At 67.9% G+C, this 53,403-nt stretch carries 45 protein-coding genes, 1 tRNA gene and 1 pseudogene; 30 read left to right on the top strand and 17 right to left on the bottom strand.

Features of this window, described 5'->3' with window-relative positions; genetic code table 11:
* On the bottom strand, window positions 1-1,013 hold a 1,013-nt coding region (locus tag KVS69_RS13185), incomplete at its 3' end, for a M13 family metallopeptidase N-terminal domain-containing protein (protein ID WP_217538439.1).
* 211 nt (window positions 1,014-1,224) lie between these two features.
* Here KVS69_RS13185 and KVS69_RS13180 point away from each other — a divergent pair.
* Window positions 1,225-2,526: an aminotransferase class I/II-fold pyridoxal phosphate-dependent enzyme gene (locus KVS69_RS13180; RefSeq protein ID WP_095363656.1), complete on the top strand. Its 1,302-nt coding sequence runs from the start codon at window positions 1,225-1,227 to the stop codon at window positions 2,524-2,526.
* 46 nt (window positions 2,527-2,572) lie between these two features.
* Here the strand turns inward: KVS69_RS13180 and KVS69_RS13175 are convergent, their stop codons facing one another.
* The 3 genes from KVS69_RS13175 to KVS69_RS13165 all read right to left on the bottom strand — a co-directional run bounded on the left by KVS69_RS13175 (window position 2,573) and on the right by KVS69_RS13165 (window position 8,954).
* Window positions 2,573-4,459 carry a M28 family peptidase gene (locus tag KVS69_RS13175; RefSeq protein ID WP_217538437.1) on the bottom strand — a complete coding sequence of 629 codons (1,887 nt, stop codon included), beginning with the start codon at window positions 4,457-4,459 and terminating at the stop codon, window positions 2,573-2,575.
* A gap of 304 nt (window positions 4,460-4,763) precedes the next feature.
* A complete protein-coding gene (gene ybaL, locus KVS69_RS13170) occupies window positions 4,764-6,464 on the bottom strand; it encodes a YbaL family putative K(+) efflux transporter (protein WP_068853771.1) in 1,701 nt (566 codons plus the stop codon).
* A 96-nt stretch (window positions 6,465-6,560) separates the two neighbouring features.
* Window positions 6,561-8,954, bottom strand: a complete 2,394-nt coding sequence (locus tag KVS69_RS13165) for a TonB-dependent receptor (RefSeq protein WP_217538435.1) — start codon at window positions 8,952-8,954, stop codon at window positions 6,561-6,563.
* Between the two features lie 333 nt (window positions 8,955-9,287).
* Between KVS69_RS13165 and KVS69_RS13160 the strand changes: the two genes are divergently transcribed.
* Window positions 9,288-11,141 carry an ABC-F family ATP-binding cassette domain-containing protein gene (locus KVS69_RS13160; protein WP_217538433.1) on the top strand — a complete coding sequence of 618 codons (1,854 nt, stop codon included), beginning with the start codon at window positions 9,288-9,290 and terminating at the stop codon, window positions 11,139-11,141.
* Window positions 11,142-11,244: 103 nt separating this feature from the next.
* Here KVS69_RS13160 and KVS69_RS13155 read toward each other — a convergent pair whose 3' ends face one another.
* Window positions 11,245-12,108, bottom strand: coding sequence for a LysR family transcriptional regulator (locus tag KVS69_RS13155; RefSeq protein ID WP_217538431.1), 864 nt, complete (start codon window positions 12,106-12,108; stop codon window positions 11,245-11,247).
* A gap of 198 nt (window positions 12,109-12,306) precedes the next feature.
* Here KVS69_RS13155 and blaL2 point away from each other — a divergent pair, with 198 nt between their 5' ends.
* Complete coding sequence (blaL2, locus tag KVS69_RS13150) at window positions 12,307-13,215, top strand: L2 family extended-spectrum class A beta-lactamase (RefSeq protein WP_217538429.1); 909 nt, start codon at window positions 12,307-12,309, stop codon at window positions 13,213-13,215.
* A gap of 11 nt (window positions 13,216-13,226) precedes the next feature.
* On the opposite strand, the gene ggpS is transcribed toward blaL2, so the two are convergent.
* Both ggpS and KVS69_RS13140 read right to left on the bottom strand, forming a co-directional pair.
* Complete coding sequence (gene ggpS / locus KVS69_RS13145; RefSeq protein ID WP_217538441.1) at window positions 13,227-15,470, bottom strand: glucosylglycerol-phosphate synthase; 2,244 nt, start codon at window positions 15,468-15,470, stop codon at window positions 13,227-13,229.
* 62 nt (window positions 15,471-15,532) lie between these two features.
* Complete coding sequence (locus KVS69_RS13140) at window positions 15,533-16,804, bottom strand: MFS transporter (protein WP_217538427.1); 1,272 nt, start codon at window positions 16,802-16,804, stop codon at window positions 15,533-15,535.
* 123 nt (window positions 16,805-16,927) lie between these two features.
* Here KVS69_RS13140 and KVS69_RS13135 point away from each other — a divergent pair, with 123 nt between their 5' ends.
* Window positions 16,928-17,569 carry a hypothetical protein gene (locus KVS69_RS13135; protein WP_217538425.1) on the top strand — a complete coding sequence of 214 codons (642 nt, stop codon included), beginning with the start codon at window positions 16,928-16,930 and terminating at the stop codon, window positions 17,567-17,569.
* A gap of 42 nt (window positions 17,570-17,611) precedes the next feature.
* Here the strand turns inward: KVS69_RS13135 and KVS69_RS13130 are convergent, their stop codons facing one another.
* On the bottom strand, window positions 17,612-18,544 hold the full coding sequence (locus KVS69_RS13130; RefSeq protein ID WP_217538423.1) for a DUF3011 domain-containing protein: 933 nt from the start codon (window positions 18,542-18,544) through the stop codon (window positions 17,612-17,614).
* A gap of 158 nt (window positions 18,545-18,702) precedes the next feature.
* Here KVS69_RS13130 and aspS point away from each other — a divergent pair, with 158 nt between their 5' ends.
* The 21 genes from aspS (at window position 18,703) to KVS69_RS13025 (ending at window position 36,374) form a co-directional block, all read left to right on the top strand.
* Window positions 18,703-20,454: an aspartate--tRNA ligase gene (gene aspS / locus KVS69_RS13125; protein WP_217538421.1), complete on the top strand. Its 1,752-nt coding sequence runs from the start codon at window positions 18,703-18,705 to the stop codon at window positions 20,452-20,454.
* A gap of 87 nt (window positions 20,455-20,541) precedes the next feature.
* A complete protein-coding gene (locus tag KVS69_RS13120; RefSeq protein ID WP_068853762.1) occupies window positions 20,542-20,874 on the top strand; it encodes a DNA primase in 333 nt (110 codons plus the stop codon).
* Window positions 20,875-20,894: 20 nt separating this feature from the next.
* Complete coding sequence (locus KVS69_RS13115) at window positions 20,895-21,416, top strand: GNAT family N-acetyltransferase (RefSeq protein WP_217538419.1); 522 nt, start codon at window positions 20,895-20,897, stop codon at window positions 21,414-21,416.
* Window positions 21,417-21,511: 95 nt separating this feature from the next.
* Window positions 21,512-22,144, top strand: coding sequence for an alpha/beta fold hydrolase (locus KVS69_RS13110; protein WP_068853760.1), 633 nt, complete (start codon window positions 21,512-21,514; stop codon window positions 22,142-22,144).
* A 76-nt stretch (window positions 22,145-22,220) separates the two neighbouring features.
* Complete coding sequence (locus KVS69_RS13105) at window positions 22,221-22,952, top strand: YebC/PmpR family DNA-binding transcriptional regulator (protein ID WP_068853759.1); 732 nt, start codon at window positions 22,221-22,223, stop codon at window positions 22,950-22,952.
* A 76-nt stretch (window positions 22,953-23,028) separates the two neighbouring features.
* Window positions 23,029-23,550, top strand: a complete 522-nt coding sequence (gene ruvC / locus KVS69_RS13100) for a crossover junction endodeoxyribonuclease RuvC (RefSeq protein WP_093533747.1) — start codon at window positions 23,029-23,031, stop codon at window positions 23,548-23,550.
* Window positions 23,551-23,560: 10 nt separating this feature from the next.
* Window positions 23,561-24,151 carry a Holliday junction branch migration protein RuvA gene (gene ruvA, locus KVS69_RS13095; protein ID WP_217538417.1) on the top strand — a complete coding sequence of 197 codons (591 nt, stop codon included), beginning with the start codon at window positions 23,561-23,563 and terminating at the stop codon, window positions 24,149-24,151.
* 46 nt (window positions 24,152-24,197) lie between these two features.
* Window positions 24,198-26,117, top strand: coding sequence for a potassium transporter Kup (locus KVS69_RS13090; protein ID WP_093533748.1), 1,920 nt, complete (start codon window positions 24,198-24,200; stop codon window positions 26,115-26,117).
* A 99-nt stretch (window positions 26,118-26,216) separates the two neighbouring features.
* Window positions 26,217-27,257: a Holliday junction branch migration DNA helicase RuvB gene (gene ruvB / locus KVS69_RS13085; RefSeq protein WP_184126745.1), complete on the top strand. Its 1,041-nt coding sequence runs from the start codon at window positions 26,217-26,219 to the stop codon at window positions 27,255-27,257.
* On the top strand, window positions 27,247-27,678 hold the full coding sequence (ybgC, locus tag KVS69_RS13080) for a tol-pal system-associated acyl-CoA thioesterase (protein WP_068853754.1): 432 nt from the start codon (window positions 27,247-27,249) through the stop codon (window positions 27,676-27,678). The genes ruvB and ybgC overlap by 11 nt, the downstream gene beginning before the upstream one ends.
* A 10-nt stretch (window positions 27,679-27,688) precedes the next feature.
* Window positions 27,689-28,468, top strand: a complete 780-nt coding sequence (gene tolQ / locus KVS69_RS13075; protein ID WP_068853753.1) for a protein TolQ — start codon at window positions 27,689-27,691, stop codon at window positions 28,466-28,468.
* Between the two features lie 23 nt (window positions 28,469-28,491).
* Window positions 28,492-28,920 (top strand): protein TolR, encoded by a 429-nt coding sequence (gene tolR, locus KVS69_RS13070; RefSeq protein WP_068853752.1) that lies wholly within the window; start codon window positions 28,492-28,494, stop codon window positions 28,918-28,920.
* Complete coding sequence (gene tolA / locus KVS69_RS13065; protein ID WP_095364363.1) at window positions 28,910-29,971, top strand: cell envelope integrity protein TolA; 1,062 nt, start codon at window positions 28,910-28,912, stop codon at window positions 29,969-29,971. The genes tolR and tolA overlap by 11 nt, the downstream gene beginning before the upstream one ends.
* Before the next feature lie 154 nt (window positions 29,972-30,125).
* Window positions 30,126-31,448 (top strand): Tol-Pal system beta propeller repeat protein TolB, encoded by a 1,323-nt coding sequence (gene tolB / locus KVS69_RS13060; protein ID WP_068853750.1) that lies wholly within the window; start codon window positions 30,126-30,128, stop codon window positions 31,446-31,448.
* A gap of 65 nt (window positions 31,449-31,513) precedes the next feature.
* Window positions 31,514-32,029 carry a peptidoglycan-associated lipoprotein Pal gene (gene pal, locus KVS69_RS13055; RefSeq protein ID WP_068853749.1) on the top strand — a complete coding sequence of 172 codons (516 nt, stop codon included), beginning with the start codon at window positions 31,514-31,516 and terminating at the stop codon, window positions 32,027-32,029.
* A 3-nt stretch (window positions 32,030-32,032) separates the two neighbouring features.
* Window positions 32,033-32,851 carry a tol-pal system protein YbgF gene (gene ybgF, locus KVS69_RS13050; RefSeq protein WP_217538415.1) on the top strand — a complete coding sequence of 273 codons (819 nt, stop codon included), beginning with the start codon at window positions 32,033-32,035 and terminating at the stop codon, window positions 32,849-32,851.
* Between the two features lie 116 nt (window positions 32,852-32,967).
* Window positions 32,968-33,666, top strand: a complete 699-nt coding sequence (gene queE / locus KVS69_RS13045; protein ID WP_093533754.1) for a 7-carboxy-7-deazaguanine synthase QueE — start codon at window positions 32,968-32,970, stop codon at window positions 33,664-33,666.
* A gap of 75 nt (window positions 33,667-33,741) precedes the next feature.
* Window positions 33,742-34,407 (top strand): 7-cyano-7-deazaguanine synthase QueC, encoded by a 666-nt coding sequence (queC, locus tag KVS69_RS13040; protein ID WP_068853746.1) that lies wholly within the window; start codon window positions 33,742-33,744, stop codon window positions 34,405-34,407.
* Window positions 34,408-34,478: 71 nt separating this feature from the next.
* Window positions 34,479-34,554: transfer RNA gene (locus KVS69_RS13035), tRNA-Lys, on the top strand.
* A 163-nt stretch (window positions 34,555-34,717) separates the two neighbouring features.
* Window positions 34,718-35,620: an NAD-dependent epimerase/dehydratase family protein gene (locus KVS69_RS13030; protein WP_254622170.1), complete on the top strand. Its 903-nt coding sequence runs from the start codon at window positions 34,718-34,720 to the stop codon at window positions 35,618-35,620.
* A gap of 73 nt (window positions 35,621-35,693) precedes the next feature.
* Window positions 35,694-36,374, top strand: a complete 681-nt coding sequence (locus tag KVS69_RS13025) for an MliC family protein (RefSeq protein WP_217538412.1) — start codon at window positions 35,694-35,696, stop codon at window positions 36,372-36,374.
* A 41-nt stretch (window positions 36,375-36,415) separates the two neighbouring features.
* Here the strand turns inward: KVS69_RS13025 and KVS69_RS13020 are convergent, their stop codons facing one another.
* Both KVS69_RS13020 and KVS69_RS13015 read right to left on the bottom strand, forming a co-directional pair.
* Complete coding sequence (locus KVS69_RS13020) at window positions 36,416-37,078, bottom strand: DUF3011 domain-containing protein (protein WP_217538411.1); 663 nt, start codon at window positions 37,076-37,078, stop codon at window positions 36,416-36,418.
* A gap of 106 nt (window positions 37,079-37,184) precedes the next feature.
* On the bottom strand, window positions 37,185-37,586 hold the full coding sequence (locus KVS69_RS13015) for a response regulator (RefSeq protein WP_068853740.1): 402 nt from the start codon (window positions 37,584-37,586) through the stop codon (window positions 37,185-37,187).
* A 162-nt stretch (window positions 37,587-37,748) separates the two neighbouring features.
* On the opposite strand from KVS69_RS13015, the gene KVS69_RS13010 reads away from it, so the two are divergent.
* Window positions 37,749-38,060 (top strand): zf-TFIIB domain-containing protein, encoded by a 312-nt coding sequence (locus tag KVS69_RS13010; RefSeq protein ID WP_217538410.1) that lies wholly within the window; start codon window positions 37,749-37,751, stop codon window positions 38,058-38,060.
* Window positions 38,061-38,090: 30 nt separating this feature from the next.
* Here KVS69_RS13010 and KVS69_RS13005 read toward each other — a convergent pair whose 3' ends face one another.
* The 6 genes from KVS69_RS13005 to KVS69_RS12980 form a co-directional block, all read right to left on the bottom strand.
* Window positions 38,091-38,603, bottom strand: coding sequence for a GNAT family N-acetyltransferase (locus KVS69_RS13005; protein WP_217538409.1), 513 nt, complete (start codon window positions 38,601-38,603; stop codon window positions 38,091-38,093).
* Window positions 38,603-39,526 (bottom strand): copper resistance protein B, encoded by a 924-nt coding sequence (locus KVS69_RS13000; RefSeq protein ID WP_217538408.1) that lies wholly within the window; start codon window positions 39,524-39,526, stop codon window positions 38,603-38,605. The genes KVS69_RS13005 and KVS69_RS13000 overlap by 1 nt, the downstream gene beginning before the upstream one ends.
* On the bottom strand, window positions 39,523-41,298 hold the full coding sequence (locus KVS69_RS12995) for a copper resistance system multicopper oxidase (protein ID WP_217538407.1): 1,776 nt from the start codon (window positions 41,296-41,298) through the stop codon (window positions 39,523-39,525). Before KVS69_RS12995 ends, KVS69_RS13000 begins: the two co-directional genes overlap by 4 nt.
* A 102-nt stretch (window positions 41,299-41,400) precedes the next feature.
* A complete protein-coding gene (locus tag KVS69_RS12990; protein ID WP_217538406.1) occupies window positions 41,401-41,784 on the bottom strand; it encodes a CopL family metal-binding regulatory protein in 384 nt (127 codons plus the stop codon).
* A gap of 92 nt (window positions 41,785-41,876) precedes the next feature.
* Window positions 41,877-43,679, bottom strand: coding sequence for a DNA helicase RecQ (gene recQ, locus KVS69_RS12985; RefSeq protein ID WP_217538404.1), 1,803 nt, complete (start codon window positions 43,677-43,679; stop codon window positions 41,877-41,879).
* A gap of 80 nt (window positions 43,680-43,759) precedes the next feature.
* A complete protein-coding gene (locus KVS69_RS12980; RefSeq protein WP_254622169.1) occupies window positions 43,760-44,323 on the bottom strand; it encodes a Dps family protein in 564 nt (187 codons plus the stop codon).
* A gap of 89 nt (window positions 44,324-44,412) precedes the next feature.
* On the opposite strand from KVS69_RS12980, the gene hrpA reads away from it, so the two are divergent.
* On the top strand, window positions 44,413-48,513 hold the full coding sequence (gene hrpA, locus KVS69_RS12975) for an ATP-dependent RNA helicase HrpA (RefSeq protein WP_217538402.1): 4,101 nt from the start codon (window positions 44,413-44,415) through the stop codon (window positions 48,511-48,513).
* Window positions 48,514-48,553: 40 nt separating this feature from the next.
* Here the strand turns inward: hrpA and KVS69_RS12970 are convergent, their stop codons facing one another.
* On the bottom strand, window positions 48,554-49,078 hold the full coding sequence (locus KVS69_RS12970) for a hypothetical protein (protein ID WP_217538400.1): 525 nt from the start codon (window positions 49,076-49,078) through the stop codon (window positions 48,554-48,556).
* A gap of 96 nt (window positions 49,079-49,174) precedes the next feature.
* On the opposite strand from KVS69_RS12970, the gene KVS69_RS12965 reads away from it, so the two are divergent.
* The 3 genes and pseudogenes from KVS69_RS12965 to KVS69_RS12955 all read left to right on the top strand — a co-directional run.
* On the top strand, window positions 49,175-51,328 hold the full coding sequence (locus KVS69_RS12965; protein WP_184126762.1) for a bifunctional (p)ppGpp synthetase/guanosine-3',5'-bis(diphosphate) 3'-pyrophosphohydrolase: 2,154 nt from the start codon (window positions 49,175-49,177) through the stop codon (window positions 51,326-51,328).
* A 29-nt stretch (window positions 51,329-51,357) separates the two neighbouring features.
* Window positions 51,358-52,917 carry a hypothetical protein gene (locus KVS69_RS12960; protein ID WP_217538398.1) on the top strand — a complete coding sequence of 520 codons (1,560 nt, stop codon included), beginning with the start codon at window positions 51,358-51,360 and terminating at the stop codon, window positions 52,915-52,917.
* A gap of 43 nt (window positions 52,918-52,960) precedes the next feature.
* Window positions 52,961-53,403: pseudogene (locus KVS69_RS12955) on the top strand (hypothetical protein); the annotation flags it as partial.

Raw genomic sequence — 53,403 nt, 5'->3', positions numbered from 1 at the left:
AGATAGTAGTTGCGGTCCGGCAGCCCAAGGCCGCCCTGGAAGGCGTAGGGGATCTGGCTGTCGCGCGCGTCCATGTCCAGGTCGACGCCGAACCCGAACACGGGGTTGAGACCGACCGCGGTGAGCGCGTGCAGATGCGCCTCGATGGCCTCAGGCGTCTGCAGGGCGTCGATTGCCGCAAGCTCGGCCCGCAACGGTGCGATGCCGTCGGCATTGATCTGGCGCTGGTTCATGCCGGTGCGCCAGAGATCGGCCACGATCTTCTCCACGTGGGTTGGCGTGTCCAGGTTGGCGGCCTGTTCCACCACCCGCCGCTGCAACGCCAGCGAACGTTCCTGCAACATCGTCGGCATGTTCCACAGCGACTGGTCGGGTGGCCGCTGCTCCGTCGCATGCCAGCGGGAATTGATGTGTGCGTACAGCGACTGGCAGGGCGGGTGGTCCGGGTCGATGTCAGCCGGGTTGAAGCGCAGCGGCGCCGGCAGGCCATCGGCGGTCTCCGGCGTCTGGACCTGCGAGTCGGCGGCAGGGAGACCCGCGAAGCGGGTAGTGCACTCGTCCCGGGCTGCGCGGTGGCCAGCCTGGTAGCCCAACCACCCGCCGACGAGCGCACCGCCCAGCGCGGTGACGGCGGCACCGGCGAGGAGTTGCGGACACTGGCGGGGTCGCGACAGGCAGCCCGCAGCGGTCGCTGAAGCAATTCCGTTCAATGGATCCTGCCCCGGCACGGCCAGGTACGCCTCGCCCCGCGACGCGCCCGCACCAGGCAGCAGCGCCGGCCGTACCGGCGGCGTCGAATCCGCGCGCGCCGTGGCCGACGCGGACGCCGGTACGATCAGGCTGGAGAGCGCGGCAAGGGTGAGCACGCCCGCGTTGCCCACGCGCAGCAGCGGTGGATGGGCGCTACCGAACCGCTGGTGCCGGGCGTGATCCTGCGGGGGCTGTTGGCCGCGCAGCGACCGATCGAATTCGCCCACGCTGCGGCGGTGTTGTTGTACGGCATCGGCACGCATGGCGTGACCTCCACTATCAGTCGTGCGGGTGCCTGCCGTCGCAGGCGGAGCGCGATCATGACCACGGGCGCGCAGAACGCCCATAGGATTGGTACGAAACGCACCCTGCACATCACCACAGAGACGGTGCTCATGAGCAACCGGCATGACAGGGCGCGGTGGGGCTCGGCTATGGTGCGTTTTCGCACGCACCGTGCGCGGAGACCTCACGATGTCGGAACCGGACACCTCGCTGCCGCCGTGGAAAGCGGAAACCATCGCCGTGCATGGCGGGTATCGCCCGGACCCGACCACGCGCGCGGTGGCGGTGCCGATCTACCAGACCGTGGCCTACGCATTCGACGATACCCAGCATGCGGCGGACCTGTTCGACCTCAAGGTGCCAGGCAACATCTACACGCGCATCATGAACCCGACCACCGACGTGCTGGAGCAGCGCCTGGCGGCGCTGGAAGGCGGCATCGGCGCATTGGCGCTGGCGTCGGGGCAGGCGGCCATCACCTACGCGATCCAGACCATCGCCGAGGCGGGGGACAACATCGTGGCGTCCAGCGCGTTGTATGGCGGCACCTACAACCTGTTCGCGCACACCCTGCCGCAGTTCGGCATCCAGACCCGGTTCGCCGATTACCGCGATCCGGATGCGTTCGCGGGTCTCATCGATGACCGCACCAAGGCGGTGTTCGTCGAATCCATCGGCAACCCACGCGGCAACATCACCGACATCCAGGCGGTGGCCGACATCGCGCATGCGCACGGAGTGCCGCTGATCGTCGACAACACGGTGGCCACCCCGTACCTGCAGCGCTCGTTCGACTTCGGCGCGGACATCGTGGTGCACTCGCTGACCAAATACCTGGGCGGGCACGGCACCAGCGTCGGCGGGGCGATCGTGGATTCGGGCCGGTTCCCGTGGGCCGAACACAAGCAGCGCTTCCGCCGCCTCAACGAGCCGGACGTGAGCTACCACGGCGTGGTCTATACCGAGGCGCTGGGTCCTGCGGCCTACATCGGGCGTGCCCGGGTGGTGCCGCTGCGCAATACCGGCGCGGCGCTGTCGCCGTTCAATGCCTTCCTGATCCTGCAGGGCATCGAAACGCTGGCGCTGCGGCTGGACCGGATCAATGCCAACGCGCTCGCCATTGCCGGTTTCCTGCGGGACCACGCCAAGGTGGCGTGGGTGAACTACGCAGCGCTGCCCGACCACCCCGAGCACGCGCTGGTTCAGCGTTACCTGCGCGGGCATGGCTCGGGCGTGCTGACCTTCGGCCTGCCGGGCGGCCGCGCGGCGGGTGCGCGTTTCCTGGATGCCCTGCAGCTGTTTACCCGGTTGGTGAACCTGGGCGATGCCAAGTCGCTGGCCACCCATCCGGCATCGACCACGCACCGCCAGCTGGATGCGGCGGAACTGGAACGCGCCGGGGTGAGCGAAGACACCGTGCGGCTGTCGATCGGCATCGAACACGTGGACGACCTGCTGGCCGATCTGGAGCAGGCGCTGGCCAAGGCGTGAGGCGGGACCACCCCGGCCGGTGCGGGCCGGCCGGGGTGGGTTTTTATCAGGGCGCCGACGCGTGCAACCACGCGTCGATGGCGTTCTCGATCACGGCGAGCGCGGCCATGGCGCGATGCGGGTCGACCTGGTCGAGCTGGTCATGGCGGTTGTGGATGTTGGCCATCGCGCGTGACAGCGGCAACGCCTTGTAGGTGTGCATGGCGTGTTCCATGGCGTCCATCCGCGTTTCCATCGCCTGCGTCTCATCCGGTCCCAGGGTGCCATTGAGGTAGTGCTCGAACCGGCTCCAGTCCACGTCCGCATTGGCCAGCCACAACCGCGCACGCGCCTGCTGCATGTCGCGTTCAAGGGTGATGTCGGCCGCATCGGCCAGGTTCATTCCCAGCGCCGGCACGCCGTCGCGCTGGAAGGGAACATGGTCGGACTGCATTACCCAGCCCGCGCTGTCATGCACGGTCAGCCCGACCTCGCCGGCAGCCGCTTCGAGCAGCCCACGCAGCTGCGCTTCGGCGGCGGTGACCGGAGCCGGCGGTGGCTGCAGCGCACGCGAATCTCCGTCCATGTAGAAGTGGTGGCGGTCCGAGCCGGACAAGGTCATGCCGTCGCCGCGCCCGGTCATGTCCAGATTGAGCGCCACATCGGGGCAGTCGGCCTGCGCCAGGCATCGTTCGACGAAGGCTTTGGCGCCGAGCATGCCGTGCTCCTCCAGATCCGACACCAGCAGCTGGACGCGAACGCCGTCGGGCAGCGTTGCCGCGCCCAGCTTCCGTGCCAGCGCCAGCAGCGTAGCCAATCCGGTGCCGTTGTCGCTGGCACCGCTGGAGCCTTCGCGCGCGCCGGTCATGTCGCCATGGGCGAGCACCATCAACGTGCGTCGGGGGGTGCCGGCGCCGGCAAACTCCAGCATCAGATTGCAGCCGTTATAGGTCCGGTCGAAGCCGAAGGAGTCGCGGGTGCTGCCGGAGAACGGCAGCTGCTGCAGCGTGTGCCCGTCGCGCCGGAACAGCGCACGAAGCGTGTCGAAACGCGCGATGTTGGCGGCCACCTCGCGCTGTGCACCGGTCATGCCCGGCTGTTGTGCATCCAGTGTGGCCTGCGCGATCTGCTCCAGATCCAGCTGGAAGCACGCCTGCGCCGGGCTCATCACGCTGCCCAGCAGGTCTGCTGCCCAATCCACCCACGACAGCATGGGGGCCAGTGCGGCCGCGTCGGCACCGGCGGGCCAGCCGCCGTGCGTGTGCGTTTCAGCATGGCGGGCCACGCCCAGCGTCACCATGATCTGCCGACGGGTGGCTTCAGGGAGTTCCTGCAGCAGCGACCGGATGGCCGGGGCGGTGCAGGCCGCCGCATCGGTGCCGCAGTCGCGGACGATCTGCAGCAGCTGCATGCGCTGCTCGTCCGGCAGCAGCGCATACAGCGACTGCGGCAGGGACGGGGATGACTCGCGAGACGCTTCGGTGCCGGCTGCGGGCGCAGTGGAACGCCCCAGTGCGTAGCCCAACACACCGCTTCCAATCGTGCTGGCCGTCAGCGCTCCGTAGGTCAGCAGGCTGGCGGCCAGCGTCTGCGGACAGTGCCGGGGGGACGCGATGCAGCCGAGCGTGGCGCCATTGGCGATATGTTCGAGTGCGACCACGGGCGCCGTTGGCGCATCGCCGAGCATCGGCACGGCCTGGTGGTCGATGCCGCCCTGCGCCCTGGCGCCCGGCAACGGCGTCGGGTCTCCCACCGGCGCCCTCACGCCGCGCGGCGGCATGCGACCGATGGCCATCGCCGAGGATAGGGCCAGTGCGGCAACCAGCCATTGCTGGCCGTTTCGTACCGTCAACGGGCCCGTCCGGCCTGGCAGCGCCTGCACTCCGCGCGGCTGCGCGATCCTGTTGTTGAACTCGCCCTGGGCGCGGCGGACCAACGAAATATCGAGCGGCATAACAACCTCCTCGTTGAGGGAGCGCCGTGGCCGCTGCGGTGCAGGTGGCGGGGCGCCGGTGCGATGCACAGTGCACGCGCGTGCCGGACTTGCCCATGGGAGTAGTTGCGTTTGCCAGACCCGGGCCCGCTTCCGCAACGCGGTGCTCATTAAGGACCGGATCGCCATCACAACGGAGGACGCCGAAGCGCTACGATCCGCCCTCAGGTGCGCAAGATCCGACACGCGCTGCGGATCTGGACGACCCGGAGGACGTCCCCGAGACGATCCTGCGCGCCGACATCTGCGTGCCGCTGGCGGCCCGTTAAACCACCGGAATGGTGTGCTTGCCGATGTTGCGGTAGGGCGGGGTGGCCATGACCATTTCGGCCAGCGAGTACGCCAGTTCGCGTTCGGCCATCACCGTGCCGTCGGCGCCGTGTTCGAGCAGGTGCTTGACCTCGGCGTCGCTGTGCGCGCGCGCCAGCAGGGTCAGGCCCGGGTTGAGCGCGCGCAGCTTGGCCAGGGTTTCGCCCGCCTCCAGCGGCTGCGGAATGGCCAGCACCGCGATCTTTGCGCGTTCGGGATGGGCTTCGGCCAGCACGCGGTCGGAGGCGGCGCTGCCCCGGATCGCCGGCAGCCCGGCGGCGTGTGCTTCGGCCACATGTTCCTTGTTGTCATCGATCACCAGCACCGGCACGCCGCGGTCACGCAGCACCTGCGCCAGCGCGCTGCCGACCCGGCCGTAGCCGATCACGATGGCGTGGTCGTGCAGGTCCAGCGAGGGGCCGGGCGGCAATTCGGTTTCCACGGCGGCGGCGGGGGTCTCCTGGTGCTTCACCAGCCAGCGGTCGAGCAGGCCGAACACCAGCGGGTTGAGCATGATCGAGATCAGCGCACCGGCCAGCACCAGCGCCTGGCCGGTGGGCGGCAGGATCTTCAGGCTCACGCCCAGGCCGGCGATGATGAAGGCGAACTCGCCGATCTGCGCCAGGCTGGCCGAAATGGTCAGCGCGGTGCCGTTGGGGTGGCCGAACGCACGCACGATGAAAAACGCGGCGGCGGACTTGCCGAACATGATGATGGCGGCGGTGGCCAGCACCTGCCACGGGTGTTCGACCAGGATGGCCGGGTTGAACAGCATGCCCACCGAGACGAAGAACAGCACCGCGAAGGCATCGCGCAGCGGCAGTGAATCGTTGGCGGCCTTGTGGCTGAGTTCGGATTCGTTGAGCAGCATGCCGGCGAAGAACGCGCCCAATGCGAAGGACACGCCGAACAGCATGGCCGAGCCGAACGCCACGCCCAGTGCGATGGCCAGCACCGCAAGGGTGAAGAGTTCGCGCGAGCCGGTACCGGCGATGCGCTCCAGGATCCACGGAATGACCCGCCGGCCGACCACCAGCATCACCGCCACGAACAGGCCCAGCTGCACGAAGGTCCAGCCGATGCTGGCCAGCACGCTGCCGACGGTGTGGGTTTCATTGGCGGCATCTGGGCCGAACACGCCGGCCAGCACCGGCATCATCACCAGGGCCAGCACGCAGGCAAGATCTTCGACGATCAGCCAGCCGACCGCGATTTTGCCGCGCTGGGTTTCCAGCAGGCGGCGTTCTTCCATTGCGCGCAGCAGCACCACGGTACTGGCGGTGGCCAACGCGAAGCCGAACACCACGCCGTGGATCACCGGCCAGCCCATCAGCCAGGCAAGGCCCCAGCCCAGCAGGGTGGCGACCAGGATCTGGCCGACCGCGCCGGGAATGGCGATCGCCTTGACCGCCATCAGGTCTTTCAATGAGAAGTGCAGGCCGACACCGAACATCAGCAGCATCACGCCGATTTCGGCCAGCTGGTTGGCCAGCGCCTGGTCGGCGACGAAGCCGGGAGTGAACGGTCCTACGCAGATGCCCGCAACCAGGTAACCGACCAGCGGAGACAAACGCAGCTTGTTGGCCAGCGCACCCAGGATGAAGGCGAGCCCAAGGCCAACGGCGACGATGTTGATCAGGTCGGTGTCATGGTGCATCGGGGCTCGCAACTTGGGGGATGCCCCGATTTTCACCGATGCGGCCCGATCCGGCAAACCGCGCTGCGGCCTGCCGGATCCGGTGTCAGCCGATCATTACCACTTGTAGGTCACGCGACCGTAGACGTAAGCGCCGTTGAAGCCGTACGGCGAGTAGTTGCTGTATGGGAGCATGCCCCAGGTGGAGTTCTGCAGGTCCAAGGTGCGGTCGGGGTACTCGTCCAGCAGGTTGTCCGCACCCAGGGTCAGGGTCCAGTTCTCGTTGGGCCTGTAGGCCACCGAGGCATCGAGCACCCACGAGGCATCGTAGGTCTGGTCGCGGGTCGGGGTGGCTGAATTGCGCACCGTGAATGAGCCGTAGCGGGTGGCGGCCAGGTTCAGGTCCCAGTGGTCCGAACGCCAGGTGCCGCTCAGGATGGTCTTGTCACGCGGGTAGCTGTCTTCGATGCGGCCCACTTCATCGCGGCCGATCAGCGACTGGGTCAGGCCCAGCGAGCCGAACACGGCCGGGGAGGCGATGAACTTCTTCACCTCGGTGTCGTTGTAGCTGTAGGCCGCGGTCAGTTCCAGCGAGCTGGCACTGAACGGGATGGTGTAGCTGGACACCGCGTCCACGCCGCGGGTGCGGGTATCCACGCCGTTGGTGAAGTACGAGAACGCGGTGACCTGCGGCAGGCCCAGGTCGGCCAGCAGCGCATTGGTGGCAGCGTTGGTGGTGATGTTGGTGGACAGGATGATGCGGTCGTCGATGTCGATCTGGTACGCATCCACGGTCAGGTAGAGGCGGTCGATCGGCTGCACCACCAGGCCCACGCTGTAGGAGGTGGAGCTTTCGGCCTTCAGCGGGCTGGCGCCCAGCGCCTGCGCGGCGGTGCTGGTGGTGGGGAAGGTGCCGCGTTCGACGAACACGCCGTTGACGATGGTGCTGGTCACCGCCTGGTAGCTCTGCTGGGCCAGCGACGGGGCGCGGAAGCCGGACGAGGCGGTGGCACGCAGCGCGACCTTGTCGGTGAACGCGTAGCGGGCCGACAGCTTGCCGGAGAACTTGTCGCCGAAGTCCGAGTAATCCTCATAGCGGCCGGTGACGCCGGCCGAGAACTTGTCGGTCAGGTCCGCTTCCAGGCCGGCGTAGACGGCGTAGTTGTCGCGGTCGGCATCGACGGCATTGAGCGGGGTGAAGCCGCCGAAGCCCTGCGCACCGGTGCCGAAGTAGGAATTGGGCTCGCCCGCGCTCTGTTCCCACTTCTCGCGGCGGTACTCACCGCCGAAGGACAGCGTGACCGGGTAGGCCAGGCCCCAGTCCAGCTGCTTGGTGATGTCCACGTTGCCGATGTCCTGGGTGTATTCCAGCGCGCCGGCGTAGAACGAACGCGGGCTGTCCACGCCCAACGCGTAGTTGATGCTGTTGCGGGTGTGGAAGTCGATCTTGTTGGTGCCGTGGTTGTAGCTCACGTCCCAGGTCCAGCCGCTTTCGGTGTCGCCCTTCACGCCGGCCACCAGCGAACGGTCCTTCGAGTACTGGTTGATTTCCGGCACGAAGCCGTCCGGGTAGGTCTGCGCCAGCAGCGCGCCCTGGCCGCTGTTGGTGCGCGAGCGGTAGAACGCGAACGAGGTGATGTCGCGGTTGCTGGCCAGCGCGGTGGCGTAGGCCGAGACGTGGTCGCTGAACTGGAAGCTGGCATTGGCCGAGGCGGCGGTGGCATCCACCTGCGGGTCGCCGACCACGAAGGTGGTCTGGCCCACGCTGGGGAAGTTGCCGGTGTTCGGCGTGGAGCCCTGGTAGGGCCCGGCGCGGTTGCTTTCGTCCTGCTGGGTGATCTGGCCGGCCACGTGCACGCTGCCGCGGCCGTCGGCGAAGCCGATGCCGGTATCGCCGGAGAGCTGGTACTTGTTGCCGTCGCCGGCTGAGTACTGGCCGGCATCCAGGGCCAGGCTGCCGCCCGCGCTGGAGCCCTTGAGCACGATGTTGATCACGCCGGCGATGGCGTCCGAGCCGTACTGCGCCGAGGCGCCGTCGCGCAGCACTTCGACGCGCTCGATGGAGGCGATCGGAATGGCGTTGATGTCCACCGCGGACGAGCCGCGGCCAATGCTGCCGTTGACGTTGATCTGGGCCGAGGTGTGGCGGCGCTTGCCGTTGACCAGCACCAATACCTGGTCCGGGGACAGGCCGCGCAGCTGCGCCGGGCGGATGCCACTGGTGCCATCGGTCAGCGCCGGGCGCGGGAAGTTCAGCGAGGGCAGGGCACGCGCCAGCGCGGTGGCCAGTTCGGTGGTGCCGGTGGACTGCAGCGCCTCGGGGGTGATGATGTCGATCGGCGACTGCGACTCGGCCACGGTACGGTCGGCCACACGGGTGCCGGTCACGATGACCGTGTCCAGGGTGTTGGCGGTGGCGCGGGCAGGGGCGTCCTGGGCGGCGACACTGAAGGCGGAGGCCCCGAGGGCGACGGCGACAGCGGCGGCAAGCGTACGGGTCTTGCGGTTCATCAGGATGTGGCTCCGGTTGGGACGAGGCGGCACCGGGCGACATCACGACTGCGGGAAAGCGGGTCAGCGAGGGCGGGTGTTGCGGTGCGCAATTAACGGATTAACGGTATTTTTATTGGCTGTCAAATTGAAAAAACGTTGCAAAAGCAACGGTTTAGCAAGATTCGGTCAATCAGGCGGGGAAGGGTCCCGGGGAAAGCGCAGGCAGGTTCGTGGGAGAGAGACGAGGCCTGCCGCGCATCCCGGGGCGCGTCAAGTATTCGTTAACGCTAGAATTGCGTCGCAGGAAAGGTGCTCACCAGCACATTCCATTCCGTTATATGGACCCCCCAGATGATTTCCCTTCGTAACTTCGCCTTGCGCCGCGGCGAGCGGCTGCTGTTGTCCAATGTCGACCTGACCCTGCATGCGGGCTACCGCGTAGGCGTGGTCGGCCGCAACGGGGCCGGCAAGTCCAGCCTGTTCGCGGCCGTGCAGGGCGAGCTGGAGGCCGACAAGGGCGATGTGGACCTGCCCGGCAAGATCCGCATCGCCAGCGTGGCCCAGGAAACCCCGGCGCTGCAGGACCCGGCGCTGCAGTTCGTGCTGGAAGGCGACACCGAAGTGGCAGCCGTGCTGCGCGAGGAAGCCGAGGCGACCGCGCGCGAGGACTGGGAAGCGGTGGCCAATGCGCACCAGAAGATGGCCGAGATCGGTGCGTACGATGCCGAATCCCGTGCGGGCAAGCTGCTGCATGGCCTGGGCTTCCCGTCCGACACCCATTCACGGCCGGTGGCGACGTTCTCCGGTGGCTGGCGCGCACGACTGAACCTGGCGCGCGCGCTGATGATGCCCAGCGACCTGCTGCTGCTCGACGAACCGACCAACCACCTCGACCTGGACGCGGTGTTCTGGCTTGAACAGTGGCTGTTGAAGTACCCGGGCACGCTGCTGCTGATCTCGCATGACCGCGAGTTCCTCGACAACGTGGCCACCCACACCCTGCACCTGCATGGCGGCGGCGCCAAGCTGTACCCGGGCGGCTACACCGACTTCGAGCGCCAGCGCGCCGAACAGCTGCGCCAGCAGCAGATCGCGCACGAAAAGGAACAGGCCGAGCGTGCCCACCTGCAGAGCTTCATCGACCGGTTCAAGGCGCTGGCCAGCAAGGCAACGCAGGCACAGAGCCGCATGAAGCGCCTGGCCAAACTGACCGGCACCGAAGCGGTGCGTGCCGAGCGCGAGTTCCGCATCGAGTTCGCGCCGCCGGCCAAGCTGCCGTTCTCGCTGATCCGCCTCAACGATGTGGAGGCCGGTTACAGCCCGGACGCGGTGATCCTGCACAACGTGGGCTTCGGCCTGGAGGCGGGGCAGCGCATCGGCCTGCTGGGTCCCAACGGCGCGGGCAAGACCACGCTGGTGCGGACCCTGGTCGGTGAGCTGGACCCGGTGGCCGGCGATCGCTCGGCGCACCCGGACCTGCGCATCGGCTACTTCGCCCAGCACACGGTGGAGTCGCTGCATGAAGGCCAGTCGCCGATGGACCACTTCCGGGACATCTCCCCGGATGGCAGCAACCAGTCCTTCCGCGATTTCCTCGGCAAGTGGAACTTCGCCGGCGACCGGGCGTTCGAGCCGGTGGATGGTTTCTCCGGTGGTGAGCGCGCGCGCCTGGCGCTGGCGATGATTGCCTGGCAGCAGCCGAACGTGCTGCTGCTCGACGAACCGACCAACCACCTTGACCTGGAAATGCGCGAAGCGCTGGCCGAAGCGCTGGCGACCTTCGAAGGGGCGATCGTGATGGTCTCGCACGACCGCCACCTGATCGGCCTGGTCTGCGACACCTTCTGGCGCGTGGCCGACGGAGTGGTGGAGCCGTTCGACGGCGACCTGGACGAGTATGCAGCGTGGCTGCGTTCGCGCCCGGCCGCGCAGGGCACCAAGCAAAAGATGGCGGCTGCCGCGCCGGAGCCGGTGCCGCCGACCCCGCCGCTGCCGCCGAAGAAGACCGTCAACCCGGTCAAGCTGGCCAGCGCCGAAGCCAAGGTCAACGAGCTGGAAGGCCGCTTGGCCGAGCTGGACCGCCAGCTGGCCGACCCGGTCAACTACGCCGACGCCACCCGCATGGCGGTGCTCGGCCGCGACCGCGAAACCACCGCGCAGCAGCTGGAAAAAGCCGAAGCCGCGTGGATGGAACTGATGGCCTGAAGGCCCGTGCCGACCGTTGGTCGGCACAGACATGCCTGCGTAGCGACACGCCATGCGTGTCCACGGAATGCCCGAACGAAACCCGGACACGCATGGCGTGTCCCTACGCCTGCGCTTCCAACCAGGTCCTGAAACGCTTCCCCGCCTCGCTTTCCGCCCGCGAACGCAACCGCGTCAGCCAATAACTCCCCAGCTCCAGCGTCTGCGCGAACGGCTGCACCAACCGTCCCTGCGCCAGGTCCTGTTCGAACATTCTCAATGGCAGCAACGCCACGCCGGCACCGGCGGCGGCCGCGCTGGCCAGCGTCAACGACGAATCAAACACCGGCCCGCGCGCCTCCAGCTCGCCCACGCCAGCGGCCTGCAGCCACTGCGGCCACTCATCGCTGCGGTAGGAGCGCAGCAGTGCCACGCTGGCCAGGTCGCGCGGCTGCCGCAGCGTCCGCGCCAGTGCCGGCGCGCACACCGGTGCGAACGGCGCCGCCAGCACCGGGGTGCACACCTGGCCCTGCCAGTCGCCATCGCCGAAGCGGATCGCCAGGTCCAACCCTTCGCCGGCCAGGTCGATGCGGTTGTTGTGGGTCTGCAGGCGCAGCTCGATATCCGGGTGCCGCGCGTTGAAATCGGCCAGCCGCGGCAGCAGCCAACCGGTGGCGAACGTGCCCACTACGCCGACTCCGAGCACTTCGCGGAAATGCCCGCCGACGAAACGGTCCAGGCTGACCGCGATACGGTCGAAGGCCTCGTTGAGCACCGGGTAGAGGCGAGCCCCTTCGTCGGTCAGCGCCACCCCTCGCGGCAGCCGGTGGAACAACACCGCTCCCAGCCGCTCTTCCAGCCCACGGATCTGGTGACTCAGCGCAGCCTGGCTCACGCACAGCTCCAGCGCGGCGCGGGTGAAGTTCTGATGGCGCGCGGCGGCCTCGAAGGCACGCAACGCGTTGAGCGGGAGCTGGGGACGAAGCATGGGCGAGTCGTGAGGAATCTTGATGGGTAATGGTAACGCCGGCACGGTCCGTGCCACCAAAGGCGGCGCGCCATGCGGGATCACCCTGCCGTTGCCACCATGCCATCAATCCTGCTCATGTCTCCTGCTGAGAATACTCGCTGGTGGCCTGTGGCCCGAAATGCTTCCATGGCCACTTCCCAGCCCCGGAGATGCCCCATGCTCGCCCGCCGCCAGTTCCTCCAGATGACCGGTGCCGCCGCAGCTTCCGCCTTGGCCGCCACCGTGTTGGCCAAGACCCCGCCGACCGCGCTGGCGGGTGACAAGCCGCAGGCAGCCGATTTCGCCGCCCTGGAAAAAGCCAGTGGCGGGCGTCTGGGCGTGACCCTGCTCGACACGGCCAGCGGCCGCCGCATCGGCCATCGCCAGGACGAGCGCTTCCCGATGTGCAGCACCTTCAAGTTCGCGCTCTCGGCGGCGGTGCTGCATCTGGCCGACCAGGGCACCCTGTCGCTGGACCGGCGGCTGCCGGTGCGCCAGCAGGACATGCTCTCCCACGCACCGGTGACCAAACGCCACGTGGGCAAGGACCTGACCGTGCGCGATCTGTGCCGCGCGACCATGGTCACCAGCGACAACCCGGCGGCGAACCTGCTGTTGGGGGTGGTCGGCGGGCCGGCCGGGGTGACTGCGTTCCTGCGCGCCAATGGCGATGCGGTGACCCGCAACGATCGCCTGGAGCCGGACATGAACCGGTTCGCGCTCGACGATCCGCGCGATACCACCAGCCCCGCCGCGATGGCCGCCAGCCTGCAGCGGTTCGTGCTGGGGGAGGTGCTCACGCCAGCCTCGCGGCTGCAGCTGGCCGACTGGCTGATCGACAACGAAACCGGTGATGCGCGGCTGCGTGCCGGGCTGTCGCCGGCGTGGCGGGTGGGCGACAAGACCGGCAGCAATGGCGAGGACACCACCAACGACATCGCCATCCTGTGGCCACTGGCCGGCGGCGCCCCGTGGGTGCTGGCCAGCTACCTGCAGGGTGCCACGGTGGATGATGCCGGGCGCAACGACACGCTGCGCCAGGTGGCGGTGACCGCCGAGAAAATGATCAGCGCGCACGCGCGCTGATCACTGTGGCGTCAGGCGTTGCCGGTTTCCTTGACCGCACCAAGGAACTCGCGCCCCCAGCGGTCCACGTCGTAATACTCCACGCTGCCGAACAACTGGCGCATGCGCCCGCCTGCCTCCTCTTCCGGCATCGACAGCGCCTGCAGCAGCCCGGCGGTCAGATCGGCCGGATCATGCGGGTTGGTCAGCACCGCACCCTTCAGCTCGGCCGCCGCACCTGCGAACTCGCTCAGCACCAGCACGCCATTGCTGCCTTCGATGCCATGGGTGGCCACGAACTCCTTGGCCACCAGGTTCAGGCCATCGCGCAGCGGGGTGATCCACATCACCTGCGCGGCCGCGTAATGCGCCACCACCTCTTCGAACGGCAGTGCCTGTGCGAAGAAGCGCACGGGGGTCCAGTCCAGCCGCGAGAAACGCCCGTTGATACGGCCCACCGCTTGTTCGATCTGGTTCTGCAGCGTGCGATACACGGTCATCTCGCGCGCGGCCGGCACGCACACCATCAACAAAGTGACCTTGCCCTGGCGGTCCGGATGCTGCTCCAGCAAGCGCTCGAACGCTTCCAGCTTGGCCAGCGTACCCTTGGTGTAATCCAGCCGCTCCACCGACAGCACCAGCTTGCGCGCACCGATCTCACGGCGCAGCTTGAAGATGTCGTTGCGCACGCTGGGCCGGGCCAGCACATCGTGGATGCGGCGCAGATCCGTGCCGACCGGGTGCGCACCCAGTGCCACCTCACGGTCGCCGACCCGGATGCGCGTGGTCATGGTATCCAGCCCGACCGCGCAGCCATAGGTCAGGAAGCGTGGCGCGCAGCTTTCCCAGGACAACCGTTCCGCGGGCATCGCACCGCGCACCACATCCACGAAGTTCTCCACCTGGCGCGGGATGTGGAAGCCGATGTAATCGCAGCAGAGCAGGCTGCCGATGATCTCGCGGCGCCACGGCACCACGTTGAACACATCAGCCGATGGGAAGTAGGTGTGGTGGAAGAAGGCGATCTTCAGGTCAGGGCGCAGCTCGCGCAGGGTGGCCGGCACCATCCACAGGTTGTAGTCGTGGATCCACACGGTGGCGCCATGTGCGGCTTCGGCGGCGGTGGCTTCGGCGAAGCGCCGGTTGACCTCCAGGAACACCTGCCAGTCATCCTCGCGGAAGCGCGCGCGTTCCCAGAACACATGCAGCATCGGCCAGAACGCTTCCTTGGAGAAGCGCTTGTAGAAGATGTCCACTTCCTGCCGGGTCAGTGGCACGCGCGCGGCCGTCAGCGTGGGGTAGCGCTCGGCGTCCACCGCCATATGGGTCTGGAACGGGCCGCGCTTGGGGTCGTCGATGCCCCAGGCCACCCACGAGCCGGTCTGGCCGCCCTGGAAGAAGCTCAGCAGCGAGGGAATGATGCCGTTGGGCGAGCGCGGTGGGCGCTGCACCAGCACGCCGTCTTCCATCACTTCGTCGAAGGGCATGCGGTGGTAAAGCATCACCAGGTCGGCGCCTTCGGCGCGCTTGACTGCTGGCGGCTTCAGCCACGCATCATCGGCCGGCAGCAGGGCGAAGTGCTCGATCGCCTCCAGGATGCCGCCGCAGCCCGGCGCCTGCGCATGGTAGGTGTGCGTCAGCCCGGTGGTGGCGGCGGTGAGCGCCGGTTCTGAATCGCCCACGCATACGCCGCGGAAGCCAGCGGTGTACATCGAGAGGTCGTTGAGGGTATCGCCAGCCACCAGGATGCGGTCACGCGGCAGGTCCAGCAGGCGCGCCAGCGCAGCCAGGGTGCGGCCCTTGTCGGTGTCCGGCGGCAGGATGTCCAGGTAGCGGTCGGCCGAATACAGCACATCGCAGCCCAGTGCCTGCGCGGCCGCCTGGATCTGCGCGCGCAGCGGCGCCAGCGTGGCCGGGTCGCAGAAGTAGGAGCAGCGCCGCTCCTGCGGGACGTCCTGGCGCTGCAGTGCAGTGAACCGCCGCATCGCAGCGGCCACCACCTGTTCGCCGGGCCAGTGCGCGTCGATCATCGATTGCAGGGGCTGCAGCGGCTGCAGGGTGTGGCCATCGACCACGGTTGCGCCGACATCGCAGACAACGTAATCGGGGCGCGGAATGGCGGGATCGGAGAGCAGCGGCATCACCGCTTCCAGGCCGCGGCCGGTGATGAAGATCAGGCGGATACCGGGGTGCTGGTCGACCAGCCGGTACAGACGGTGGCGCGCGGCGGCATCGCCGGCGAGAAAGGTACCATCCAGGTCGGTGGCGAGAATCAGTTGCTGGGCCGGGGGAGCCGCCGGCGTGCGGGATGAGGTGGACGGGGTGGGTGTCAAAACAGTCAATGCACTTCCTTATCGGTGTCGTTGGGTGAGGGAGAAGGGGTGTCCGGCGGCGGAGCGACGTCCGTTTCCGGCATCAATTCCAATGCCGCCGGCGTGGTGCGCAGCATCAGCCGGAACACCACCGGGTGTGTGCGCAGCCGGTCGAAGCTGAGCAGGCGCGCGGTGGTGAACAGGGCCAGCACGCCGAGCACCACGGCGAAGTACAGGGGCAGGGCGGCCGGGCCGAACTGCTGCATGGCCGCCCCGGCCAGCGCCGGGCCGAGCGCCGCGCCCACGCCGTGCACCAGCAGCAGGCTGGAGCAGCCCGACAGCAGGTCCTGGCGCGGCAGGTAATCGAGCATGTGCGCCACCGCGAAGGGATACAGCGCGAACGCCAGGCCGCCATAGAAGAAGAACAGCCCGAACAACAGCCAGGTCTGCTGTTGGATCATCGGCATCGCGGCCACCAGCGCGATGCCGGCGGCGGCCAGGCACAGCGCCACCAGCCCGACGCGCCGGTCATGGCCGTCGCTGATATGCCCCAGCGGCCACTGCAGCAGCGCGCCGCCGGCAATGGCGGTGAGCATGAAGCGGGCCACGCCGTCATTGTTGAGGCCGACCTCGCCGGCATACACCGGGAGCAGGCCCCAGAACGCGCCCATGGCCAGGCCCGACAGCCCGGCGGCGACCGTGGCCACCGGCGCCATCGCATACAGGCGCGACAGCGTCAGGCGCGGCACCGATGGCACGTCCGGTGGGGTGAGCCGGGTGGCGGTGATTGGCAGCACCGCGGCGCAGACCAGCATGGCGATCAGCATGAACATCGACATGGCCGGCGCGTTGCTGACCATCAGCAGGATCTGGCCCAGTGCCAGCGCGGAAAGATTGACCACCATGTACAGCGAGAACGCACGGCTGCGCTGGCGCGGGTCGGGTTCGGCGTTGAGCCAGCTTTCGATCACCGTGTACAGGCCCACCAGCGCGATGCCGGTGATGATGCGCAGCAGCCCCCACAGCCAGGCATTCAGCCACAGTGGGTGCAGCAGCACCGCGATGGCGGCGAGGGCGGCAAAGAAGGCGAACGCACGGATATGCCCGATACGGCCGATCAGCGACGGGGCGAAGAAGGTGCCCATGAAGAAGCCGGCGAAATAACCGGACATCACCAGGCCCAACGTACCGGCACCGAAGCCGGCTTCACCGCCGCTTACCGCCAGCAAGGTGCCCAGAAGCCCGCTGCCGGTCAACAGCAGCGCTACTCCCGTCAGCAGGGCGGTCAGCCGCAACACGCGTGCGACCTTCGTGGGGAAGGCGAACCGGTCACGACAACGACCCTAACACAGACGTGATTAATCCTTTGTCGCGGTTGGCGCGGATTTGCGCATTACGCCCACGCGGGCTACGGTGTCCGCATGACTGTATACAAGTTCCTGCCGCTCGCGGCTGCGTCGTTGCTCGCCGCGTGTGGTGGCCAGCGTGACAGCGTGGCCCACGATGTTGCGATGGCCCCGGCCGACGCGTTTCTCGCTGCTGTCGCCGCGCATTGCGGCAAGGCGTTTGAAGGCCATATCGCCGTCAACGAGCCGAAGGGCGCCGGGCCTGACCCGTTCGACGGCAAGCGCCTGGTGATGCATGTGCGCGGCTGCGATGACGCCTCGCATACGCTGCGCATTCCCTTCCATGTGGGTGACGATCATTCGCGCACCTGGGTGCTGAGCCGCACCGATACCGGCCTGCGCCTCAAGCACGATCACCGCCATGCAGATGGCAGTCCGGACGCGGTCACGATGTACGGTGGCGACAGTGCACCGCCCGGCACCGCGCAGCGCCAGTCGTTCCCGGTGGATGCCGATTCGGTGGCGATGTTCCGCAAGGCCGGCATGGAGGCGTCGGTGACCAATACGTGGGCGATGGAAATCGAGCCGGACAAGACGTTCGTGTACGAGCTCACCCGTCCGGGTGGTCGCCGGTTCCAGGTGGTGTTCGACCTCGCGCACCCCGTCGCGTTGCCGCCCGCGCCCTGGGGCGCGGACACCGAACCGACCAACAAGTAACCGCGCCGGTAGGGCCCGACCGTTGGTCGGGCCGCGGTCCCGTCAACGCGCGCCGAACCTCGCCCGGCACCCGTTGCTGACCCACACCATGCTCGGCCGATAGCCCCAGCTGCGGTTCTCGACACAGCTGCTGCCAGACAGCTGCTCCAGCAGCACCGGCCGGCCCTGGCGTGAATCCCACGCGCAGGTCTGCTGGCGGTTGCCGTTGCTGCTGCAGGTCACGCTGTAATTGCTGCCGCCCCCGCCGCCGCCCCAGTTGCCGCGCGATTCGGCGAATTCACCGCGGCAGCCGCGGGTGACCCAGATGGCGTTGCCGCGCATGCCCCAGGTCTGGTTCTGCACGCAGGCCGAGCCGGAGATCTGCCGGACCAGCGCGGCATTGCGCCACGGGGTAGGGCAGCTGCGCTCGCGGTTGTCGTTGCTTTCGCAGCGGATGGTGGTGCCGGGGCCGCCGGTACCCGGCCCCCAGCCGCCCCCACGGCCTTCGACGAATTCGGCCCGGCAGCCGCCGCTGACCCAGACCTGGCCATTGCGCGAGCCCCAGTTGTTGCCTTCCACGCAGCGGGTGCCGGAGATCTGCCGGGACAGGCGCGCGCTGCGCCAGCCGGTGGTGCAGACCCGCTGGCGGTTGTCGTTGCTTTCGCAGCGGACCACCCCATTGTTGCCGCCGCCGCCGGGGTTCCATCCGCCGCCGGAGCCGCCCAGCGAGGCGGCGATGTCCTGCTTGATCCGGGAAAAGCCCCAGGACGAGCGGTTCACCTGGTCAAGGTAGAAGCGCATCTGGTCGTCGGGGATGCGCCGCCCCCCGGACTGTTCGGCGTATTCCTGGGCAATGACCCGCTGCTGGTCCTGGACCGACAGGGTGCGGAGGTTCTCCGGGGCGTAGGCCCGGGCATTGACCTGGGCCTGGGCCGGCAGCGACGGGGCGCCGCAGGCCAGCAGGGCGGTGAAACAAGCGACAGCGAGGCGGTTCATGGCAAATCCCCTTGCGCATGGTGGTGCGCGGACTATAGGTACGGGTCGTATTAAGCCCGTGTGACCGTCCGGATTTGCCCGATCGGGTCGCCGGCCGCAGAATAACGGGCTGACCGGTGCCGCCTGGCGCCGGCAATCTCCTGCGGAGCTTTACCCCCATGCGTACCCACTTCTGTGGCCTGGTCGACGAGACCCTGATTGGCCAGACTGTCACCCTCGCCGGCTGGACCGACGTTGCCCGCAACCTGGGCGGCGTGTGCTTCATCGATCTTCGCGATCATGAGGGCATCGTGCAGGTGACGGTGGAGCCTGAGAACGCGGACGTGTTCAAGGTCGCCGCCAGCCTCGGCTACGAGGACGTGCTGCAGGTGGAAGGCGTGGTGCGCAGGCGCCATGCGGTGAACGACAAGATCCGTACCGGCCAGGTGGAGATCGTCGCCACCCGCATCACCGTGCTCAACAAGGCCGAGCCGCTGCCGTTCCACGCCCACGAGAACCCGGGCGAAGAAGCCCGCCTGAAGTACCGTTACCTGGACCTGCGCCGCCCGGAAATGCAGCGCATGCAGCGCACCCGCATCAAGCTGGTGCAGGCGCTGCGCCGCCACCTCGATGGCGACGGCTTCCAGGACATCGAAACCCCGATCCTGACCAAGGCCACCCCGGAAGGCGCACGCGACTTCCTGGTGCCGGCGCGCATGCACCCGGGCGAGTTCTACGCCCTGCCGCAGTCGCCGCAGCTGTTCAAGCAGATCCTGATGGTGGCCGGCTTCGACCGCTACTATCAGATCGCGCGCTGCTTCCGCGACGAAGCGCTGCGCGCCGACCGCCAGCTGGAATTCACCCAGCTGGACATGGAGTTCGCCTTCGTGCGCGAGCGCGACGTGCAGGACTACGTGGAAGGCATGATCCGCGCGATCTTCAAGGAAGTGGTCGACGTGGAGCTGGCTGCCAGCTTCCCGCGCATGACCTGGGCCGAGGCGATGCGTCGCTATGGCTCGGACAAGCCGGACCTGCGCATCGCGCTGGAGCTGGTGGACGTGGCCGAGCTGGTCAAGGCCAGCGAATTCCCGGTGTTCACCGCCGCCGCCAATGATGCCGATGGCCGCGTCGCCGCGCTGCGCATCCCGGGCGGTGCCAGCCTGTCGCGCAAGCAGATCGATGAGTACGCCGCGCACGCCGCCAAGTACGGCGCCAAGGGCCTGGCCTACATCAAGATCGCCGAGAACGACGAAGTCAGCTCGCCCATCGCCAAGTTCTTCAGCGAAGAGGCCTTCGCCACGCTGGTCGCCCACGTCGGCGCCGGTAACGGCGACATCGTCTTCTTCGGTGCCGGCGGCTACAACAAGGTGTCCGACTTCATGGGAGCGCTGCGCCTGAAGGCCGGCAAGGACTTCAACCTGGTCGCCGACGGCTGGGCGCCGCTGTGGGTCACCGACTTCCCGATGTTCGAGTACGACGACGAAGCCCAGCGCTATGTCGCCCTGCATCACCCCTTCACCGCCCCGGCGGTGGATGACATCGCCGACCTGCGCGCCAATGCGAAGACCGCCGTGTCGCGCGGCTACGACATGGTGCTCAACGGCAACGAGATCGGCGGCGGTTCGATCCGTATCCACCGCTCGGACATGCAGAGCACGGTGTTCGAATTGCTGGGCATCGGTGCGGAAGAGGCTGAGGCGAAGTTCGGCTTCCTGCTCGACGCGCTGCGCTTCGGCGCGCCGCCGCACGGTGGCATCGCCTTCGGCATCGACCGCATCGCCGCGCTGATGGCCGGCACCGAATCGATCCGCGACGTGATCCCGTTCCCGAAGACCACCGGCGCGCAGTGCCTGATGACCGGCGCCCCGTCGCCGATCCCGGACGAGCAGCTGGCCGAAGTGCACATCCAGGTCCGCCCGCGCAAAAACTGATTCCGCGATCGTCCGATCGCACCCCCCCGGTAGCGCCGGCCGTTGGCCGGCCCCCCTCACCGTCACATCGCTCAGGAGATCCAGGTAATGACCGAGTTCGCGTTCGTATTGGAATGGGAAAAGCTGGGCAATGAAGGCACCGATGCCAACCTGGTGACCGAGCGCGCCCGCGTGTTCGGCGGCTGGCTGGTGCGCGTGGGCACCAACCCGGCCGCGATGGCGCTGACCTTCGTCGCCGATGGCGAAGGCCGCTGGGACGGTGAGGACTTCGGCGTCGAGGACTACGAGGACGACGAAGAGGAAGAGGGCGAGGACGAAGACGAAGAGTACGAAGAGGACGAGGAAGACGAGGAGGAGTACGAGGAAGAGGACGAAGAAGACGGCGAAGAGGAAGACGCCGCCAAGGGGACGCAGGCCTGAGGCCTGCCCCGTACCCGTCCATGTACACCATCCGCCGCGCCGGCCCCGAGGACGCACCGACCCTGTCGGTGCTGGCCACCCGTACCTTCGTGGAAACCTTCGGCCACCTGTACCCGGCCCAGGACCTGCAGGACTTCCTGGACGAGGCCTACGCCGAAGACCGCCAGCGCGTGATCCTGTCCCACCCCGATTACGCGGTGTGGCTGCTCGAGCTGGATGGCGTGGCGGTCGGCCATGCCGCCGCCGGCCCCTGTGGCCTGCCGCACCCGGACGTGCAACCGGGCGACGGCGAGCTCAAGCGGCTGTACCTGATCAAGGAACAGCAGAGCTGCGGTTGGGGCAGCCGCCTGCTGGAAACCGCGCTGACCTGGCTGGAGCGCAATGGCCCGCGCACCCTGTGGCTGGGGGTCTGGTCGGAAAACTTCGGCGCCCAGCGTTTCTACGCCCGCTACGGGTTCAGCAAGGTGGGCACCTACGAATTCCCGGTCGGCCAGGTGCGCGACCTTGAATTCATCCTGCGCCGCCCGCCGCAGGCGACCTGAACGGCGGCGGGTTTCACCCGCCGTTCCTTCGTCCATTTGTCTAATGGCACCGTTTGCTACCTCTGGAACGGTTTCGCACCGGCTACGCTGAGCACATGACTCCCCCCGTTTTACTGCTGCACGGCATCTGGAATGCCCGCGCCTGGGTTGGTCCGTTGGCCTGGCGCCTGCGCGCGCGTGGCTTCAGCGTGGACACCTTCGGCTACGCCAGCGTGTTCGGCGGCCCGGACGTGGCCGTGCCGCAGCTGTTGAAGCGGCTGCAGGACAGCGGCCCGGTAGCGCTGGTCGGGCACAGTCTGGGTGGGCTGGTGGCGCTGGAGGCCCTGCGCCGCCAGCCGGACCTGCCGGTGTCGCGGGTGGTCTGCCTGGGCTCGCCGCTGCGCGGCAGCGGCACTGCCCGTTCGCTGGCCGAGCATGGCTGGTCGCTGGCACTGGGCCGCAGCAGCGAACTGCTGCTCGATGGCCTGCCGGCCTGGGAGGGCAGGGCGCAGGTCGGCCTGATCGCCGGTTCCGTGCCGCATGGGCTGGGCAGCCTGCTGGGTGCCTGTGGCGACGCCTCCGACGGCACCGTGGCGCTGGACGAGACCCGCCTGCCGGGCCTGGCCGACCACTGCGTGGTGGCCGCCAGCCACAGCGGGCTGGTGTTTTCCCCGGACGCCGCCCGCCAGACCGCCGCGTTCCTGCGTGATGGCTGCTTCCGCCCGGACCGGGCCGCGCACGCCGCCTGAGTCCCGGCTAACACGGTGAGGGCGGCCGATCAGGTAGAATCCGCGCCCTGTTCCTGACGCAAGCACGGAAACACCCATGGGTAGAGGCCCTTCCATCGAAAACCGCAAAAACGCGTCTGACGCGAAGCGCGGCAAGATTTTCACCAAGATCATCCGTGAGATCGGCGTAGCCGCGCGCGGCGGTGGAGGCGACCCCAACAACAACCCGCGCCTGCGGGTGGCCATGGACAAGGGCCTGGCCTCGAACATGTCCAAGGACGTGATCGAACGGGCCATCAAGAAGGCCACCGGCGAGCTGGAAGGCGTTGAATACGAAGAGATCCGCTACGAGGGCTATGCGCCCGGTGGCGTGGCCGTGATCGTGGACTGCCTGACCGACAACCGCGTGCGCACCGTGGCGGATGTCCGCCATGCGTTCAGCAAGTGCGGCGGCAACATGGGCACCGAAGGCTCGGTGTCCTTCATGTTCAAGCGCATGGGCGTGCTGCACTTCGCCGGCGGCGCCAACGAGGACGCGGTGACCGAGGCGGCCATCGAGGCCGGCGCCGATGACATCGTGGTGTACCCGGAAGACGGCGCCATCGACGTGCTGACCGCGGCGGACATGTACCACGCGGTCAAGGATGCGCTGGAGGCCGGTGGGCTGAAGCCGGACCACGCCGAGCTGACCTTCCGCGCCGACAACGACATCAAGGTCGAGGGCGACACCGCCCTGCAGGTCAAGAAGCTGCTGGACATGCTGGAAGACCTGGACGATGTGCAGGACGTGTTCTCCAACGCCGACCTCGGCGCGGACGCCTACGCCTGACGTCCATGCCCCGTCTCGCCAAGTGCGACGTCGGGGGCGGACAATGCGGACCATGATGACTCCCGACGTTCCACGCGTGATCCGCATCCTCGGCATCGACCCCGGTTCGCAACGCACCGGGGTGGGCATCATTGATGTGGACCCCACCGGCAAAGTGCTGCACGTGCACCACCTGCCGCTGGTGCTGCTGGGCGCCGACGACTTCCCCAACCGCATGAAGCTGCTGGTGCTGGGGCTCAACGCGCTGGTGGAGGAATACCGCCCGCACGAAGTGGCCATCGAGAAGGTGTTCATGGCGCGCAACCCGGATTCGGCCCTGAAGCTGGGCCAGGCCCGCGGCGCGGCGATCTCGGCGGTGGTCATGCGCGACCTGCCGGTGCACGAATACGCGGCCAGCGAGATCAAGCTGGCGGTGGTGGGCCGGGGCGGGGCGGAGAAGCAACAGGTCCAACACATGGTCGGGCTTATGCTCAACCTGAAAACAAAGCTGCAGGCCGACGCCGCCGATGCGTTGGCCGTGGCGATCACCCACGCCCACGTCAGGGCAACCGCGCAGCGCCTGGGCGTCAACACCCGCCAGGCCTGGGGACGGAAATGAGGACATCTGCATGATTGGTCGTCTGCGTGGGATCGTGGCGTACAAGGCGCCGCCGTGGCTGCTGATCGACGTCAACGGCGTCGGCTACGAGCTGGAGGCGCCGATGAGCACCTTCTACGACCTGCCCGAACTGGGCCGCGAGGTCACCCTGTTCACCCACTACGCGCAGAAGGAAGACAGCGTGTCGCTGTATGGCTTCCTGCGCGAGGGCGAGCGCCGGTTGTTCCGCGACGTGCAGAAGGTCAGCGGCATCGGCGCCAAGATCGCGCTGGCGGTGCTGTCCGGGGTGAGCGTGGATGAGTTCGCGAAGATGGTGCAGGCCGGTGACATCACCGCGCTGACCCGCATTCCGGGCATCGGCAAGAAGACCGCTGAGCGCATGGTGCTGGAACTGCGCGACCGCGCGGCCAATTTTGGCGGCGGCGGTGCGCCCATTGCCGGCGCAGCGCCGGCCACCGACCCGGTCTCCGAAGCCACCGTGGCCCTGCAGCAGCTGGGCTACAAGCCGGTCGAGGCCGCGCGCATGGCGCGCGATGCCAACGCCGAGGGCGATGATGTCGCCACCGTGATCCGCAAGGCCCTGCAGGCCGCGCTGCGCTGAGCGCGCCGGCCTTTTTCCCTACCGACCGACGCCCTCCCGGAGTCCCATGTCCACCTCTTCCACCCAGCACGACAGCGGCCACCACGGGCACGGCCATGCGCCGGCCGCCAGCGGCCTGGCCCTGATCGTCGGCGCCATCGGCGTGGTGTTCGGCGACATCGGTACCAGCCCGCTGTATACCCTGAAGGAAGCGTTCTCGCCGCATTACGGCCTCAACAGCGACCACGACACCGTGCTGGGCGTGCTGTCGCTCGCGTTCTGGGCGCTGAACATCGTGGTGACGCTGAAGTACGTCACCATCATCATGCGCGCCGACAACGACGGCGAGGGCGGCATCATGGCGTTGATGGCGCTGACCCAGCGCACCCTGCGCCACGGGTCGCGCTCGGCCTACGTGGTGGGCATCCTGGGCATCTTCGGCGCCTCGCTGTTCTTCGGCGACGGCGTGATCACCCCCGCCATTTCCGTACTGGGCGCGGTGGAGGGCCTGGAAGTGGCCGCCCCCGGCCTGCATGCCTTCATCGTGCCGATCACCGTGGTGGTGCTGTTGGCGGTGTTTGCCGTGCAGCGCTTCGGCACCGAGAAGATCGGCAAGCTGTTCGGGCCGATCACCTCGATCTGGTTCATTTCGCTGGCCGCGATCGGCATCTGGAACATCGTGGATTCGCCCGAAGTGCTCAAGGCCTTCAACCCGATGTGGGCGCTGCGCTTCTTCATGGAGCACGGCTGGCACGGCATCTTCATCCTTGGTGCGGTGGTGCTGGCGGTGACCGGTGGCGAGGCGCTGTATGCGGACATGGGCCACTTCGGGGCCAAGCCGATCCGCCACGCCTGGTATTTCTTCGTGCTGCCGTGCCTGGTGCTGAACTACCTGGGGCAGGGCGCGCTGGTGCTCAACAATCCCGAAGCGGTGAAGAACCCGTTCTTCGAGGCGGTGCCGGAGTGGGCGCTGTACCCGATGATCATCCTGGCCACCATGGCCGCGGTGATCGCCTCGCAGTCGGTCATCACCGGCGCGTTCTCGGTCTCGCGCCAGGCCATGCAGCTGGGCTACATCCCGCGCATGCGCATCACCCATACCTCGCACGACACCATCGGCCAGATCTACATCCCCGGCATCAACTGGGGTATCGCGGTGATGGTGATCGGGCTGGTGCTGGCCTTCCGCAGCTCCTCCAACCTGGCGGTGGCCTATGGCATCTCGGTGTCGGCGACCATGCTCATCGATACCCTGCTGCTGGCACTGGTGGCCCGCGCGCTGTGGCCGACCTCGCGTTACTGGATCATCCCGCTGTGCGTGGTGTTCTTCATCATCGACCTGGGCTTTGTGATCGCCAACGGCGCCAAGCTGCTGCAGGGCGCCTGGTTCCCGGTAGTGCTGGGCATCGTGCTGTTCACCATGATGCGCACCTGGCGGCGTGGTCGCGAGCTGCTGCGCGATGAGATCCGCAAGGACGGCATCCGGCTGGATACCTTCCTGCCCGGGCTGATGCTGGCCCCGCCGGTACGGGTGCCGGGCACGGCGGTGTTCCTCACCGCCGACCCCTCGGTGGCCCCGCACGCGCTGATGCACAATCTCAAGCACAACAAGGTGCTGCACGAGCGCAACGTGTTCCTGCACGTGGAAACCCTGCCCATTCCGTATGCGATGGAAGGCAAGCGCCTGAAGATCGAATCGGTGGGCGATGAGTTCTACCGCGTGTTCGTGCGCTTCGGGTTCATGGAAACCCCGGACGTGCCGCTGGCGCTGATGCGCTCGTGCGACCACGGCGGGATCTACTTCGACCCGATGGACACCACCTTCTTCGCCAGCCGCGAAACGATCGTGGCCACCGCCAACCGCGGCATGCCGATCTGGCGCGACAAGCTGTTCGCGCTGATGCACCGGAACGCGGCGCCGGCGACCGGGTTCTTCCGGATCCCAGGAAATCGCCTGGTAGAGCTGGGCGCGCAGGTAGAGATCTGACTGGACGGCCGACCAACGGTCGGCCGCTACCCGCCATTTTCTCGATCCCGGGTAGGTGACGACCGTTGGTCGTCACGCTTTTTGCCGCATAATCGCGGGATGACCGACGACCGCATCATCGGCGCCGGTGCCACCCGCGAGGATGACACCACCGACGCCAGCATCCGCCCCAAGCGCATGGCCGATTACCTTGGCCAGGCGCCCGTGCGCGAGCAGCTGTCGATCTACATCGAAGCGGCCAAGGCCCGCGGCGATGCGCTGGACCATGTGCTGATCTTCGGGCCGCCGGGCCTGGGCAAGACCACCCTGAGCCACGTCATCGCCAACGAGCTGGGCGTGGCGCTGCGGGTGACCTCCGGGCCGGTGATCGAAAAAGCCGGCGACCTGGCCGCGCTGCTCACCAACCTGCAGCCGCACGACGTGCTGTTCATCGATGAAATCCACCGCCTGTCGCCGGTGGTGGAAGAAGTGCTGTACCCGGCGATGGAAGATTTCCAGATCGACATCATGATCGGCGAGGGGCCTGCGGCCCGCTCGATCAAGATCGACCTGCCGCCGTTCACCCTGATCGGCGCCACCACCCGGGCCGGCCTGCTGACCGCGCCGCTGCGCGACCGCTTCGGCATCGTGCACCGGCTGGAGTTCTACACCCCCGAAGAGCTGACCAGGATCGTCCGGCGTTCGGCAGCCATCCTCGGCATCGACTGCACCGCCGATGGCGCGGCGGAAATCGCGCGGCGTTCGCGCGGCACCCCGCGTATCGCCAACCGGCTGCTGCGCCGGGTGCGCGACTACGCCCAGGTCAAGGCCGCCGGCCATATCGACCAGGACGTGGCGCAGGCCGCCATGCAGATGCTGAAAGTGGACCCGGAAGGCTTCGACGACCTCGATCGGCGCATGCTGCGCACGCTGATCGATTACTTCGACGGCGGCCCGGTAGGCGTGGAATCGATGGCCGCGGCGCTGTCCGAAGAGCGCGGCACCCTGGAAGATGTGGTCGAACCCTACCTGATCCAGCAGGGCTTCCTGGTGCGCACCGCGCGCGGCCGCATGGCTACCCAGAAGGCCTACCGCCACCTGGGCCTGAAGCCGAAGAATCCGCCGGCCGACCTGTTCGCGGAGGTGCCGGATGTCGGTTGACCTGCGGTTCAGTTGGCCGACACGCATATATTGGGAAGATACCGACGCTGGCGGGGTGGTCTACCACGCCCGCTACGTGGCCTTCATGGAGCGGGCGCGCACCGAATGGATGCGGGCCTTGGGCTACGGCCAGGAACGCACCCGCACCGAGCATGGCCTGGTGTTCGCGGTCCGGTCGATGACCATGGAGTTCCTCAAGCCGGCGCGGCTGGACGACGCGCTGGCGGTGACCGCCACGCTGGTGCAGTGCAAGCGCGCCAGCATGGTGTTCGACCAGGCGGTGTGTCGCGGCGATGAAACGCTGCTGACCGCGCAGGTGAAAATCGCGGCACTGGACGCTGCCACATTCAAGCCGCGCGGCATGGACGATGTTCTCCACGCCGCGCTGAAACCCCACGTAATTCAAATAGCCGCATATTGAGGAACAACGGATGATCGGAATGCTCCTGGCCCTGCAGGCCACGGTGGTCGAAGCGCTGCCGCAGGAAGTCACCAGCGCCGCGTCGCAGACCGTCGCCCAAGCCGCGCACGGCGGTGGCATCAATTACCTGGACCTGATGATCAAGGCCAGCCTGCCGGTGAAGATCATCGTGCTGCTGCTGCTGGCCGGCTCGTTCATCAGCTGGGTGATCATCTTCCGCAAGGCGCGCGTGTTCAACGCCGCCAACCGCGAAGCCGATGAGTTCGAAAGCCGCTTCTGGTCCGGTGCCGACCTGGGCAAGCTGTACAGCGCTGCCACCGACCGCAATCGCAAGGTGGGCGGCCTGGAGGCAATCTTCGAGGCCGGTTTCCGTGAATTCACCCGCCTGCGCGACAAGCGCCGGCTGGATGGCCGCGCCCAGCTCGAAGGCGCCCAGCGCGCCATGCGCACCACCTTCACCCGTGAAGTGGATCAGATGGAGCGCAGCCTGGAGCTGCTGGCCAACATCGGTTCCACCGCCCCCTACGTGGGCCTGGTCGGCACCGTGTTCGGCATCATGGTGACCATGCACGACATGATCAACAGCGGTGAGCAGGCCGGTATCGCCTCGGTTGCACCGGGTATTTCCGAAGCCCTGTTCGCCACCGCCATCGGCCTGTTCGTGGCCATCCCGGCGGTGTGGGCCTACAACCGCTTCACCACCCGCGTCGAGCGCCTGTCGGTCCGCTTCGAGACCTTCGCCGAAGAGTTCAGCTCGATCCTGCAGCGCCAGTCCGCGGGCGACGAGTAAGCGCCCAGCACAAGGATCACGCCATGACCGCTGCCATCGGCCGCCGCAAGCGCCGCAAGCTCAAATCCGAAATCAACGTCGTGCCGTACATCGACGTCATGCTGGTGTTGTTGATCATCTTCATGGTCACCGCGCCGCTGCTCACCCTGAGCTTTGAAGTGGACCTGCCCAGTTCGCAGGCCAAGGCGCTGGAGAGCAAGCAGGACCCGGTGATTGTCTCGGTGCGCCTGGACGGCCAGCTCAGCCTGAAGCTGCCGGAAGCCAAGGAGCCGGCGCCGATGGACGCCGGCCAGCTGCAGGCCCAGCTCGGCGCGCTCGCCGCACAGGACAAGAACCTGCGCGTGATCGTGGCCGCCGACAAGGCCGTGGCCTATGAAAAGGTGGTCGCGGCGATGGACGTGATCAAGCGCGCCAACGTGGAAAAGGTGGGCCTGGCGACCGATGCACGCTGAAGCCCTGCCACCGCAGCGCCAGCCGGAAGGCGAGTGGGGCCTGCCCATCGCGCTGGCGATCCTGGTCCACGTGCTGCTCGCGCTGGTATTCATCGCCGCCTGGCTGTGGTCACCCCAGCGCAGCACCGAAGCGGCCGCCGGCGACCCGGCCATTGAAGCCAGCCTGCAGCTGTCGGCCTCGGAAGCCGCTGCGGCACGCCAGGCGCTGCGCGCCTCGGAAAAACTGCCTGACCTGCCCGAGCCGGTGGCCGAGCCGATCCCGGTGGAAGAAGACACCGTGCCGCCGCCACAGCCGCTGCCCGAGCCGCGCCCGCAGGACGCGCCTACCCCGCAGCAGCAGAACGCCCAGGAACGCATCGCCCAGCCCGACACGGTCGACCAGGCCGCGGTCAACGCGATGTCGATCTCGGCCGAGAAGGCCAAGCAGGAGCAGGAAGCCAAGCGCCGCCAGGAGCAGATTGACCTGACCGAGCGCAAGCGCGTGGAAGAGGCCGAGCAGAAACTGCGCCTGGCCAAGCAGCAGGAAGAGGCCGCGCAGAAGAAGAAGCTGGCCGAGCAGGAGCAGAAGGCCAACGACGTCAAGGCAGAAGCCGAGCGCCAGAAGAAGATCGCCGAGATCCGCAGCCGCCGCGAGGCCGCCGAGAAGGAAGCGAAGCTCGCCGAGCAGAAGCTGCGCCAGCTGGCTGCCGCGCGTGCCGCCGCAGGGCAGTCCACCGCCGGTTCCAGCGGCGCCGCCCAGCCGGCCGCCGGCGGCGGCGGTACCAGCGACGACCTGCGGGCCAAGTACGCGGCAGCGATCCAGCAGAAGGTGCTGGCGGCGTGGACCCGCCCGGACAACGTGCCGTTCGGCCAGCGCTGCAAGATCGTGATCGTGCAGCTGCCCGGCGGCAACGTGAACTCGGCCAAGGTCAGCCCGGATTGCCCGTTCGACGAAGCCGGCCGCCGTTCGATCGAAGCCGCCGTGCTCAACGCCCAGCCGCTGCCGTACCGCGGCTTCGAAGAGGTGTTCTCGCGCCAGCTCAACTTCACCTTTACCGCCCAGGACAACTGATCCCGGGCGGGCAGGCCGTGCCCGGTTTCGTTAATGACACGTGATTTTTCGTGGCATGACCACTCGGATTTCACACCCGGTTGGTTCATGATTGCGAAACCGTTCACCGCACTGCTGTTATCCCTCGTTCTGGTTTTCCCCCTATAGAGCGCCCATGAAGAAGATGCCTCGCTGGTTTGCCGTGTTCGCGGCTTTGTTGTTCCTGCCACTTGCCGCCGCTGCGCAGCAGAGGGGCCTGGACATCGACATCATCGGCGGCAACGCCTCCGCGCTGCCCATCACCGTGGTGCCCATGCCCTACCAGGGCTCGGCCGCCGCCCCGCAGACCGACGTGGCGCAGGTGGTTCGCGCTGACCTGGAGCGTTCCGGCCAGTTCCGCACCCTGCCCGAAGCGCAGATCGTCGAAAAGCCCACCCGCGGCGGCGAGATCCAGTTCGCCACCTGGCGCGCGCTGAAGCAGAACTACATCGTGGTCGGCCGGGTCATGGACGCCGGTGCCGGCGCCTACCGCGTCGAATACGAGCTGTATGACGTGCCCAAGGGCGAGCGCCTGCTGGGCCTGGCGATGACCGCCCGTGGCAATGCCATGCGCGACGTCGCCCACCAGATGGCCGACGCCATCTACGAAAAGATCACCGGTGTGCGCGGCGCCTTCTGGACCCGCATCGCCTATGTCACCGCCAGCGGGAAGGGCGATGCCATGCGCTACGCGCTGATGGTGGCCGATTCGGACGGCTTCAACCCGCAGACCATCGTGCGTTCGGCCGAACCGCTGCTGTCGCCCTCGTGGAGCCCGGACGGCAACCGCCTGGCCTACGTCAGCTTCGAGCGTGGCAATTCGGCGATCTACATCCAGAACATCGCCACCGGCGCCCGTGAGCTGGTCACCAGCTTCCGCGGCATCAACAGCGCCCCGTCGTTCTCCCCGGACGGCCGCCGCCTGGCCCTGTCGCTGTCGCGCAGCGGCAACCCGGAAATCTACGTGATGGACCTGGGCAGCAAGCAGCTCACCCAGCTCACCAACCACTTCGCCATCGACACCGAGCCGACCTGGAGCGCAGACGGTTCCAGCGTCTACTTCACCTCCGACCGTGGCGGCCGCCCGCAGATCTACCAGGTCTCCTCCAGCGGTGGCAGCGCCTCGCGCGTGACCTTCCAGGGCAACTACAACGCGACCCCGAGCATGTCCTACGACGGCAAGAAGCTGGTCGTGGCGCAGGGCAGCGGCAATACCTACAAGATCGCGATGATGGACAGCAGCCTGGGCTCGCCGCGCTGGAGCACGCTGTCGCCGGGTTCGCTTGACGAGTCCCCCACGTTTGCGCCCAACGCAAGCATGGTGCTGTATGCCGCCCGCGAGGGTGGTCGTGGAGTGTTGTATGCCGTGTCGGCTGATGCGCGCGTGCGCCAGCGGCTGGTACTGGCCGACGGTGATGTCCGCGAACCTTCTTGGTCGCCATACCGTACAAAGCGCTAACAGAGTGTTAAGATCCGCACGTATTCATCCCTACATCCGGCTTTAGGAGCCTCAAAGGTAACTACATGAACAAGACCACCCGCGTTTTGCTTGTCTCCCTGCTGTCCGTGGCCGCTCTGGCCGGTTGCTCCAAGAAGGTCAAGGAACAGCCTGCTGCTCCGGTCGACACCGGCAGCACCTCGCAGCCGACCGGCCCGTCGACCTCCGGCCTGTACGGCCCGGGCGACCTGGACACCGACGCCTGCCTGCGCCAGCGCGTTGTGTTCTTCGACCTGGACCAGGATGCAATCAAGCCGGAATTCCAGGCCCAGATGGCTTGCCACGCCAAGTACCTGCGTGACCGTCCGTCGGCCCGCATGACCCTGCAGGGTCACACCGACGAGCGCGGTTCGCGCGCCTACAACCAGGCCCTGGGTGAGCGTCGTGCCAACGCCGTGTCCTCGGCGCTGCAGGCCAACGGTGGTTCGGCCAGCCAGATCACCGTCGTGTCCTACGGTGAAGAGCGTCCGACCTGCACCGAGTCGAACGAAGGTTGCTGGTCGCAGAACCGTCGCGTCGAAATCGTCTACACCGCGCAGTAATCCATGCGCATCGGCATCAAATCCCTGATGCTGGTCGTTGCGGCAGCCCTCGTGGCTGCCGCACCGGCGCAGGCCCAGCGGCAGAGCCTGGCCGACCGCGTTGGCGCGCTCGAGCAGCAGGCCTACAACAACAGCTCCAACCAGGACCTGTTGAACCAGGTCAACCAGCTTCGGCAGCAGATCCAGCAGCTGCAGAGCACGGTTGAGCAGCTCCAGAACGAAAACGCCCAGCTCAAGCAGACCTCGCAGGACCAGTACCTTGACCTGGACGGGCGTCTGAACCGTATTGAAGGTGGCTCGGCCCCGATCCTTCCGGCCGCTCCGGCCGCGAATGCACCGGCCGTTGCCCCCAAGCCCGCCGCACCGGCAGTGGCCGCCACCGAGCGGCCGCCCTCCGTGCACGGCGACCCGGGCAGCCTTGCCGCCAGTGGCGATGAGCGCACCGCGTACAACGTGGCCTTTGATTCGCTCAAGGCCGGCAAGTACGACGACTCGGCCCAGCTGTTCCTGAGCTTCCTCGAGCTCTATCCCAATGGCGTCTACACCCCCAACGCGCTGTACTGGCTGGGTGAAAGCTACTACGCCACCCGCAATTTCCCGCTTGCCGAGGCGCAGTTCCGCGACCTCATCGCGCGTTACCCGACCCACGACAAGGCCTCTGGTGGCCTGTTGAAGATCGGCCTTTCCCAGTACGGCGAAGGCAGGATCGATGAAGCCCAGGCCACCCTGGAGCAGGTCGTCAACACCTACCCCGGTTCGGACGCCGCGCGCACCGCGCAGGACCGTCTGCAGGCCATCCGCCTCGGCCAGCAGATCCGCTGAGGCCCCGACCGGCCAAGGCCGGTATAATCAAAGGTTGGCCCGACTGTTTCGGGCACCGTAGAGCCAGGCCCTGCCTGGCTGCTCTCGTTTCCGTAACCGCACACCAGACCCCCAAGATGACCAGCCCCCTGTCCGCCGCCGCCGCGCTCCCCAGCGAGATCGTGCAGTCGCCCCTGCCACGGCTGAAGATCACCGAGATCTTCACCTCCCTGCAGGGCGAAGCCGATACCGCCGGCTGGCCGACCGTGTTCGTGCGCCTGACCGGCTGCCCGCTGCGCTGCACCTACTGCGACACCGCCTACGCCTTCCACGGCGGCACCTGGTGGGATATCGACGAGATCGTGCGCGAAGTGCTGGCCCAGGGCGTCCACCACGTGTGCGTGACCGGTGGCGAGCCGCTGGCGCAGAAGCGCTGCCTGGTGCTGCTGGAAAAGCTCTGCGAGGCCGGCCTGGACGTCTCGCTGGAAACCTCCGGCGCGCTGGATGTGAGCGGCGTGGACGCGCGGGTGTCGCGCGTGGTCGACCTCAAGACCCCCGGTTCGGGCGAGATGGCACGCAACCGCCTGGAAAACCTGCCGTTGCTGACCCGCCGCGACCAGATCAAGTTCGTGCTGTGCAGCCGCGAGGACTACGACTGGGCGCGGGGCATGGTCCGCGAGCACCGCTTGAACGAGCGCTCGATGGTGCTGTTCTCGCCCAGCAAGGGCCAGGTCAGCCCGCGCGAGCTGGCTGACTGGATCGTGGAAGATCGCCTGCCAGTCCGATTCCAGATGCAGCTGCACAAGATTCTGTGGGACGACGAACCGGGCCGCTGAGCCCGTTCGTTGCCCCTTGATGTACCGGCGCGGGACAGCGTGCTGGCTTTCCCGCAACCCACCGGAAACACCCTCATGAAGAACGCAGTTGTCCTCCTGTCCGGCGGCATGGATTCCGCCGCCGTCGTCGCCATGGCCCGCGAGCAGGGCTTCGCCGTGCATGCGCTGAGCGTGCGCTACGGCCAGCGCCACACCTCCGAACTGGACGCCGCCGCGGCCGTGGCCAAGGCGCTGGGCGTGGTCGCGCACAAGACCGTCAACGTGGATCTGCGCAGCATCGGCGGCTCGGCGCTGACCGACGACATCGACGTGCCCGAAGCGGGCGGCGAGGGCATTCCGGTCACCTACGTGCCGGCACGCAACACCATCATGCTCTCGGTCGCGCTGGGCTGGGCTGAAGTGCTGGGCGCCAACGACATCTTCTGCGGCGTCAACGCCGTGGATTACTCCGGCTACCCGGACTGCCGCCCTGAGTTCATCAGCGCCTTCCAGACTTTGGCCAACCTGGCCACCAAGGCCGGCGTGGAAGGGGCGGGCATCCAGGTACACGCGCCCCTGCAGTTCCTGAGCAAGGCAGACATCGTGCGTGAAGGCGTGCGCCTGGGCGTGGATTTCGGCCTGACCGTCTCCTGCTACAACGCCGACGACAGCGGCGCGGCCTGCGGCCACTGCGACGCCTGCCGCCTGCGCGCGCAGGGCTTCGCCGACGCCGGCGTGGCCGACCCGACCCGTTACGCCTGATCGCCGGGGTACGCCTGCGGCGCAAGATGGGTTAGAATGCGCACCCCCGGCGCGAAGTCGGGGCATGCAATGGGCCGTTAGCTCAGTCGGTAGAGCAGAAGACTTTTAATCTTTTGGTCGATGGTTCGAATCCATCACGGCCCACCACTGCATCAAACGATTGAAGGCGCCCGAAAGGCGCCTTTTTTGTTGCTGGCGAAGACCTCCGTCACAACACGCAGCACTCGCCACCGGAGTCATTCTCGTTGTACGCCAGAGCGTGTTCCCGATGGATACAATCCATCGATCCCGGTAGCTCCCGGGCGCTGACATGTGCTCTCCAGTGAAGATTCTCCTGACAGGAAGTTCAGGCCGGGTAGGTCGCGCCATCTTTGGCGCCCTGGCCGCCCGCCACGAGGTGGTGGGCATTGACCGGAGCCCCTTTGCGACCACGCGTCACGTGGCCGATTTCACTGATACCCGGATGCTGGCCAAGGCCCTGCAAGGCGTGGATGCGGTCATCCATGCCGCTGCGTTGCACGCGCCGCATGTGGGCCTTTTCAGCGACAGCGAATTCCAGCGCATCAACGTGGAAGGCACCCGCACGCTGGCGATGCTGGCGCGCGAGGCGGGCGTGCGGCGGCTGGTGTTCACCAGCACCACCGCGCTGTACGGGCACGCCATCGTGCCGGGGCGCTGCACCTGGGTGGATGAGCAGACCACGCCCCAGCCCCGCACCGTTTACCACCGCTCCAAGCTGGCCGCCGAACAGTGGCTGGAACAGGCCGCTGGACCCGACCTGGATGTGCGCGTGATCCGGATGTCGCGCTGCTTTCCGGAGCCGCCGGAACGCATGATGCTGTACCGGTTGCATCGCGGAATCGATGTCCGTGACGTGGCGGACGCGCATGTGGCTGCGCTGACCAATCACGGCCCGGCGTTCCAGCGTTACCTGGTCAGTGGCTGGACGCCGTTCCAGCGGGAGGATTGCGAGGCGCTGGTGACGCACCCGCGCGATGTCCTGGCCCGGCGGTGCCCGCAATGGCTGGCCGAGTACGACCGTCGCGGATGGTCACTGCCGGTGGTGGATCGCATCCACGACGCGCGCGCCGCCAGTGTCGGCCTGCAATGGCGCAGCTGGCGCGGGCCGGAAACGATCCTGGAGCAGCTGGCGGTGGGCAGTATCGAAGTCCTGCCCGATACCGCTCGCGTCGATGACTGCACCATTGAATAGCGCACTTACACGCCGCCTGAGCGCGGCATGGCGCAGACTAGGTAGATTGAGTAGCAGGCGCTGTGGAGGTGCCATGAACCGTTTTGTCCTGATCGGCCTGGGCGCGCTGGCGCTGGCGGCCTGCAAGCCCACGCCGACCGATACGGCGGCAGCTCCCTCCGCACCCGCCACGAGCGAAGCTGCGTCCGAATCGCCGAAGCCCGCCACCGCGCCAGCCGCGCTGCCGGCGGCGGGTTCCGAGGGCCCGTCGTTCGATTGCGCCAAGGCCGGCTCGGATGCGGAGAAGACCGTATGCGGTGACGCACGGTTGTCCGCATTGGATCGGGAACTGGCCGGGCTGTACAAGGCGGCGCAGACCGGTCCGGGCGAGCTTGACGTGGCCGCTGAACAGCGCGGCTGGATCAAGGGCCGCGATGCCTGCTGGCAGGCGGTGGACGCCAACCGCTGCCTGCTTGAGTCGTACCAGACCCGCATCGTCGAGCTCCGCCTGGCGGCGGCCACTGGGCCGGGACCGGCCGCGACGCAGTATCAATGCGATGACACCAGCAAGCCGCTTTCGGTGGTGTTCTACAACGAGCTTGACCCGCAGGTTGCGGTCATCGGGTTGGGTCGCGACCAGGCCATCGCGTTTGCCGCACCGTCAGCCAGTGGCAGCCGTTACACCCGCGAGGGCGTGGAGTTCTGGGAACACCAGGGCGAGGCCACGCTGGAGTTCTACGGCACGCGCCTGAGTTGCAAGGCGGCGGGCAGGTAAAGTGAAGTGGGTGCCGGCACAGGCCGGCACCAACACACCGCTCAGCGTACGCGGCGGTAGCGCACTTCGTTCTGACGATCGCCCACTTCGGTGGTCACGAAGCCATCGCGGCTCTGGTTGATGTCGAACACGCTGCTGCCCACGTTGAGCTGGCCGCCATTGACCCAGCCCGACAGGTTCTGTCCGCTGGCCTGTGCCGACATCCGGCCATCGGCTTCGATGCGCATGCGGATGTCGGTGTTGTACATCGGGTTGTAGCCCTCGAACTCGCCCACCATCCACTGCGGCACGTACGAGGTATGACGCGCGCCCTGGTAGTTGTCATCGTTGTAGCGCTCGTCCTGCTTGTTGGCGTTGTGCACGAGCGCGCCCAGGATTGCCGCACCGACCAGCACGCCGGCCGCCACCCTCGCATCATGGTTGTCGTCGTCGCGGTCATGGTGGCGATCATCGCCGCGCACCCGGAACGAGGCGCGGCAGCCGTCGTCGACCCAGACGTTGCGGCGGTCGTAATCCCAGCTGCGCCCCTGGCGGCAGTCGGCACCGGACAGCTTGCGGTCCAGCGTGACATAGCCGGCGTAGGGCAATGCACAGGACTGGTAGCGGTTGTCGCGGCTTTCGCAGGTGACAAAGTCATCCGCGCGCACGTCGGTCAGCGTGGCCAGGAGTAGCAGGGGCGTGCCAAGCAGCAATCGGGTCTGCATGATCAGGATTCCGGCAAGGGAGGTTCACTTGCCGAACGATGCGCAGGGCTCGATGAAATCCTGATGAAAGCAGGGCGCGGCCAGCGCGCCCTGTCGGCTTCCGGGCTCAGGCCGCCCGATCCACATCCTGGTCGCCGAAGCAGGCGCGGATCGCATCCAGCAGCTCGCTCATCGAATACGGCTTGGGCAGGAAGTGGATCCCCGGGGCCAGCTGCGGGGTGACCCGGTCCGGCTGCAGGCCGGAGGTGACCAGTACCGGCAGGCTGGGCTGGTGCTGGCGGATGCGGTGGGCCGCTTCGATCCCGCTCAGCCCGCCCAGGCAGACGTCGGTGAATACGAGGTCGAAGCGCTCGCCGGCCTGCAGCAGGCCCAAGGCGGCTTCGGCCGAGCTGACGGCGGCCACGTCGCAGGCCTGGCTTTCCAGCGCCATGCGGCTCAGTTCACGGGTGTCTTCGGTGTCTTCGATCAACAGCACGCGCGGTGCAACATGGCGCTTGGACAACAGCATGACGCGGGTTCCCCTGCAGGGTTTGGGTGGAAAGGCGCGGCAGTATGGGCAGCAGAAGGTGAGGGGATCGTGCAAAAACCGTCAGCCGAACGTTGTTCTGTTGTGTGCGGGTCAGGTAGGCCACGGTACAGTCAGGATCTGACCCCGAATGGAGCCAAATCGATGCAATGCCCCGTATGTACGACCCAAGCGCTGGTGATGTCCGAGCGCCAGGGCATCGAAATCGATTACTGCCCGCATTGCCGGGGCGTGTGGCTGGACCGTGGTGAGCTGGACAAGATCATCGAGCGCTCGGCCGGTGCGGCCGCGCCCGCCCCGGTGCGTGCCGCCGCGCCGCCTCCGCCGCCGCAGCAGGTCCACCCGCAGGTGCAGCACCGCGACACCCGCCACCTCGGCCAGCAGCACTATGGGGATGGCCAGGGCTACCGCAAGAAGAAGAAAGAAAGCTTCCTGTCCGACCTGTTCGATTTCTGATCGTCCACGCGATCCGTGTGCCGGTCCTGCTCAGGGCCGGCGCAGGATGAATTCCAGGTCGCGGCTTTCGCCCACCGGGAATTCATAGGTGCCTACCTGCACACAGCCGTAGCGCGCGTAGAAGCGCTGCGCGCCGAAGTTCTCCGACCACACGCCCACCCACAGCGTGCGGCGCCGGGGCTGGTCCAGCCAGTCCAGCAACGCGTCCATCAGCCGTGCGCCGTGGCCGCCACCTTGGTGGCTGGCGTGCACGTACAGCCGCTTCAGTTCGATATCGCCTTCCGTCGCCAAGGCATGGGCCAGGCTGTTCGGCCCGGCTGCGAGGTAGCCGATGGCCTGCTCGCCATCGAACAGCAGCCATGCGGCGCTGAGCGGATTTTCCAGCTCACGACGCTGGGGTGCGGGTGAGTAGTGCGCGTCGAGGAAGTCGCGCAGGTCCTGCGGCGGATACGAGTCGCCGAAGGTCTCTGTGTAGGTGGCCATGGCCAATGCAGAGAGCAGCTCTGCATCGGCAGGCGTTGCACGGCGGATCTGCAGTGCCATCAGAACCAGACCCGCACCCCGGCCACCCAGCGGGTGTCACGGGTGTGCTCGCCCGCTGCCTGGTGGTAATCGGCCGTGTCACCGAACAGGCGCTCGTGGCTGACACCGATGTACGGGGCGAAGCGGCGGCTGAACTCGTAGCGCAGGCGCAACCCGGCCTCGACCTTGTTCAGGCCCGCACCCATGCCGTGCTCGGGTTCGTCCCTGGCGGCGAGCGTGGCCTCCACCAGTGGCTGCAGGATCAGGCGGTTGGTGAGCAGCAGCTCGTACTCGACCTCCATCGTGGCAGCCAGTTGTCCGCCTTCGCCGACGTACGCCGTCGCCGAGGTTTCGAACTTGTACGGGGCCAGGCCCTGGATGCCGAACGCGGCCCAGGTGCGCGAGTCCGCCGGGCGGAAGTCCTGCTTCACGCCCACCAGCACGTCCCACCACGGTGACACGCTGCGCCCGTACAGCACTTCGAGATCGGACGACTCCGTGCGCCCGCCGCTGCGTTCGCCTTCGCTGCGTACCCACAGGCGGTTGATGTTGCTGCCGACCCAGCCGCTGGCTTCCCAGGCCTGGCCGGTGCCGTGCTGGCCATCCCAGTGTTCCAGCCGGTTGATCAGCAGCAGGCTGTGCACATTCGGTGCGTGCTCCATCGCATCATGGTTGATGGGCGGGAAGGCGGCCGCTCGGTCGGCGTCGGTGACTTCGGGAATGGGTTCGCGCGGAGCAACCGGCGCGGTGCCATGGCCCATGGCGGCGTGATCCATCGTCGAGTGATCCATCGTTGAATGGTCCATTTTCGAGTGGTCCATCTTCGAATGGTCGACCGCGGCCGGTGCAGCCGCGGGTGCTGCATCGGTGTGTGCGTGCGCATGCGACTGCGCCCACGCCGGCCCGGCGATGGCGCTCAGAAGGGCGACGGTGAGCATCTTCATTCTTCAATCCTCACTTCGCGCATCATCCCTGCTTCCATGTGGTAGAGCAGGTGGCAGTGGTAGGCCCAGCGGCCCAGCGCATCGGCGCGCACGCGGTAGCTGCGGCGGGTGCCGGGCGGCATGTCGATGGTGTGCTTGCGTACCTGGAATTCGCCGTCTGCGTTTTCCAGGTCGCTCCACACCCCGTGCAGGTGGATGGGGTGCTGCATCATGGTGTCGTTGACCAGCACGATGCGCATGCGCTCGCCGTAGTTCAGGCGCAGCGGTTCGGCGCTGGCAAACGGAATGCCATCGAACGACCAGCTGAATTTTTCCATGTGGCCGGTGAGATGAAGTTCGACCTCGCGCGACGGCTCGCGCCCATCGGGATCCTCGAACAGACTGCGCATCGCGCCATAGGTGAGGACCTGGCGGCCGTTGTCGCGCAGGCCGATGCCCGGGTCGTCGAGCTTGGGCCCGGTGGCCGCGCTCTGCATGTCGACCAGCGGGTTGCCGTTCTCGCTCGGCGCGTGGCGCGGTGCCTTGCCGGCGCTGCCATGGCCGGCATGGCCCATGTTGGCGCCGCAGCCGCCTTCCATGCCCTTCATGTCGTGGCCCATGCCGCCCATGTCATGCCCCATGTCGCTCATCGTCAGCAGCGGGCGCGGGTCGCGCGCGGGAATCGGTGCCTGGAGCCCGTGGCGCACGGCCAGGGTGCCGGCGGCGTAGCCGGTACGGCCCATGTCCTGGCAGAAGATGGTGAACGCATCCTGGCCAGTGGGCTCGACGATCACATCGAACGTTTCCGCCGGCGCGATGCGGAATTCATCGATGCTGACCGGGTGGATGTACTGCCCGTCGGCGGCGACCACGGTCATCTTCAGGCCGGGAATGCGCACGTCGAAGTAGGTCATCGAACCGCCGTTGATGAAGCGCAGCAGCACCTTTTCGCCGCTGCGGAACAGCCCGGTCCAGTTGCCGGCCGGGGCGGTGCCGTTGAGCAGGTAAGTGTAGGTGTGGGCATTGATGTCGGAGATGTCGGTGGGGGTCATCCGCATCCTTCCCCACATGCCGCGGTCGGCGGTGGCCGCGCTCCAGCCATCGCGGCGCACGTCGCGCAGGAAATCGGGCAGCGTGCGCTTGTAGTAGTTGTCGTGCTCGGCGAGCTTCTTCATGCGCCGGAACAGCGCGCCGGGGTCCATGTCGGTCCAGTCCGACAGCAGGATCACGTGCTCGCGGTCGAACCGGTAAGGGGCCGGCTGCAGCGGGTCGATGATCAGCGCGCCGTACAGGCCGGCCTGTTCCTGGAACATGGAATGGCTGTGGTACCAGTAGGTGCCGGACTGCTTGAGGGTGAACCGGTACTGGTAGGCCTCGCCCGGGGCGATGCCGTTGAAGCTCAGGCCGGGCACGCCGTCCATGTTGGCCGGCAGCAGGATGCCGTGCCAGTGGATCGAGGTGGGGTGGCCCTGCAGGGCGTTGGCCACGCGCACGTTGACGGTGTCGCCTTCGCGCCAGCGCAGGATCGGTGCGGGCAGGCTGCCGTTGACGGTGATCGCCGGGCGGGTGCGGCCGGTGAAGTTGGCCAGTGATTCGCCGATGCTCAGCTGGAACTGATGGCCGCTGAGCACCTGCGGGGCGGTAGCCACGCGGGGGGCGGCGTTGGCCAGGGCGCGCGCGGGCACGGCGCCTGCCAGGCCGGCAACCACGCCGCCGGCGGCCAGGCCCTGCACGAACAGGCGTCGCGACGGTACGGGCGGGGCGCCCGCGCCGGGGGAAGAGGGGTATGACATTGCAACTCCGAATCGGATCCGAGGGGCACGCGCAGGTGCCGGCAGGACGCGCGTGCGTCAGCACGGCATCGCGTTACGCAGGCGTTCGTGGCGAACGCGCGCTCAGGCGATGGGAGGGCGGGTGATGCGGTCCAGCGGCGGGCTGGGCAGGGACGGGTGGGCAACCTGCAGCAGCAACGGCGACGGGGGTGGCGGTACCGGGATCCAGGCGATCTGCACGGTCAGGCTGGGCTGCTGGGCGCAGTTGCGCAGGCAGTCCTTGATCCTGCAGTGCTCGCCGTCGTCCGGTGCCTGGGCCGGCGGTTCGGCCGGGGCACCGTGCAGGGCGGCATGCTCCTGGCCATGGCAGGGCGGCGCGGGTGCGTCTTCGGCAGCGGCGGGCGTGGCCATCGCCAGCACCATGGGGCCGGCCATGGCCGCGTTCAGCCCGTTGAGCAACAGGCTGAGCATCAATACCACTCGCAGGAGCAGGCCACCGGCGGACATGGGCGCCACATTAGCGCCAAAGCGCGCACCACGCACCTGTGCCTGAACGGCAGGTTCAACGTTGGACGTGGGTCTGGCTGGGCGCGCGCGCATCAGCCTTCTTCGCGGACGATCTCCACCAGCCGCTCGCCGTAGCGGGACAGCTTGGTGCCACCGATGCCGCCTACGCGGCCCAGCGCGTCGATGCTGGTGGGGCGCTGTTCGGCGATGTTGCGCAGGGTGCTGTCGTGGAAGATCACGAAGGCCGGCACGTTCTGCTCGCGTGCCAGCTCGGCACGCAGGCCGCGCAGGGCGTTGAACAGGGCCAGGTCCTGCGGCAGCACCGACAGGCCGGTGCGCTGGCCGCCGCGCTCGCGTTCGCGGGTCCTGGGGCTTTCGCGGCGCATCATCACCTTGCGCTCGCCCTTGAGCACCTGGCGGCTGCCGTCGGTCAGGCGCAGGCCGCCGTAGGCGTCGCTGTCCACTTCCAGCAGGCCGGCGGCCACCAGCTGGCGGAACACGCTGCGCCAGGTGCGGGCATCAAGATCCTTGCCGATGCCGTAGGTGCTCAGTTCGGTATGGCCGAACTGGCGAATCTTGTCGTTCTCGCCGCCGCGCAGGATGTCGATCAGGTGGCCCACGCCGAACCGCTGGCCACTGCGGTACACGCAGCTCAGCGCCTTCTGCGCGGCCACGCTGGCATCCCAGGCATCGGGTGGCTGCAGGCAATTGTCGCAGTTGCCGCACGGCTGCGGATAGGTTTCGCCGAACCCGGCCAGCAGCACCTGGCGGCGGCACTGCATGGATTCGCAGTAGCCCAGCAGGTGGTCGAGCTTGGAGCGTTCCAGCGCCTTGCGCTCTTCGCCCGCCTCGGACTGCTCGATCATCTGCTTGAGCAGCACCACGTCGCCCAGGCCGTAGCAGAGCCAAGCTTCGGCCGGTTCGCTGTCGCGGCCGGCACGGCCGGTTTCCTGGTAATAGCCTTCCATCGACTTGGGCAGGTCGGTATGCGCCACGAAGCGCACGTCGGGCTTGTCGATGCCCATGCCGAAGGCGATGGTGGCGCACATCACGATGCCGTCTTCGCGCAGGAATCGGCGCTGGTTGGCCGCGCGCACCTCGGCCGGCAGGCCGGCGTGGTAGGGCAGGGCGTTCATGCCCTCCTTGCACAGGAACTCGGCGGTTTCCTCGACCTTGCGTCGCGACATGCAGTAGACGATGCCCGCTTCATCGCGGTGGCCGCGCAGGAAATCCAGCAGCTGGCGCCTGGCGTTGTCCTTCTGCACCACGGTGTAGCGGATGTTGGGCCGGTCGAAGGAGCTGACGAAGTGCTGGGCATTGGTCAGGTCCAGCCGCTCGGCGATCTCGCGCTGGGTCGGCGGGTCGGCGGTGGCGGTCAGCGCGATGCGCGGCACGTCCGGCCAGCGCTCGTGCAGAACGGTGAGCTGGCGGTATTCAGGGCGGAAATCGTGGCCCCACTGCGAGACGCAATGGGCTTCGTCGATGGCGAACAGGGCAATGCGGCTGCGCGCCAGCAGGGACAGGAAACGGCCGGTGAGCAGCCGCTCGGGCGCGACGTACAGCAGTTCCAGCTCGCCGGCGGCCAGCTCGCGCTCTACCCGGGCGGCGGTTTCGCCATCCAGGGTCGAATTCAGGTATTCGGCGCGCACGCCCAGCTGGCGCAGGGCTTCCACCTGGTCCTGCATCAGCGCGATCAGCGGTGAGATGACGATGCCGGTGCCCTCGCGCAGCAGGGAAGGCACCTGGTAGCACAGCGACTTGCCGCCGCCGGTGGGCATCAGCACAAGCGCGTCATTACCGGCCGCGACATGCTCGACGATCGCCTGCTGCGGACCGCGGAAATCGTCGTAACCAAAGATGCGGTGCAGCAGTTCGTGCGCGGGGCGGGAAGACATCGCGCTAGTTTACCGGTTCCGGGGGGTGCGTTCCCCGTCCGGAATTCCCCCGATGGAGCATCGGGGGAACGGGGCCGGCGTTACTGGAGGAGCGAGCGGAGCATCCAGGCGTACTTCTCGTGGGTCTGCAGGCGCTGGGTCATCAGGTCTTCGGTCGGGGCGTCGTCGGCGTCGTCGGCCACGTCCAGCACCTTGCGGGCGGTCCGGCACACGGCCTCGTTGGCGGCGACCAACTGGCGTACCATTTCACGCCAGTCCGCGCTGTCGGTCAGGCCCGGTTCCTCGGCGATCGAGGTCAGGGCGGCGAACTCGCGGTAGGAGCCCGGCGCGTTGAAGCCCAGGGCGCGGATGCGTTCAGCCACGTCGTCCAGGGCCGCCCACTGTTCGGTGTACTGGGTCTCGAACATCAGGTGCAGCGAGTTGAACATCGAGCCCGTCACGTTCCAATGGAAGTTGTGGGTCTTCAGGTAGAGCGTGAACGCGTCTGCCTGGAAGGCCGACAGGCCCTCGGCAATCTTCTTGCGATCCGCTTCCTTGATCCCGATATCAATGTTCGGGGCCGAGGGCGCCGCTGCTGACAGCTTCAGTTTGGCGCCCTGGGGCTTGGTGGCCTTGGGTTTGGCCGGGGTCTTGGTCTTCGCCATGGGGGAAATCCTCGTGTTGGATGGGATGGCCTTCACAATAAGTCAGACTAACCTTCAGTTGTACTCATAAGTTCTAAACGATCCGATTGATGACTGCTATCAAACAACCCGATGCTTCGTCCCTGTCTTCGCAGCAGGCCGCCATTGACGGGGCCATGAGCCGTGATCGCGGTCGTCTGCTCGGCATGCTCTCGCGCTGGCGGGCCAAACCGGCCGATGCCGGCGTGGCGGCGGCATTCCAGCAGGCCCTGCACGCGTCGGTGCAGCGGCGCCAGGCGCGGGCGCTCAACCAGCCGTCGATCAGTCTGGACGACAGCCTGCCGATCGCGCGTGAAGCCGAGCGCATCACCGCGCTGATCCGCGAACACCAGGTCGTGGTCATCGCGGGTGAAACCGGGTCGGGCAAGACCACCCAGCTGCCGAAGCTGTGCCTGGCCGCCGGGCGCGGCGTGGCCGGCATGATCGGCTGCACCCAGCCGCGACGGATTGCCGCACGTGCGGTGGCCACCCGCGTGGCGCAGGAGCTGCACTCCGAGCTGGGCACCACGGTCGGCTACCAGGTGCGCTTCACCGATCGGGTTGGCGACGATACCCGCATCAAGTTCATGACCGACGGCATCCTGCTGGCCGAAATCAGCAGCGACCGCTGGCTGTCGCAGTACGACACGATCATCGTCGACGAGGCGCACGAACGCAGCCTCAACATCGATTTCCTGCTCGGCTACCTCAAGCAGCTGCTGCGCAAGCGCCCGGACCTCAAGCTGATCGTCACCTCGGCGACGATTGATACCTCCCGCTTCGCCCAGCACTTCGACGATGCGCCGGTGATCAGCGTGGAAGGCCGCACGTTCCCGGTGGAAGTACGCTACCGCACGCTGGAAGGCGAGGGCGGTGGCGATGAGGACGGCGGCCGCGATGGCGAACGCACCGTCAACGATGCGGTGGTGGCGGCAGTGGATGAAATCACCCGGCTCGACCCGCGCGGTGACATCCTGCTGTTCTTCCCGGGTGAACGCGAAATCCGCGACGCGCACCAGGCGCTGGAACGGCGTAAATACCGCGAAACCGAAGTGCTGCCGCTGTACGCGCGGCTGTCGGTGAAGGACCAGGACGCGGTGTTCAACCCGGGCAGCAAGCGCCGCATCGTGCTGGCCACCAACGTGGCCGAAACCTCGCTCACGGTGCCGCGCATCCGCTACGTGATCGATCCGGGCCTGGCCCGGGTCAAGCGCTACAGCCCACGCCAGAAGCTGGACCGGCTGCATATCGAGGCGATTTCACAGGCCAGCGCCAACCAGCGCAAGGGCCGTTGCGGTCGCGTCTCCGCAGGCATCTGCTACCGGCTGTACTCCGAAGCGGATTTCCAGTCGCGCGCCGAGTTCACCGATCCGGAAATCCGCCGCTCCAGCCTTTCCGGGGTGATCCTGCGCATGCTGCAGCTGGGCCTGGGCCGGATCGAGGATTTCCCGTTCCTGGAAGCCCCCGACGAGCGCGCCATTGCTGATGGCTGGCAGCAGCTCGGCGAGTTGGGCGCGATCGACAACGATCGCCGGCTTACCCCGATCGGCCGCCAGATGGCGCGCCTGCCGGTGGATGTGAAGCTGGCCCGCATGCTGGTCGCCGCGCAGGCGCAGGGCTGCCTGCGCCCGATGCTGGTCATTGCTTCGTTCCTGGGCATCCAGGATCCGCGCGAACGCCCGCCCGAAGCGCGTGCCGCCGCTGACAACGCACACGCGCTGTTTGCCGATGGGCGCTCTGAATTCGTCGGCGTGCTGCGCCTGTGGGAAGGCTATCGCCAGGCCCACGAAGACCTGACCCAATCCAAGCTGCGTAACTGGTGCGATCGCCATTTCCTCGGCTTCCTGCGCATGCGCGAATGGCGCGAGCTGCACCGCCAGCTGCGGGTGCTGTGCGAAGAGCTCGGCTGGAGCGAAGAGCCGCTGGACAGTGCGATGGCGCCGTTGCTGGCCGGTTCGTCGGCCCCTGCGCCCGTTCGCGATGATGCCGAGAAGGCCAAGGCCACCCGTGGCCAGCAGCATCGTGCCGCCCGCCTGGCCCGCGAGGGCAAGACCGAACCGCCGGCTGCCACGGTTGTGCCGGCCGCCCCCGCAGTGGCCGTAGAGGCCCGCAATGCCTTCAGCGAGCGCGTGCGTGCCGCGGCCTACCAGACCCTGCACCGTGCACTGATCGCCGGCCTGCCAACCCAGATCGGCCACCGCAGCGACAAGGGCGATTTCCTGGCCCCGCGCCAGCGCCGCTTCCTGCCATTCCCCGGCTCGGTGATGGCCAAACGGCCGCCGCCGTGGCTGCTGGCCGCCACCCTGCTGGATACGCAGAAGGTATGGGGCCTGACCAATGCGGCGATCGAACCGGACTGGGTGATCGCCGAACTGCCGCACCTGCTGCTGCGCAAGCACTTTGATCCGCACTGGTCGCGTGCGCAGGGCCAGGTGCTGGCCTCGGAGCAGATCAGCCTGTTCGGGCTGGTGCTGGCACCGAAGAAGCCGGTGCACTACGGCCGCATCGCCCCGGGCGAGGCGCACGACATTTTCGTGCGCCAGGCGTTGGTCACCGGCGAGATCAACACCCGCGCCAGTGTCATCGCCGACAACCTCAAGGTGCTGGAGCAGGCGCGCGAAGAAGAAGCCAAGCTGCGCCGCGCCGGCATCGTGGCCGATGAAGGCTGGCAGGCGCGCTGGTACCTGGACCGGATTCCGGCCGAGATCCACTCGGCCACCGGGCTGGATACCTGGTGGAAGGCGCTGGCCCCGGAGAAGAAGCGCGCGCTGGCGTGGACGCTGGCCGACCTGCTGCCGGGCGAGGGCAGCGATGCCGAGCGCTACCCGACGTACCTGCCGCTGGGCGATGCGCGGCTGGCGCTGCACTACCGCTTCGAACCCGGAAGCGACGAGGACGGGGTCAGCCTGGATGTGCCGTTGCACCTGCTCAACGCGTTGGACCCGGCACGTCTGTCGTGGCTGGCGCCGGGCTTCGTGGCCGACAAGGCCTCCGCGCTGATCCGCAGCCTGCCCAAGGCCATGCGCCGCAACTACGTGCCCGCGCCGGACTTCGGTCGTGCCTTCGCCGAGGCGTTCCCCGCGCCCAGCGCCGACGACCTGCGTGGCGAACTGGCCCGGTTCCTGTCGCGCGCGACGGGCGCGCAGGTGGCGGCCATCGATTTCGATGAAAGCGCGCTTGACCCGCACCTGCGCATGAACCTGCGCCTGCACGATGCGCAGGGCAGGTTGCTGGCCGCCTCGCGCGACCTGGAGGCGCTGCGCGCCCGCTTCGGCGCGCAGGCCGGCGATGCATTCGCCGCACGCGCTGGCCGTGCGTTGGCAGCCGAAGGGCTGCGTGATTTCCCGGCGGCGCCGATTCCGCTGCAGGTACCCGGTGAAGCCGGCGTGCCGGCGTATCCGGCGCTGGTGGATGCCGGTGAGTCCGCCTCACTGCGCATTTTCGCCGACCGCAACGAAGCGTTGGAGCAGCATCCGCGTGGCGTACGCCGGTTGATGGATATCGCGTTGGCTGACAAGGCCAAGCAGGCGCGCAAGCAGCTGCCGGTGCCGCCCAAGACCGGCCTGCTGTATGCCTCGATCGAATCGCAGGAACGCCTGCGCGGTGACCTGGTGGATGCGGCGATGAATGCCGTGCTGGCCGACGGCCTGGGCGAGATCCGCGACCCGGCGGCCTTTGCCAAGCGGCGCGATGCCGCCGGCCGCGACCTGTTCGGCGAGGCGATGGCGCGGCTGAAGCTGGCGGAAAACATCCTGGCGCACGTGGCCGAACTCAAGCCGCTGCTGGAAGCACCGCTGATGGGCTGGGCGCGCGGCAACCTGGATGACCTGGAACAGCAGCTGGCGGCGCTGGTCCATCCCGGGTTCCTGCGTGAGACGCCTGCTGAAGCACTGGCGCAGTATCCGCGGTACCTGCGCGCGATGATCCTGCGCAGCGAACGGGCCAAGCGCGATCCGCCGCGTGACCAGGCGCGGATGCTGGAACTGCGTCCGTTCCTGGATGCCCTGGAAGAGGCGCAGGCGCGCGGCCTGCGCGACCGCACGCAATGGCAGGCGCTGCGCTGGGACCTGGAAGAGCTGCGGGTATCGCTGTTCGCGCAGGAACTGGGGGCCAGGACCGGCATTTCGGCCAAGAAACTGGCCCAGCGGGTGGCGGCGCTGCGCCAGGCGTGAACAGGCATGTCCCGCGCGGCAACCGCGCGGGACATGCGGGTCATTTGATTCGCTGGACCTTGGCGCGGGTGTTGGTGCCCTTGACCTGCAGGTACCAGGCGCCCATCACGCCCGGGGCAATCGACACTTCCGGATCGGTGCGGCGCACACCCGAGAGCGTGGTGTCGTCGGTCTGTTCCCATTCCTGATTGTTGGCCAGCACGTAACGGCGGCCCTTGCCGAAGCCACGGAACTCGCCCTGCAGCGTGCTGACGATCGGCTCCTTGCTGCCGAAGTCGAAGAAGCCGCGGTTCTTCACGATGACTTCCTGGCGGCCTTCCTCGCGTGCTTCTTCGCGCACCTGCTCACGCACGTCGGCGGTGACTGCGGCCACCTTGCCCTGCAGCCAGCCGTTGAGGGCGGCCAGTTCGGCGGGGCTCAACTTGTCCAGGCCAGCTGCCTTGAATTCGGCCGGGGACATCTGCTGCTGCAGGTCGCCTTCGACCACGCGCTGGGCGAGGGCGGGCCCGGCCATGGCCAGCAGGACGGCCGCAGCGGCCAACACTCTAAGACGGGAAAAACGCATGGCAGCTCTCCAGGAATGCACGATGGAACCGGTTCTGATTGTCCGGCAACGATACCAGCGCTAGTGTAGGGCTCTCTATCTTGTCTGCATGATGCTGTGAACCGCGCTTCTGTCCCCGGCCTGGATGGCTTGTTGAACCGACCCTCGGCGGCCTCGCTGTCCCCCGCAGTGCGCGAGGCGCTGCTGCAGCGCTGGCAGGCCGACGATGCCGACCACGCCCAGTCCGCCCCCTGGCCGGTGCTGGCCGATACCCTGGATGCGCTGGCCCTGCTGTCGGCCGACGACAGCGCCCTGCTGGCGGCCCTGTTGTTCGACCTGCCGTGGCTGCGTGCCGGGCTGGACGCACTTCCGCTGGGCAGCCACAAAACGGCCGTGGTCGGCCTGCTCGAGGGCCTGGACGCGGCCGACCAGGTCTGGGCGCTGCACGCCGGGCGCGATGCCGGGCGCAACAGCGAAGGCCTGCGCCGGCTGTTGCTGTCGATCATCCAGGACCTGCGGGTGGTGCCGATCCTGCTGGCCCGGCAGCTGGCGCGGATGCGCGCTGCCGACAGGCTGCCCGAGGAAGAGCGCCGCGCGCTGGCCCAGCTGACCCGCGACATCCATGCACCGCTGGCCAACCGGCTGGGCATCTGGCAGCTGAAGTGGGAACTGGAAGATCTGGCGTTCCGGCACCTGGAGCCGGAGACCTACCGCCGCATCGCACGTGAAGTGGACGAAACACGGCTGGCGCGCGAACGCTATGTCGAGTCGGTCAAGAAGGTGCTGTCGCGCGAGCTGCTGGCGCAGGGCATCGAGGCCGAGGTCAGCGGGCGCCCGAAGCACATCTACAGCATCTGGCGGAAGATGCAGAAAAAGCGGCTCGCGTATGAGCAGCTCTACGACATCCGTGCGGTGCGGGTGATGGTCAAGGACGTGGCGGCCTGCTACGCCGCGCTGGGCGTGGTGCACTCGCTGTGGGCACCGGTGCCGAGCGAGTTCGATGACTACATCGCCCGGCCCAAGGCCAATGACTACCGCTCCCTGCATACCGCCGTGGTGGGGCCGGAAGGGCGCACCATCGAAGTGCAGATCCGCAGCCACGACATGCACGCCCAGGCCGAGCTCGGCGTGGCCGCACACTGGCGCTACAAGGAAGGCAGCAAGGGCGCGGAAAAGGCGTTCGACCGCAAGATCACCTGGATGCGCCAGCTACTGGAGCAGTCGCAGGAAGGTCATGGCGGGGAGCTGGCAGGCGCGCTGGACGCCGAGCTGACCGAGGACCGGGTCTATGCGCTGAGTCCGAAGGACGAGGTGATGGACCTGCCGCAGGGCGCCACGCCGCTGGATTTCGCGTACCACGTGCACACCATGGTCGGCCACCGCTGCCGTGGTGCGAAGGTCAATGGGCGCATCGTGCCGCTCACCTACCGCCTGCGCAGTGGAGACCGGGTGGAAATCCTCACCGGCAAGGAAGCCGACCCGCGCCGGGACTGGCTGCTGGCCTCCAACGGTTACCTCGCAAGCAACCGCTCGCGCGAGAAGGTGCGCGGCTGGTTCCACAAGCTGGACCGGGCGCGCAACGTGCAGGCCGGGCGCGACCTGCTCGACCGCGAACTGAAGCGGCTGGGGCTGGCGCAGGCGGACCTGGCCGTGGCGGCGAAGAAGTTCCATGCCGACAGCGTCGATGACCTGTACATCCAGGTGGCGCTGGGCGACACCGGCCCGCACCAGGTCAGCCGGGCATTGCTCGAAGCCGAGCGTGCCGCCACGCAGCCGGCGGTGCCCGCGTTGCCACGGCCTACCGCGCGCCGCGACAGCCTGGGCAAGTCCAAGTTCACCGTACAGGGCGTGGGCAATCTCCTGGTGCAGCTGGCACGCTGCTGCCAGCCGGTGGCCGGCGAGCCCATCGTCGGTTACCTGACCCGTACCCGCGGGGTTACCGTGCACCGCACCGACTGCGCCGCATTGGCGCGGCTGTCCGCCGCCAGCCCGCAGCGCATCCTGCCGGTCGAATGGGGCCAGGCAGGCGGAGGCTACGAGGTGGACGTGGTGGTCGACGCGGTGGATCGCCGCTGGCTGCTCAAGGACATCACCAACCTGATCGCGCAGGAGGACGCGTACGTGCTGGACATCCACAGCGACAACGTCCGCAACAGCGGCCGTGCGCACCTGCGCCTGCGCCTGAAAGTGAGCGACTACGGCCAGCTTTCGACGCTGTTGGGGAAACTGGATGCCTTGCCCGGCGTCAGCGACGCGCGGCGTCTGGGCTGACCTCACGTGACCCACGCTACGCTCACGGAATGAGCCGCCATCCCGACCATGAGGACGCCGCGCATGCCGCCCTGCGCCGCGTGCGCCGCGAAGGCCGCTGGTGGTGGGTGCAGGCCTGGCAGTCGCGGCGCATCTGGCGCTGGGCGCTGCTGGTGGCGGTGGTGGTGTTCGTACTACTGGTCGCGTTCGGGCGCCCCTTGGCCAACTGGTTCTGGAATGAGCCGCAGGTGGAGCAGCTGCTGGACCGGGGCGACCGTGCGCTGGCGGCCGGCCGCCTGAGCGCAGCCGATGGCAGCGGCGCGCGCGAGTGGTACCAGGCGGCGCTGGCGCTGGACAGTGATCGTCCGCAGGCCCGCGCCGGCCTGGCGCGCACCGCGCGCGCGGCGTTGCGGCAGGCAGGTGCGGCGCTGGATGCCGGTGACCTGGCGACCGCACAACGGGCGCTGGCCTTGGCCCGCGAACTGCAGGTGCCGCAGCGCGACTACGATGCGGTGGCGCGTCGCCTGCGCGAGCACCAGCAGGATGGCGCCGGGATCGGTGCGTTGCTGGGCCGTGCCGAATCCGCGCTGCAGGCGCAGCGCCTGGATGGCAGTGATGACAGCGCGTTGCCCTTGTTCCAGCAGGTGCTGGCGCGCGCGCCCAACCACCTGCGCGCGCTGGAAGGACGCGAGGATGCGCTTTCAGACCTGCTGCAGCAGGCGCGCGATGCGGCGGCGCAGGGGGATGTGGCGGGGGCGGCTTCGCGCGTGCAGCGTGCGCGCGCCTTCGATGCCGGACATGTCGATCTCCCAGCCAGCGAGGCCGCGTTGAACGCTGCGCTGGAGGCGCGCGTGCGTGACGGCCAGCAGCTGCTGCGCCGGCAGCGCTGGCAGGCCGCAGGTGACGCGTTCCAGTCGGTGCTCGCGGTGCGTCCGGACGATGCGGCCGCGCAGCAGGGGCGACAGCAGGTGGTCGAGGCGCTGCTGGCATCGGCGGCACGGCAGGCCGCCGATTTCCGCTTTGACCTTGCCGGGCAGGCGCTGGATGCCGCGCAGGGGTTCGGTGCGTCCGAACGCCAGTTGGCCGCGTCACGCCAGGTGGTGGCGCAGGCCCGCGAGGCCGAGCGTGCGCTGACCGCGCCGGCCACGCCGCATCGACGCCGCGAACAGGCACTGCGCGCCCTGTTGGCGCGTTTCGACGACGCGCAGGCGCGTGGCGACATGCTTTCACCACCCGGAAGCAGCGCTTATGACGCACTGCGCGAAGCGCAGGCGTTGGCACCGCAGGATGCGCGCGTGCGTGCGGCCGCGCAGCGGATGCTGCCCGCCACGCAGCAGTGCGTCGATGATCGCCTGCGTGAGAACCGGGTGCAGGCGGCGGGCGCCTGCCTGGAGGCATGGCAGGCATTGTCGCGCAGCGGCAGCCAGGCCGACGCCGGCCTGCGCCTGGGACAGCGCTGGTTGGCGATCGGCAGCGAGCGCCTGGGCCGCGGCGACGTGGCATTCGCACGCGAGGCCCTGCGCCAGGCCGCGCGCTGGGGTGTCCCGCCCACGGCGGCCGAATACCAGACGCTGCAACAGCGCCTGGGCGACGTCGAACCGGTGCGCTGACCGGGTCGGGTATAGTGCGCGCACGTTTTGACGTGGATGGACGATGACGGTTCTTGTTTCCGGCGGCACCAGCCAGATTGGCCGGTTCCTGCTGCCGCGGCTGGTTGCCGCCCAGCTCCCCGTGGTGGCGCTGAGCCGTCATGCGCAGGCCCCGCAGCCCGGCGTGGACTGGCAGGTGGGGGACATGCGCGCCCTGCCGTTCCCGCAGGAACCGTTGCAGGCGATCGTCAGTTTCGCGCCGCTGGATGCGTGGGGTGACTGGTTGGCCCGCCAGGACGCTGCGCCGGCAGCCAAGATCATCGTCACCAGCTCGATGAGCGTGCTCACCAAGCAGGGATCGGCGCAGGCGGACGAACAGGCGCTGGTGGCGCTGCTGCAGCGGGGCGAACACAACCTGGCAACGCAGGCCGGGCGGCTGGGCATGCAGTGGGCCGTGTTGCGCCCGACCCTGGTCTACCGTGCCGGCGTCGACCGCAGCCCGACCCC

The sequence above is a fragment of the Stenotrophomonas sp. GbtcB23 genome (genome assembly GCF_019091045.1).
GTDB classification, from domain to species: Bacteria; Pseudomonadota; Gammaproteobacteria; order Xanthomonadales; family Xanthomonadaceae; genus Stenotrophomonas; species Stenotrophomonas rhizophila_A.
The sequence above is the reverse complement of the archived record's forward strand: the minus strand, read 5'-3'. Positions and strand labels throughout refer to the sequence as shown.

What these genes read in the sequence shown, in the direction of transcription:
- KVS69_RS13180 (WP_095363656.1), top strand. Translation starts at nt 1,225, where the DNA reads ATGTCGGAACCGGACACCTCGCTGCCGCCGTGGAAAGCGGAAACCATC.
- KVS69_RS13175 (WP_217538437.1), bottom strand. Translation starts at nt 4,459, where the DNA reads ATGCCGCTCGATATTTCGTTGGTCCGCCGCGCCCAGGGCGAGTTCAAC.
- ybaL (WP_068853771.1), bottom strand. Translation starts at nt 6,464, where the DNA reads ATGCACCATGACACCGACCTGATCAACATCGTCGCCGTTGGCCTTGGG.
- KVS69_RS13165 (WP_217538435.1), bottom strand. Translation starts at nt 8,954, where the DNA reads ATGAACCGCAAGACCCGTACGCTTGCCGCCGCTGTCGCCGTCGCCCTC.
- KVS69_RS13160 (WP_217538433.1), top strand. Translation starts at nt 9,288, where the DNA reads ATGATTTCCCTTCGTAACTTCGCCTTGCGCCGCGGCGAGCGGCTGCTG.
- KVS69_RS13155 (WP_217538431.1), bottom strand. Translation starts at nt 12,108, where the DNA reads ATGCTTCGTCCCCAGCTCCCGCTCAACGCGTTGCGTGCCTTCGAGGCC.
- blaL2 (WP_217538429.1), top strand. Translation starts at nt 12,307, where the DNA reads ATGCTCGCCCGCCGCCAGTTCCTCCAGATGACCGGTGCCGCCGCAGCT.
- KVS69_RS13135 (WP_217538425.1), top strand. Translation starts at nt 16,928, where the DNA reads ATGACTGTATACAAGTTCCTGCCGCTCGCGGCTGCGTCGTTGCTCGCC.
- KVS69_RS13130 (WP_217538423.1), bottom strand. Translation starts at nt 18,544, where the DNA reads ATGAACCGCCTCGCTGTCGCTTGTTTCACCGCCCTGCTGGCCTGCGGC.
- aspS (WP_217538421.1), top strand. Translation starts at nt 18,703, where the DNA reads ATGCGTACCCACTTCTGTGGCCTGGTCGACGAGACCCTGATTGGCCAG.
- KVS69_RS13120 (WP_068853762.1), top strand. Translation starts at nt 20,542, where the DNA reads ATGACCGAGTTCGCGTTCGTATTGGAATGGGAAAAGCTGGGCAATGAA.
- KVS69_RS13115 (WP_217538419.1), top strand. Translation starts at nt 20,895, where the DNA reads ATGTACACCATCCGCCGCGCCGGCCCCGAGGACGCACCGACCCTGTCG.
- KVS69_RS13110 (WP_068853760.1), top strand. Translation starts at nt 21,512, where the DNA reads ATGACTCCCCCCGTTTTACTGCTGCACGGCATCTGGAATGCCCGCGCC.
- KVS69_RS13105 (WP_068853759.1), top strand. Translation starts at nt 22,221, where the DNA reads ATGGGTAGAGGCCCTTCCATCGAAAACCGCAAAAACGCGTCTGACGCG.
- ruvA (WP_217538417.1), top strand. Translation starts at nt 23,561, where the DNA reads ATGATTGGTCGTCTGCGTGGGATCGTGGCGTACAAGGCGCCGCCGTGG.
- KVS69_RS13090 (WP_093533748.1), top strand. Translation starts at nt 24,198, where the DNA reads ATGTCCACCTCTTCCACCCAGCACGACAGCGGCCACCACGGGCACGGC.
- ruvB (WP_184126745.1), top strand. Translation starts at nt 26,217, where the DNA reads ATGACCGACGACCGCATCATCGGCGCCGGTGCCACCCGCGAGGATGAC.
- ybgC (WP_068853754.1), top strand. Translation starts at nt 27,247, where the DNA reads ATGTCGGTTGACCTGCGGTTCAGTTGGCCGACACGCATATATTGGGAA.
- tolQ (WP_068853753.1), top strand. Translation starts at nt 27,689, where the DNA reads ATGATCGGAATGCTCCTGGCCCTGCAGGCCACGGTGGTCGAAGCGCTG.
- tolR (WP_068853752.1), top strand. Translation starts at nt 28,492, where the DNA reads ATGACCGCTGCCATCGGCCGCCGCAAGCGCCGCAAGCTCAAATCCGAA.
- tolA (WP_095364363.1), top strand. Translation starts at nt 28,910, where the DNA reads ATGCACGCTGAAGCCCTGCCACCGCAGCGCCAGCCGGAAGGCGAGTGG.
- tolB (WP_068853750.1), top strand. Translation starts at nt 30,126, where the DNA reads ATGAAGAAGATGCCTCGCTGGTTTGCCGTGTTCGCGGCTTTGTTGTTC.
- pal (WP_068853749.1), top strand. Translation starts at nt 31,514, where the DNA reads ATGAACAAGACCACCCGCGTTTTGCTTGTCTCCCTGCTGTCCGTGGCC.
- ybgF (WP_217538415.1), top strand. Translation starts at nt 32,033, where the DNA reads ATGCGCATCGGCATCAAATCCCTGATGCTGGTCGTTGCGGCAGCCCTC.
- queE (WP_093533754.1), top strand. Translation starts at nt 32,968, where the DNA reads ATGACCAGCCCCCTGTCCGCCGCCGCCGCGCTCCCCAGCGAGATCGTG.
- queC (WP_068853746.1), top strand. Translation starts at nt 33,742, where the DNA reads ATGAAGAACGCAGTTGTCCTCCTGTCCGGCGGCATGGATTCCGCCGCC.
- KVS69_RS13030 (WP_254622170.1), top strand. Translation starts at nt 34,718, where the DNA reads ATGTGCTCTCCAGTGAAGATTCTCCTGACAGGAAGTTCAGGCCGGGTA.
- KVS69_RS13025 (WP_217538412.1), top strand. Translation starts at nt 35,694, where the DNA reads ATGAACCGTTTTGTCCTGATCGGCCTGGGCGCGCTGGCGCTGGCGGCC.
- KVS69_RS13020 (WP_217538411.1), bottom strand. Translation starts at nt 37,078, where the DNA reads ATGCAGACCCGATTGCTGCTTGGCACGCCCCTGCTACTCCTGGCCACG.
- KVS69_RS13015 (WP_068853740.1), bottom strand. Translation starts at nt 37,586, where the DNA reads ATGCTGTTGTCCAAGCGCCATGTTGCACCGCGCGTGCTGTTGATCGAA.
- KVS69_RS13010 (WP_217538410.1), top strand. Translation starts at nt 37,749, where the DNA reads ATGCAATGCCCCGTATGTACGACCCAAGCGCTGGTGATGTCCGAGCGC.
- KVS69_RS13005 (WP_217538409.1), bottom strand. Translation starts at nt 38,603, where the DNA reads ATGGCACTGCAGATCCGCCGTGCAACGCCTGCCGATGCAGAGCTGCTC.
- KVS69_RS13000 (WP_217538408.1), bottom strand. Translation starts at nt 39,526, where the DNA reads ATGAAGATGCTCACCGTCGCCCTTCTGAGCGCCATCGCCGGGCCGGCG.
- KVS69_RS12995 (WP_217538407.1), bottom strand. Translation starts at nt 41,298, where the DNA reads ATGTCATACCCCTCTTCCCCCGGCGCGGGCGCCCCGCCCGTACCGTCG.
- KVS69_RS12990 (WP_217538406.1), bottom strand. Translation starts at nt 41,784, where the DNA reads ATGTCCGCCGGTGGCCTGCTCCTGCGAGTGGTATTGATGCTCAGCCTG.
- recQ (WP_217538404.1), bottom strand. Translation starts at nt 43,679, where the DNA reads ATGTCTTCCCGCCCCGCGCACGAACTGCTGCACCGCATCTTTGGTTAC.
- KVS69_RS12980 (WP_254622169.1), bottom strand. Translation starts at nt 44,323, where the DNA reads ATGGCGAAGACCAAGACCCCGGCCAAACCCAAGGCCACCAAGCCCCAG.
- hrpA (WP_217538402.1), top strand. Translation starts at nt 44,413, where the DNA reads ATGACTGCTATCAAACAACCCGATGCTTCGTCCCTGTCTTCGCAGCAG.
- KVS69_RS12970 (WP_217538400.1), bottom strand. Translation starts at nt 49,078, where the DNA reads ATGCGTTTTTCCCGTCTTAGAGTGTTGGCCGCTGCGGCCGTCCTGCTG.
- KVS69_RS12960 (WP_217538398.1), top strand. Translation starts at nt 51,358, where the DNA reads ATGAGCCGCCATCCCGACCATGAGGACGCCGCGCATGCCGCCCTGCGC.